General features: G+C 48.5%; 56 protein-coding genes and 1 riboswitch. Of the genes, 26 read left to right on the top strand and 30 right to left on the bottom strand.

Features of this window, described 5'->3' with window-relative positions:
- Positions 1-881 (bottom strand): DUF2813 domain-containing protein (locus AACS05_RS14860; RefSeq protein ID WP_045444780.1); only part of this gene is annotated, 881 nt, incomplete at its 3' end.
- Between the two features lie 370 nt (positions 882-1,251).
- Between AACS05_RS14860 and aqpZ the strand changes: the two genes are divergently transcribed.
- From aqpZ to hcr, 4 genes are all read left to right on the top strand, one after another.
- Positions 1,252-1,947 carry an aquaporin Z gene (gene aqpZ, locus AACS05_RS14865; protein WP_045444783.1) on the top strand — a complete coding sequence of 232 codons (696 nt, stop codon included), beginning with the start codon at positions 1,252-1,254 and terminating at the stop codon, positions 1,945-1,947.
- 171 nt (positions 1,948-2,118) lie between these two features.
- Positions 2,119-3,018 carry a lysine exporter LysO family protein gene (locus tag AACS05_RS14870; protein WP_045444786.1) on the top strand — a complete coding sequence of 300 codons (900 nt, stop codon included), beginning with the start codon at positions 2,119-2,121 and terminating at the stop codon, positions 3,016-3,018.
- 155 nt (positions 3,019-3,173) lie between these two features.
- Entirely contained in the window at positions 3,174-4,826 is a 1,653-nt protein-coding gene (gene hcp, locus AACS05_RS14875) for a hydroxylamine reductase (protein WP_045444789.1), read from the top strand.
- 10 nt (positions 4,827-4,836) lie between these two features.
- Positions 4,837-5,805, top strand: coding sequence for an NADH oxidoreductase (gene hcr, locus AACS05_RS14880; RefSeq protein ID WP_045444792.1), 969 nt, complete (start codon positions 4,837-4,839; stop codon positions 5,803-5,805).
- 90 nt (positions 5,806-5,895) lie between these two features.
- On the opposite strand, the gene AACS05_RS14885 is transcribed toward hcr, so the two are convergent.
- Positions 5,896-6,330 carry a DoxX family protein gene (locus AACS05_RS14885; RefSeq protein ID WP_045444796.1) on the bottom strand — a complete coding sequence of 145 codons (435 nt, stop codon included), beginning with the start codon at positions 6,328-6,330 and terminating at the stop codon, positions 5,896-5,898.
- Between the two features lie 152 nt (positions 6,331-6,482).
- On the opposite strand from AACS05_RS14885, the gene poxB reads away from it, so the two are divergent.
- The 4 genes from poxB to AACS05_RS14905 all read left to right on the top strand — a co-directional run bounded on the left by poxB (position 6,483) and on the right by AACS05_RS14905 (position 11,792).
- Positions 6,483-8,201 (top strand): ubiquinone-dependent pyruvate dehydrogenase, encoded by a 1,719-nt coding sequence (poxB, locus tag AACS05_RS14890; protein WP_045444800.1) that lies wholly within the window; start codon positions 6,483-6,485, stop codon positions 8,199-8,201.
- Positions 8,202-8,237: 36 nt separating this feature from the next.
- Positions 8,238-9,239, top strand: a complete 1,002-nt coding sequence (ltaE, locus tag AACS05_RS14895; RefSeq protein WP_045444803.1) for a low-specificity L-threonine aldolase — start codon at positions 8,238-8,240, stop codon at positions 9,237-9,239.
- Positions 9,240-9,249: 10 nt separating this feature from the next.
- A complete protein-coding gene (locus tag AACS05_RS14900) occupies positions 9,250-10,680 on the top strand; it encodes an SDR family oxidoreductase (RefSeq protein ID WP_045444806.1) in 1,431 nt (476 codons plus the stop codon).
- A 98-nt stretch (positions 10,681-10,778) separates the two neighbouring features.
- A complete protein-coding gene (locus AACS05_RS14905; protein WP_045444810.1) occupies positions 10,779-11,792 on the top strand; it encodes an NAD-dependent epimerase/dehydratase family protein in 1,014 nt (337 codons plus the stop codon).
- Here the strand turns inward: AACS05_RS14905 and AACS05_RS14910 are convergent.
- Positions 11,789-12,619, bottom strand: a complete 831-nt coding sequence (locus AACS05_RS14910) for an N-acetylmuramoyl-L-alanine amidase (RefSeq protein WP_045444813.1) — start codon at positions 12,617-12,619, stop codon at positions 11,789-11,791. The two genes, AACS05_RS14905 and AACS05_RS14910, sit on opposite strands and share 4 nt — an antisense overlap.
- Positions 12,616-12,939, bottom strand: coding sequence for a heavy metal-binding domain-containing protein (locus AACS05_RS14915; RefSeq protein WP_001160725.1), 324 nt, complete (start codon positions 12,937-12,939; stop codon positions 12,616-12,618). Before AACS05_RS14915 ends, AACS05_RS14910 begins: the two co-directional genes overlap by 4 nt.
- A gap of 376 nt (positions 12,940-13,315) precedes the next feature.
- Between AACS05_RS14915 and AACS05_RS14920 the strand changes: the two genes are divergently transcribed.
- The 9 genes from AACS05_RS14920 (at position 13,316) to yegS (ending at position 20,098) form a co-directional block, all read left to right on the top strand.
- Positions 13,316-13,834: a ClbS/DfsB family four-helix bundle protein gene (locus tag AACS05_RS14920; protein WP_045444819.1), complete on the top strand. Its 519-nt coding sequence runs from the start codon at positions 13,316-13,318 to the stop codon at positions 13,832-13,834.
- A gap of 161 nt (positions 13,835-13,995) precedes the next feature.
- Entirely contained in the window at positions 13,996-14,325 is a 330-nt protein-coding gene (locus AACS05_RS14925) for a YkgJ family cysteine cluster protein (protein ID WP_071828981.1), read from the top strand.
- A gap of 205 nt (positions 14,326-14,530) precedes the next feature.
- Positions 14,531-15,046, top strand: coding sequence for a lipoprotein (locus AACS05_RS14930; protein ID WP_045444822.1), 516 nt, complete (start codon positions 14,531-14,533; stop codon positions 15,044-15,046).
- A 227-nt stretch (positions 15,047-15,273) separates the two neighbouring features.
- On the top strand, positions 15,274-16,002 hold the full coding sequence (gene artP, locus AACS05_RS14935; RefSeq protein ID WP_045444825.1) for an arginine ABC transporter ATP-binding protein ArtP: 729 nt from the start codon (positions 15,274-15,276) through the stop codon (positions 16,000-16,002).
- Between the two features lie 17 nt (positions 16,003-16,019).
- Positions 16,020-16,751, top strand: coding sequence for an arginine ABC transporter substrate-binding protein ArtI (artI, locus tag AACS05_RS14940; RefSeq protein WP_045449691.1), 732 nt, complete (start codon positions 16,020-16,022; stop codon positions 16,749-16,751).
- Between the two features lie 6 nt (positions 16,752-16,757).
- Entirely contained in the window at positions 16,758-17,474 is a 717-nt protein-coding gene (gene artQ, locus AACS05_RS14945) for an arginine ABC transporter permease ArtQ (protein ID WP_045444828.1), read from the top strand.
- Positions 17,474-18,142 (top strand): arginine ABC transporter permease ArtM, encoded by a 669-nt coding sequence (artM, locus tag AACS05_RS14950; protein WP_045444831.1) that lies wholly within the window; start codon positions 17,474-17,476, stop codon positions 18,140-18,142. The genes artQ and artM overlap by 1 nt, the downstream gene beginning before the upstream one ends.
- Positions 18,143-18,336: 194 nt before the next feature.
- Positions 18,337-19,068: an arginine ABC transporter substrate-binding protein ArtJ gene (artJ, locus tag AACS05_RS14955; protein ID WP_045444834.1), complete on the top strand. Its 732-nt coding sequence runs from the start codon at positions 18,337-18,339 to the stop codon at positions 19,066-19,068.
- Positions 19,069-19,198: 130 nt separating this feature from the next.
- Positions 19,199-20,098 (top strand): lipid kinase YegS, encoded by a 900-nt coding sequence (yegS, locus tag AACS05_RS14960; protein WP_045444837.1) that lies wholly within the window; start codon positions 19,199-19,201, stop codon positions 20,096-20,098.
- A gap of 21 nt (positions 20,099-20,119) precedes the next feature.
- On the opposite strand, the gene fbaB is transcribed toward yegS, so the two are convergent.
- Complete coding sequence (fbaB, locus tag AACS05_RS14965) at positions 20,120-21,172, bottom strand: class I fructose-bisphosphate aldolase (protein ID WP_045444840.1); 1,053 nt, start codon at positions 21,170-21,172, stop codon at positions 20,120-20,122.
- 252 nt (positions 21,173-21,424) lie between these two features.
- Between fbaB and AACS05_RS14970 the strand changes: the two genes are divergently transcribed.
- The 3 genes from AACS05_RS14970 to AACS05_RS14980 are packed head-to-tail and all read left to right on the top strand — an operon-like array spanning position 21,425 to position 24,665.
- Complete coding sequence (locus AACS05_RS14970; protein ID WP_045444843.1) at positions 21,425-22,702, top strand: nucleoside permease; 1,278 nt, start codon at positions 21,425-21,427, stop codon at positions 22,700-22,702.
- Entirely contained in the window at positions 22,699-23,703 is a 1,005-nt protein-coding gene (locus tag AACS05_RS14975) for an ADP-ribosylglycohydrolase family protein (protein ID WP_045444846.1), read from the top strand. Before AACS05_RS14970 ends, AACS05_RS14975 begins: the two co-directional genes overlap by 4 nt.
- Positions 23,700-24,665 (top strand): PfkB family carbohydrate kinase, encoded by a 966-nt coding sequence (locus AACS05_RS14980; protein ID WP_045444849.1) that lies wholly within the window; start codon positions 23,700-23,702, stop codon positions 24,663-24,665. The genes AACS05_RS14975 and AACS05_RS14980 overlap by 4 nt, the downstream gene beginning before the upstream one ends.
- On the opposite strand, the gene AACS05_RS14985 is transcribed toward AACS05_RS14980, so the two are convergent.
- From AACS05_RS14985 to thiM, 3 genes are all read right to left on the bottom strand, one after another.
- Positions 24,639-25,385 carry a GntR family transcriptional regulator gene (locus AACS05_RS14985; protein WP_045444852.1) on the bottom strand — a complete coding sequence of 249 codons (747 nt, stop codon included), beginning with the start codon at positions 25,383-25,385 and terminating at the stop codon, positions 24,639-24,641. The genes AACS05_RS14980 and AACS05_RS14985 overlap by 27 nt on opposite strands.
- 114 nt (positions 25,386-25,499) lie before the next feature.
- Complete coding sequence (thiD, locus tag AACS05_RS14990) at positions 25,500-26,300, bottom strand: bifunctional hydroxymethylpyrimidine kinase/phosphomethylpyrimidine kinase (protein ID WP_045444855.1); 801 nt, start codon at positions 26,298-26,300, stop codon at positions 25,500-25,502.
- Positions 26,297-27,085, bottom strand: a complete 789-nt coding sequence (gene thiM, locus AACS05_RS14995) for a hydroxyethylthiazole kinase (protein WP_045444858.1) — start codon at positions 27,083-27,085, stop codon at positions 26,297-26,299. Before thiM ends, thiD begins: the two co-directional genes overlap by 4 nt.
- 31 nt (positions 27,086-27,116) lie before the next feature.
- A riboswitch (TPP riboswitch) is annotated at positions 27,117-27,213 on the bottom strand.
- A 1,350-nt stretch (positions 27,214-28,563) separates the two neighbouring features.
- Here thiM and AACS05_RS15000 point away from each other — a divergent pair.
- Entirely contained in the window at positions 28,564-29,130 is a 567-nt protein-coding gene (locus tag AACS05_RS15000) for a tyrosine-type recombinase/integrase (protein ID WP_045444864.1), read from the top strand.
- Positions 29,131-29,198: 68 nt separating this feature from the next.
- Here the strand turns inward: AACS05_RS15000 and AACS05_RS15005 are convergent, their stop codons facing one another.
- The 8 genes from AACS05_RS15005 to AACS05_RS15040 form a co-directional block, all read right to left on the bottom strand.
- Complete coding sequence (locus AACS05_RS15005) at positions 29,199-31,337, bottom strand: tape measure protein (protein WP_223307002.1); 2,139 nt, start codon at positions 31,335-31,337, stop codon at positions 29,199-29,201.
- Entirely contained in the window at positions 31,337-31,711 is a 375-nt protein-coding gene (locus tag AACS05_RS15010; RefSeq protein ID WP_045444867.1) for a hypothetical protein, read from the bottom strand. Before AACS05_RS15010 ends, AACS05_RS15005 begins: the two co-directional genes overlap by 1 nt.
- 171 nt (positions 31,712-31,882) lie before the next feature.
- Positions 31,883-32,158 carry a hypothetical protein gene (locus AACS05_RS15015; RefSeq protein WP_223307003.1) on the bottom strand — a complete coding sequence of 92 codons (276 nt, stop codon included), beginning with the start codon at positions 32,156-32,158 and terminating at the stop codon, positions 31,883-31,885.
- A 92-nt stretch (positions 32,159-32,250) separates the two neighbouring features.
- The gene (locus AACS05_RS15020; RefSeq protein ID WP_045444875.1) at positions 32,251-32,907 is read right to left on the bottom strand and encodes a hypothetical protein; all 657 of its coding nucleotides are present in this window, start codon (positions 32,905-32,907) and stop codon (positions 32,251-32,253) included.
- Positions 32,891-33,061, bottom strand: a complete 171-nt coding sequence (locus tag AACS05_RS15025) for a hypothetical protein (protein WP_172626166.1) — start codon at positions 33,059-33,061, stop codon at positions 32,891-32,893. Before AACS05_RS15025 ends, AACS05_RS15020 begins: the two co-directional genes overlap by 17 nt.
- A 9-nt stretch (positions 33,062-33,070) precedes the next feature.
- On the bottom strand, positions 33,071-33,376 hold the full coding sequence (locus tag AACS05_RS15030) for a helix-turn-helix domain-containing protein (RefSeq protein ID WP_045444877.1): 306 nt from the start codon (positions 33,374-33,376) through the stop codon (positions 33,071-33,073).
- A 2-nt stretch (positions 33,377-33,378) separates the two neighbouring features.
- Positions 33,379-33,624, bottom strand: coding sequence for a hypothetical protein (locus tag AACS05_RS15035; protein WP_045444880.1), 246 nt, complete (start codon positions 33,622-33,624; stop codon positions 33,379-33,381).
- A gap of 29 nt (positions 33,625-33,653) precedes the next feature.
- Positions 33,654-34,079 carry a hypothetical protein gene (locus AACS05_RS15040; protein WP_045444883.1) on the bottom strand — a complete coding sequence of 142 codons (426 nt, stop codon included), beginning with the start codon at positions 34,077-34,079 and terminating at the stop codon, positions 33,654-33,656.
- A 1,875-nt stretch (positions 34,080-35,954) separates the two neighbouring features.
- Here AACS05_RS15040 and AACS05_RS15045 point away from each other — a divergent pair.
- Together AACS05_RS15045 and AACS05_RS15050 are read left to right on the top strand one after the other, a co-directional pair.
- Positions 35,955-36,326, top strand: a complete 372-nt coding sequence (locus tag AACS05_RS15045; RefSeq protein WP_045444886.1) for a hypothetical protein — start codon at positions 35,955-35,957, stop codon at positions 36,324-36,326.
- A gap of 17 nt (positions 36,327-36,343) precedes the next feature.
- The gene (locus tag AACS05_RS15050) at positions 36,344-37,363 is read left to right on the top strand and encodes a major capsid protein (RefSeq protein ID WP_045444889.1); all 1,020 of its coding nucleotides are present in this window, start codon (positions 36,344-36,346) and stop codon (positions 37,361-37,363) included.
- Between the two features lie 534 nt (positions 37,364-37,897).
- On the opposite strand, the gene AACS05_RS15055 is transcribed toward AACS05_RS15050, so the two are convergent.
- The 7 genes from AACS05_RS15055 to AACS05_RS15085 all read right to left on the bottom strand — a co-directional run bounded on the left by AACS05_RS15055 (position 37,898) and on the right by AACS05_RS15085 (position 47,077).
- Positions 37,898-38,548, bottom strand: a complete 651-nt coding sequence (locus AACS05_RS15055) for a hypothetical protein (RefSeq protein WP_045444892.1) — start codon at positions 38,546-38,548, stop codon at positions 37,898-37,900.
- Positions 38,549-38,627: 79 nt separating this feature from the next.
- The gene (locus tag AACS05_RS15060; protein WP_133549572.1) at positions 38,628-38,954 is read right to left on the bottom strand and encodes a hypothetical protein; all 327 of its coding nucleotides are present in this window, start codon (positions 38,952-38,954) and stop codon (positions 38,628-38,630) included.
- A 53-nt stretch (positions 38,955-39,007) separates the two neighbouring features.
- Complete coding sequence (locus AACS05_RS15065) at positions 39,008-39,742, bottom strand: hypothetical protein (RefSeq protein WP_052369288.1); 735 nt, start codon at positions 39,740-39,742, stop codon at positions 39,008-39,010.
- Positions 39,743-39,868: 126 nt separating this feature from the next.
- The gene (locus tag AACS05_RS15070; protein ID WP_045444895.1) at positions 39,869-41,224 is read right to left on the bottom strand and encodes an integrase; all 1,356 of its coding nucleotides are present in this window, start codon (positions 41,222-41,224) and stop codon (positions 39,869-39,871) included.
- Positions 41,225-41,584: 360 nt separating this feature from the next.
- Positions 41,585-44,974, bottom strand: coding sequence for an autotransporter outer membrane beta-barrel domain-containing protein (locus AACS05_RS15075; protein ID WP_045444898.1), 3,390 nt, complete (start codon positions 44,972-44,974; stop codon positions 41,585-41,587).
- 424 nt (positions 44,975-45,398) lie between these two features.
- Entirely contained in the window at positions 45,399-45,917 is a 519-nt protein-coding gene (locus tag AACS05_RS15080) for a helix-turn-helix domain-containing protein (RefSeq protein ID WP_190284564.1), read from the bottom strand.
- Between the two features lie 953 nt (positions 45,918-46,870).
- The gene (locus AACS05_RS15085) at positions 46,871-47,077 is read right to left on the bottom strand and encodes a hypothetical protein (protein WP_045444908.1); all 207 of its coding nucleotides are present in this window, start codon (positions 47,075-47,077) and stop codon (positions 46,871-46,873) included.
- A gap of 276 nt (positions 47,078-47,353) precedes the next feature.
- Between AACS05_RS15085 and AACS05_RS15090 the strand changes: the two genes are divergently transcribed.
- Positions 47,354-48,418 (top strand): hypothetical protein, encoded by a 1,065-nt coding sequence (locus tag AACS05_RS15090; protein WP_144243074.1) that lies wholly within the window; start codon positions 47,354-47,356, stop codon positions 48,416-48,418.
- Positions 48,419-48,527: 109 nt separating this feature from the next.
- Here the strand turns inward: AACS05_RS15090 and AACS05_RS15095 are convergent, their stop codons facing one another.
- From AACS05_RS15095 to AACS05_RS15105, 3 genes are read right to left on the bottom strand one after another with little or no spacing between them, the layout of a single operon-like run.
- The gene (locus AACS05_RS15095; protein WP_045444917.1) at positions 48,528-49,667 is read right to left on the bottom strand and encodes a M20 metallopeptidase family protein; all 1,140 of its coding nucleotides are present in this window, start codon (positions 49,665-49,667) and stop codon (positions 48,528-48,530) included.
- A gap of 18 nt (positions 49,668-49,685) precedes the next feature.
- A complete protein-coding gene (locus AACS05_RS15100) occupies positions 49,686-50,144 on the bottom strand; it encodes a hypothetical protein (protein WP_045444921.1) in 459 nt (152 codons plus the stop codon).
- Positions 50,145-50,146: 2 nt separating this feature from the next.
- Entirely contained in the window at positions 50,147-50,983 is an 837-nt protein-coding gene (locus tag AACS05_RS15105) for a DUF3100 domain-containing protein (protein ID WP_045444924.1), read from the bottom strand.
- A gap of 288 nt (positions 50,984-51,271) precedes the next feature.
- On the opposite strand from AACS05_RS15105, the gene tdcA reads away from it, so the two are divergent.
- Both tdcA and AACS05_RS15115 read left to right on the top strand, forming a co-directional pair.
- Positions 51,272-52,210 carry a transcriptional regulator TdcA gene (gene tdcA, locus AACS05_RS15110; protein ID WP_045444927.1) on the top strand — a complete coding sequence of 313 codons (939 nt, stop codon included), beginning with the start codon at positions 51,272-51,274 and terminating at the stop codon, positions 52,208-52,210.
- Positions 52,211-52,380: 170 nt separating this feature from the next.
- Positions 52,381-52,713 (top strand): RcnB family protein, encoded by a 333-nt coding sequence (locus AACS05_RS15115; RefSeq protein WP_144243075.1) that lies wholly within the window; start codon positions 52,381-52,383, stop codon positions 52,711-52,713.
- Positions 52,714-52,780: 67 nt separating this feature from the next.
- Here the strand turns inward: AACS05_RS15115 and AACS05_RS15120 are convergent, their stop codons facing one another.
- The 4 genes from AACS05_RS15120 to yehD all read right to left on the bottom strand — a co-directional run bounded on the left by AACS05_RS15120 (position 52,781) and on the right by yehD (position 57,556).
- Complete coding sequence (locus tag AACS05_RS15120; protein WP_045444933.1) at positions 52,781-53,764, bottom strand: fimbrial protein; 984 nt, start codon at positions 53,762-53,764, stop codon at positions 52,781-52,783.
- 11 nt (positions 53,765-53,775) lie between these two features.
- Positions 53,776-56,259, bottom strand: coding sequence for a fimbrial biogenesis outer membrane usher protein (locus AACS05_RS15125; RefSeq protein WP_045444936.1), 2,484 nt, complete (start codon positions 56,257-56,259; stop codon positions 53,776-53,778).
- Positions 56,260-56,273: 14 nt separating this feature from the next.
- Positions 56,274-56,954, bottom strand: coding sequence for a fimbrial assembly chaperone (locus tag AACS05_RS15130; protein ID WP_045444939.1), 681 nt, complete (start codon positions 56,952-56,954; stop codon positions 56,274-56,276).
- A gap of 65 nt (positions 56,955-57,019) precedes the next feature.
- Complete coding sequence (gene yehD / locus AACS05_RS15135) at positions 57,020-57,556, bottom strand: fimbrial protein YehD (protein WP_045444942.1); 537 nt, start codon at positions 57,554-57,556, stop codon at positions 57,020-57,022.
- Between the last annotated feature and the right edge of the window lie 115 nt (positions 57,557-57,671).

A 57,671-nucleotide genomic window follows, 5' to 3' on the forward strand; every position in this document is an offset into this window, starting at 1 on the left:
TCTTCTACCAGCAACAAAGGACGGGCATCTTTATCCAGCCTAAGTGTGCCTTTAGCCTGTAACAGGGTCGAAAAAAGCCCCAAAAGGATCACGCGGTGCGTACGTCCTCCAGGCTTATCAATCATGCGGTTAATAATGTCCAGATAACGCCAGCTACGTTGTTCGTTATTGGATCGCCGACGCATCAGACGATAACGTGACTGACTAGATCCCTGCTCAGAAAAATAGTGCTCCAGCAGTTGAACCATGGCTGAAAGCCCCTGGCGAATCTGTCCATCCGTCAAATTTTGTGGACGGTTAGCGAGTTCGCGCGCCAGAAAATCCAGTTGACGGGCGGTGACTTCAACATCGGCCATATCTGGCACCGTACCGTTGCGGATCCGCCGCATAAAACGCGCATCACGCAGACGTAGAACCGGCATCAGGCGGACGAGATGGCGGGCCTGGTCGTTAATATCGTCGATGGGTAAAGGATGGCCTGCGCCATCAAGGAAGCTGCGCAGCGTCAGGACACTACCATCATCCGCACACTCTCCTTCCAGCCGATAGAAAATACGGTGATAGTTATCCGAACATGGGGACCAGCATGCTTCCAGCGGACGGTACCGACGTACCCGATGGCGGCCCGGTTGAGATTCGCGAAACGTCAGAATAATGTGCAAATGATGTTCCCGCCCCTGGACATCACCCGGTGGGAACCAAAAGTCTTCGCGATCAAAATGGTATAAATCCGACTCAGGTGACAACAACAGGGTTAATGCATCCAGCAGGCTGGATTTACCCCACGCGTTCTCCCCAATCAGCACGTTGTTTTGCTCCAGCACCAACGACAGCCGATTAATACCACGAAACCCAACAATCTCAACGCGTTCGAGAATCATATAGCCTCCGGAAATGCTAACTTTTTCCTTCAAGTTATCAGGAGTATAACGGCAAGCAGGCACTCAGGACACCCGATATCACCCAAACCGAAACCGGGGGAACTAAAAAACATAAGAATATTCTTCTTAAAATTTACAATGAATATTATTTCAGGGCACAACAATCCGCTTAATGTAATTAAACGATACCTTATCTACATCAAATCCAAAAAGGATTGACGTCGCATTGCCTTAAATCAAATTTTTTTATTAATTTAAGTGGCGAAGGGATGATGTTTTTTTCTAAAATATACGCTCTTTAATCATCGCCCCTTTTAGCGATGAATAACCGGGTACGACAACGAACCCGGAACTTTTAATTGAGGTGGTTATGTTCAGGAAATTAGCAGCCGAATTCTTCGGTACATTCTGGCTTGTTTTTGGTGGATGTGGGAGTGCCGTGCTGGCCGCAGCATTCCCTGAGTTAGGTATTGGATTTGCCGGTGTTGCGCTGGCCTTCGGTCTCACTGTTTTGACAATGGCATTTGCCGTCGGTCATATTTCAGGCGGACATTTTAACCCAGCAGTGACATTCGGTTTATGGGCTGGTGGTCGCTTTCCGGCAAAAGACGTTATTGGTTATGTTATTGCCCAGGTCGTGGGCGGTATTGTTGCGGCAGCTGTGCTGTATCTTATTGCCAGCGGTAAAGCAGGCTTCGATGCTACAGCCAGTGGGTTTGCGTCAAACGGCTACGGTGAACATTCTCCGGGCGGCTATTCGATGCTTTCTGCTATCGTTATTGAAATCGTTCTGACCGCAGGTTTCTTACTGGTTATCCACGGTGCTACCGATAAACATGCTCCGGCAGGTTTCGCACCCATTGCTATTGGTCTTGCGTTAACGCTGATTCACCTGATCAGCATTCCGGTCACCAACACATCCGTAAACCCGGCACGTAGTACCGCCGTTGCCCTCTTCCAGGGCGGCTGGGCGCTAGAACAACTGTGGCTGTTCTGGGTCATGCCGATTATCGGTGGGGTTCTCGGTGGACTTATTTATCGCACCCTGCTGGAAAAACGCGATTAATCCCACGTAGGCCATAGTGTCAGGTGGCAGTGTCTTACCTGACCTACAGTTCACTGCAATATGTAAGCCGTGTAGGCATCAGCGCCACCCGGCTTTTTTTGTAACTTTACCTGAAAGCTTTTATTGGGTAGTGTCATTGCGCTGCTTCACATATAAAGGACCCGGTTGTTCATGTTTTCAGGACTGTTAATCATTCTGGTCCCACTTATTGTGGGTTATCTGATTCCGCTTCGGCACAGGGCTGCTTTAAAACTCATTAATCGCCTGCTGAGTTGGATCGTCTACCTTATTCTCTTCTTTATGGGCATCAGCCTGGCGTTTCTGGATAATCTCGCCAGTAATCTGTTATCCATTCTTCATTATTCTGCCGTCAGTATTACGGTCATTCTGCTATGTAACATTGCGGCGCTACTGTGGCTGGAACGTGCACTGCCCTGGCGACACAACCACCAGCAAGAAAAGTTACCTTCGCGAATTGCAATGGCACTTGAGTCGCTACAACTTTGTGGTGTCGTTGTCCTGGGTTTTCTGCTCGGGCTTACCGGGTTTTCAATGCTGCAGCACGCAACCGAAGCCAGCGAATATACGCTGATCTTTTTATTGTTCCTCGTGGGAATTCAATTGCGCAACAGCGGCATGACCTTAAAACAGATTGTGCTGAACCGCAGAGGCATGATTGTTGCCGTCGTCGTGGTTGCCAGTTCGCTGCTGGGTGGAGTCATCAATGCACTAATCCTCGGTCTACCGATGAAAACGTCACTGGCGATGGCATCGGGATTTGGCTGGTATTCCCTTTCCGGTATTTTGTTGACCGAATCGTTCGGGCCGGTTATCGGCAGCGCCGCTTTCTTTAACGATCTGGCGCGCGAACTGATTGCCATTATGTTAATTCCAGGATTAGTTGGCCGCAGTCGATCCACCGCCTTAGGACTCTGCGGTGCGACATCAATGGATTTCACCCTGCCCGTTTTACAACGTAGCGGTGGTCTGGAGATGGTTCCAGCTGCAATCGTTCACGGCTTTATTCTGAGTTTACTGGTGCCTCTGTTGATGGCATTTTTCTCCGCCTGATATACAGACAAATACCTCTCTGGCGGTAGTCAGCTACCGCCAAAATTGCGCTAAATCAATCTCCCTGCAAGTTGTATTAGAAATCCCTTTAATCCCTGCGCGCGCAGGCATAACCTTAAACATGTATATTAAATATAACTTTAAAAGGTGTGACCATGTTTTGTGTGCAATGTGAACAAACCATCCGTACTCCGGCAGGGAACGGCTGCTCTTACGCGCAGGGTATGTGCGGTAAGACAGCGGAGACCTCCGATCTGCAGGATCTGCTGATTGCTTCCCTACAAGGTCTGTCTGCATGGGCGGTTAAAGCGCGTGAATACGGCATCATCGACCATGAAGTTGATAATTTTGCTCCGCGCGCGTTCTTCTCCACGCTGACCAACGTAAACTTCGACTCCCCACGTATTGTCGGCTATGCTCGCGAAGCTATCGCCATGCGTGACGCACTGAAAGCACAATGTCTGAATATTGATGCTAACGCGACTGTCGATAACCCGATGGCTGAACTGCAACTGGTCAGCGACGATCTGGGTGACCTGCAACGTCAGGCAGCGGAATTTACCCCGAATAAAGACAAAGCGACCATTGGCGAGAACATTCTCGGCCTGCGGCTGCTTTGCCTGTACGGCCTGAAAGGTGCGGCAGCCTACATGGAACACGCACATGTTCTGGGTCAGTACGACAACGATATCTACGCTCAGTACCACAAAATCATGGCATGGCTGGGTACCTGGCCTTCCGATATGAACGCTCTGCTGGAGTGCTCTATGGAAATAGGCCAGATGAACTTCAAAGTGATGAGCATCCTGGATGCCGGTGAAACTACCAAATACGGTCACCCGACACCGACTCAGGTCAACGTGAAAGCGACCGAAGGGAAATGCATTCTGATCTCTGGTCATGACCTGAAAGATCTGTATAACCTGCTGGAGCAGACCGAAGGCACCGGCGTTAACGTCTACACCCACGGTGAAATGCTGCCAGCGCACGGTTACCCGGAGCTGCGTAAATTCAAACACCTGATCGGTAACTACGGCAGTGGCTGGCAGAACCAGCAGGTGGAATTCGCCCGCTTCCCAGGTCCAATCGTCATGACCTCTAACTGCATCATCGACCCGACCGTTGGCGCATACGACGACCGTATCTGGACTCGTAGCATCGTCGGTTGGCCGGGCGTGAGCCATCTGGAAGGCGACGACTTCGGTCCGGTTATCGCTCAGGCGCAGCAAATGGCGGGCTTCCCGTACAGCGAAATTCCACACCTGATCACCGTCGGTTTCGGTCGTCAGACGTTGCTGGGCGCAGCTGATACCCTGATCGACCTGGTGAGCCGCGAAAAACTGCGTCACATCTTCCTGGTTGGCGGCTGCGACGGCGCCCGTGGTGAACGTAACTACTTCACCGACTTCGCCACCAGCGTACCGGACGACTGCCTGATCCTGACGCTGGCCTGCGGTAAATACCGTTTCAACAAACTGGACTTCGGCGATATCGAAGGTCTGCCACGTCTGGTCGACGCCGGTCAGTGTAACGATGCTTACTCTGCCATCATCCTGGCGGTAACCCTGGCGGAAAAACTGGGCTGTGGCGTCAATGACCTGCCGCTGTCTCTGGTGCTCTCCTGGTTCGAACAGAAAGCGATTGTAATTCTGCTGACCCTGCTGTCCCTGGGTGTGAAAAACATCGTCACTGGCCCAACTGCACCTGGCTTCTTCACGCCGGATCTGCTGGCTGTACTCAACGAGAAATTCGGTCTGCGTTCTGTGACCACCGTTGAAGAAGACATGAAGCAGCTGCTGAGCGCGTAAGGAGTAGAGAATGACAATGCCAACCCATCAGTGCCCGTGGCGGATGCAGGTTCATCACATCCATCAGGAAACGCCGGATGTATGGACAATTTCGTTGCTATGCCACGACTATTACCCATATCGTGCCGGGCAGTATGCACTGGTCAGCGTACGTAACTCAGCGGATACGCTGCGTGCTTACACCCTCTCCTCAACACCGGGCGTTAGCGAATACATCACGCTGACTATTCGGCGGATTGACGACGGTGCAGGTTCTCAGTGGTTAACCCGTGACGTGAAGCGCGGCGACTACATCTGGCTGTCCGATGCCATGGGTGAATTCACCTGTGAAGATAAAGCGGAAGACAAGTTCCTGATGCTGGCTGCTGGCTGTGGTGTTACGCCAATCATGTCAATGCGTCGCTGGTTGGCAAAGTATCGTCCGCAGGCCGATGTACAGGTGATCTTTAACGTCCGTTCGCCGGAAGATGTCATTTTTGCCGACGAATGGCGTGAGTATCCGGTCACGTTAGTCGCCGAAAACAATGCTACCCATGGCTTTGTTTCCGGCCGACTGACAACCGAACTACTGAAGAGCGTACCGGACCTGACCGCACGTACCGTGATGACCTGCGGCCCGGCGCCGTACATGGATCTGGTTGAAAAAGAAGTGAAAGCGCTTGGCGTGACGCGCTTCTTTAAAGAGCAGTTCTTCACTCCGGTCGCGGAAGCCGCCACCAGCGGTCTGAAGTTCACCAAGTTACAACCGGCAAAAGAGTTTTATGCACCGGTTGGCACGACCCTTCTGGAAGCGCTGGAAAGCAACAGCGTGCCGATCGTCGCCGCATGCCGTGCGGGCGTATGCGGCTGCTGTAAAACCAAAGTCGTTGATGGTAACTACACGGTCTCCAGCACCATGACGCTGACTGACGCGGAAATTGCTGAAGGTTATGTACTGGCCTGCTCCTGCCATCCGCAAGGTGATCTGGTACTTGCATAATCATTAATAGCCGGATGACACTGAGCTTATCCGTCCTACAAGAACAACCGTAGGACGGACAAGCTGTTTATGTTGTCATCCGACTATTTTTTACCGCCAGGCCGAGTTGCCACCCAACGCATATCTCCCCGCACCTAAAAATGCCACTGCCAGCGCACCAATAAAAAAATACACCAGGCTTTCAATCGCCCATGCGCCGGTTTTGTCCAGCGACCAGGTCTCCCCCATCCCGACCATCAGCCATGCTACAACCATCGTAAACGCCAGCCCTAACGCCGCCGGACGCGTCAGAATACCGAGAATAATCAGGCAAGGAGCAACCACCTCCCCCAACAAAACACCGTAAGCGATGAAACCCGGGAATCCCTTAGCGATCAACATGCCGCTGATACCATCAATACCCGCAAAAAGCTTATGCAAGCCGTGAAACAGCATCAGTCCCCCAACGGCAAGGCGTAACAAAAACTTGCCAAAGTCTTCATGAGTCAGCATCCGATTCACTGCATTTAATAGGCTCGTAAACATTTGAATTTATTCCTTGTTTTACCATGTCTGCTCTCAAACTACGCTTTATCTATCTGAAAAGAAAGCTGCCGAAAATCAGGGGGAATGAGAAGCATAACTATTATCTTCATCTAAACTTGTAACCGGTATCACATTAAAGGAGATGGAAAACCATGAAACAAACGGTTGCTGCGTTTATTGCTAAAACCCTCGAACAAGCTGGGGTAAAACGCATTTGGGGTGTAACAGGAGACTCACTGAATGGCCTGAGTGATAGTCTGAATCGTATGGGAACGATTGACTGGATGCCAACCCGGCATGAAGAGGTTGCGGCCTTTGCCGCAGGTGCAGAAGCACAACTGACTGGTGAACTGGCGGTGTGTGCCGGTTCATGTGGGCCGGGAAACCTGCACCTGATTAACGGCCTGTTTGATTGCCACCGTAACCACGTCCCGGTGCTGGCGATTGCCGCGCATATTCCCTCCAGTGAAATCGGCAGTGGTTATTTTCAGGAGACCCACCCGCAAGAGTTGTTCCGTGAATGTAGCCACTATTGCGAGCTGGTTTCCAGCCCTGAACAGATCCCGCAGGTACTGGCAATTGCCATGCGTAAAGCGGTGTTAAACCGCGGCGTTTCCGTGGTCGTTCTACCAGGTGACGTGGCATTAAAACCGGCCCCTGAAAGCGCCAGTACACACTGGTACCACGCGCCGTTACCGGTGGTGACCCCAGCAGAAGAAGAGATTAAAAAGCTGGCGCAACTGCTACGCTATTCCAGCAATATCGCGTTGATGTGCGGCAGTGGTTGCGCTGGTGCGCATAAAGAACTGGTCGAGTTTGCTGCGAAAATCAAAGCACCGATTGTTCATGCCCTGCGCGGGAAAGAGCACATTGAATATGACAATCCGTACGATGTCGGCATGACCGGGCTAATTGGCTTTTCATCAGGTTTTCATACCATGATGAATGCCGACACGCTGATCTTACTCGGCACCCAGTTCCCCTATCGTCCCTTCTACCCAACCGACGCCAAAATTATTCAGATTGATATCAATCCGGCGAGCATTGGCGCGCACAGTAAAGTCGATATGGCGCTGGTGGGTGATATTAAATCCACACTTAGCGCCCTGCTACCGCTGGTGGAAGAAAAAACCGACCGGCAGTTTTTGGATAAAGCACTGGAACACTATCGTGATGCACGCAAAGGCCTGGATGATTTAGCCAAACCCAGCGATAAAGCCATACATCCGCAGTATCTGGCGCAACAGATCAGTCATTTCGCCGCCGACGACGCCATCTTTACCTGCGATGTCGGCACGCCTACCGTATGGGCCGCTCGCTATCTGAAAATGAACGGTAAGCGCCGTCTGCTTGGTTCGTTTAATCACGGATCCATGGCGAATGCTATGCCACAGGCGTTAGGCGCTCAGGCGACGGAACCAGGACGCCAGGTAGTCGCAATGTGCGGCGACGGTGGGTTCAGCATGCTGATGGGAGATTTTCTTTCAGTCGTGCAGATGAAACTGCCAGTGAAGATTATCGTTTTTAACAATAGCGTGCTGGGATTTGTGGCGATGGAGATGAAGGCCGGCGGCTACCTGACTGACGGTACTGAACTGCACGATACCAACTTCGCGCGCATTGCCGAAGCATGTGGGATCACCGGCATTCGCGTGGAAAAATCATCAGACGTAGATGAGGCACTACAAAGGGCAATGTCGATTGATGGCCCGGTGCTGGTTGACGTGGTTGTAGCGAAAGAAGAACTGGCAATTCCACCACAAATCAAGCTCGAACAGGCTAAAGGTTTTAGCCTGTATATGTTGCGCGCGATCATCAGCGGACGCGGTGATGAAGTGATCGAACTGGCGAAAACCAACTGGCTCAGGTAAAACAGAGGGCATTACCTCACACTACAAGGAATGCCCGTGATCGATTTACGCAGTGATACCGTTACCCGGCCGAGCCGTGCCATGCTCGAAGCAATGATGACCGCCCCGGTCGGGGACGACGTGTACGGGGACGACCCTACCGTCAATGCACTTCAACAATATGCCGCTGAGCTTTCAGGCAAAGAAGCGGCGATTTTCTTACCTACCGGCACTCAGGCAAATCTGGTTGCGCTACTCAGTCACTGCCAACGCGGTGAAGAGTACATTGCAGGCCAGGGGGCGCATAACTATTTATACGAAGCCGGTGGTGCCGCAGTGCTGGGCAGTATTCAGCCGCAGCCTATCGACGCAGCACCAGACGGCTCTCTTCCATTGGATAAAGTTGCTGCCAAAATCAAAGCAGACGATATCCATTTTGCCCGCACACGCCTGCTCAGTCTGGAAAATACCCACAACGGTAAAGTGCTGCCGCGCGAGTATTTAAAGGATGCCTGGGACTTCACCCGCGAACGAAATCTTGCGCTACACGTTGACGGCGCACGTATTTTTAACGCTGTCGTTGCCTACGGATGTGAGCTGAAAGAGATCACCCAGTATTGCGACTCGTTCACCATTTGCCTCTCCAAGGGTCTGGGAACGCCGGTCGGCTCACTGTTAGTCGGTAGCCAGGACTACATCAAACGCGCCATTCGCTGGCGTAAAATGACCGGCGGCGGGATGCGTCAGGCTGGTATTCTGGCGGCTGCCGGCCTGTACGCGCTTAAAAATAACGTTGCGCGTTTGCAGGACGATCATGACAACGCGGCCTGGATGGCAGAGCAACTACGAGAAGCTGGCGCTGACGTGATGCGTCACGACACCAATATGCTGTTTGTCCGTGTCGGTGAAGAGCATGCTGCCGCGCTGGGCGAGTATATGAAATCGAAAGACGTTCTGATTAACGCCTCGCCAATTGTACGTCTGGTAATGCATCTGGACGTCTCGCGTGAGCAACTTGCTGAAGTCGCCGCTCACTGGCGCACATTCTTAAACCGCTAAGGAGACAGGCGTGCCGCAACGGATTTTGGTACTTGGCGCCAGTGGTTACATTGGTCAGCATCTGGTTCAGGCGCTCAGCCAGCAAGGGCATCAGGTGCTGGCTGCGGCACGTCGCATTGAGCGACTGGAAAAACAGCAGCTGGCTAACGTCAGTTGCCATAAAGTCGATTTAAACTGGCCGGATAACCTGACGTCTCTTCTGGCTGGGGTCGATACTGTCTATTATCTGGTTCATGGCATGGGCGAAGGTGGCGATTTTATCGCTCATGAACGTCAGGTCGCGCTGAATGTCCGTGATGCGTTGCGTAACACCCCGGTCAAACAGCTTATTTTCCTGAGTTCATTACAGGCTCCCAAACATGAACAGTCCGATCACTTGCGCGCACGCCAGATAACGGCGGACACACTGCGAGAATCCGGTGTGCCGGTAACTGAGCTACGGGCTGGCATAATCGTGGGGGCTGGCTCAGCAGCCTTTGAGGTGATGCGCGACATGGTCTACAACCTGCCGGTGCTGACTCCCCCCCGCTGGGTACGCTCACGCACCACACCAATTGCACTGGAAAACCTGCTGCATTACCTGGTGGCATTGCTGGATCACCCAACAAGCGAACATCGTGTGCTCGAAGCCGCAGGGCCACAGGTATTAAGTTACCAGGAGCAATTCGAGCATTTTATGGCCGTCAGCGGCAAGCATCGCCTGCTTATTCCCATCCCCTTTCCTACCCGTTGGATCTCGGTCTGGTTTTTAAATGTGATTACCTCAGTTCCGCCGAACACCGCAAAAGCGCTGATACAAGGGCTGAAACACGATCTTCTGGCTGATGACACCGCGCTACGGTTGCTTATTCCGCAACAATTGATTGCGTTTGACGATGCGGTACGCAGTACGCTCAAAGAAGAAGAGAAGCTGGTCAACTCCAGCGACTGGGGTTACGACGCCCAGGCATTCGCACGCTGGCGTCCTGAATACGGCTATTTTGCCAAACAGGCCGGTTTTAGCGTCGAAACGTCTGCCAGCCGGAAAGCGCTGTGGCAAGTAGTAAACCGGCTCGGCGGTAAGGAAGGTTATTTCTTTGGCAATATATTGTGGAAAACGCGTGCAGCACTGGACCTGCTGGTAGGCCATAAGCTGGCGAAAGGTCGACCCGAACACCCGATTTTACAGGTCGGCGATACCGTTGATAGCTGGAAAGTCATTATTGTAGAGCCGGAAAAACAGCTCACCCTGCTGTTTGGAATGAAAGCTCCAGGACTTGGCCGCCTGAGCTTTACGCTGGAAGATAAAGGCGATCACCGCCGTATAGACGTTCGCGCCTGGTGGCATCCACATGGTATGCCAGGCCTCTTCTATTGGTTGCTGATGATCCCGGCTCACCTGTTCATTTTCAGGGGGATGGCGAAGCGTATCGCCAAACTTGCAGAACAAATCACAGACTAAAGACAAAAAGAGGCTGTATTCTTTCACGTTTCCCATTGCATACAGTCGTATTTCACGGAAGAATGCGCGTGAAGTTCTATTAAACACAGCGGATTGATATGAAGGTACTGGTTACCGGAGCCACCAGCGGCTTAGGCCGAAACGCGGTTGAGTTTTTACGCAACAAAGGCATCAGCGTCAGAGCCACCGGTCGCAACGAAGCGATGGGTAAGCTGCTGGAGAAAATGGGCGCAGAATTTGTGCATGCAGATTTGACCGAACTGGTCTCTTCGCAGGCAAAAGTGATGCTCGCAGGCATCGACACGCTGTGGCACTGCTCCAGTTTTACCTCGCCGTGGGGAACACAAGAAGCGTTCGATCTGGCCAACGTCCGTGCGACCCGTCGTCTGGGCGAATGGGCCGTCGCCTGGGGCGTGCGTAACTTTATTCATATCTCCTCCCCGTCGCTCTATTTTGATTATCACCACCATCGCGATATTAAAGAGGACTTCCGTCCACACCGTTTCGCCAACGAATTCGCCCGTAGTAAAGCGGCTGGTGAAGACGTTATTGCGCTGTTGGCCCAGGCCAACCCGCAGACCCGCTTTACAGTGCTTCGTCCGCAAAGCCTGTTCGGCCCTCACGATAAAGTTTTTATCCCCCGCCTGGCACACATGATGCATCACTACGGCAGCATCCTTTTGCCACACGGTGGCAGTGCGCTGGTGGATATGACCTATTATGAAAATGCGGTTCACGCAATGTGGCTGGTAAGTCAGGAAACCTGCGATAACCTGCCGTCGGGTCGTGCGTATAACATTACCAATGGTGAGCATCGTACCCTGCGCAGTATCGTGCAAAAACTTATCGACGAGCTCAATATTGATTGCCGTATTCGCTCAGTACCCTATCCGATGCTGGACATGATTGCCCGCAGCATGGAGCGTCTTGGTAACAAATCGGCTAAAGAACCTAAGCTCACTCACTACGGCGTTTCAAAGCTGAATTTTGACTTTACGCTGGATACCACTCGCGCCCAGGAAGAGTTAGGCTATCAGCCCGTTGTGACGCTGGATGAAGGAATTGAGCGTACCGCGGCCTGGCTGCGCGACCACGGTAAGCTACCGCGTTAATCCTGCCCGTATTTCTCCAGTAGCGCTTCGGCAATCGCCTGAGTTTCTGCATCCGCCACGCCGTTCCACAACGCCGGGCGGAAGTGCATCTGAAACGCCATAATCAACCGCTGCTGCTCGCGTGACGTCATTTCCGGTTTTACCTCATAGCCATAACGCGACAGCAGATCGAGTAACGATGCCGTTTCAACTAACTCATGAGGTGCGCGTCCGCCGAGATAAAACATCACGCGCTGCGCATCCGGCCATGCGCCAATCCCCTGTGCCGCCAGTTCACGCCACGGAAACAGGGGACCAGGATCGTCTTTGCGCTGCGGCGCAACATCCGCATGTGCCACCACGTTTTGTGGTTTGATGTCGTAGCGAGCAATGATTTCCTTCGCCAGAGGGATCAATGCCTGAATCTGCGCGGGCTCAAACGGGGCAAAATACTTTATGCCTGCCGATTTCTGCCAGCCACGGTTTTCCAGTTCAATACCAATCGACGTATCGTTAATACGTGTGGCGCCACGCCAGAAACTAATCCCCGCATGCCACGCCAGATCTTTCTCCGGAACCAGTTGCCAGATACGCGGCTTTCCGTGGTACAGCGGCGGTATCGCCGGGATCAGATAGTGCGAACTGACGTTTTTATCCGTCAGCGTCGCCAGAGAAGAGTCAAAATCGTCTGCCGTATAGTGGATAACCAGCACTTTTATCCGCGGATACGCCGCCTGAGCCTGACGGCGGGTATCCAGTTGATACCCGTCTTTATCAACAATACCTTTCTCACCGGCACACCCTGCCAATAGCAGGGTAAACATCAGCAGACATAACAAACGTTTCATCGGCGAGTTTTCACCGCAGTACCACTTACGCTCACCATCAACATGCTGCCGTCTTTACCTACAGTTTCGTAGTCAATATCGATACCGACGACCGCGTCCGCACCCAGCGCTTTCGCCTGTTCCCCCAGCTCCTGAAAGGCAATTTCTCGCGCTTTTCGCAACTCTTTTTCATACGCGCCGGAGCGCCCCCCGACAATATCACGAATGCCCGCAAAGAAATCACGGAAGATATTTGCGCCCAGAATAGCTTCACCAGTTACCACACCGCAGTATTCCACGATGCTCTGCCCTTCAAGCGTAGGGGTAGTCGAAAACTGCATGGTTAATCTCCTTAATGCGCTAAGCGTGCGATCTCAAAAGTATTCTCAAACCTATACACTATCATTGAAAATGATGTGATTGTATATTTTTCAAAACGACAAAAAGCACGTCCAGAAGTCGATTACCTTTCAGCAAATTATATAAATTTCAAATCAATATATTTGATTTTTTTGAGCTCGATGCTGTCTCAATAAACAATTTTCCTCCCAATAGTTTCCCTGTTTTTTTGTATTGATATCTTATGAAGAAAAAGCAAATGAGCTTATCTACCCAAGGGCCTTTCCCTGCTGTTGTAAGTGATACATAATTGACTGTTTTTCAAACACTACACCGTAGTCTTTATGGTAACTCTTCTGAAGCGAGAGGGAATTCTTTATGAGTGTGCCGCAAACCAAATCTGAACTACTTTTCGCTATTGATAAAAATTTCAGTAAATTAATGAGTTACCTTAGCGCAATCCCTCCCGAGTTAACTGCGGATAGCTCGATGGAGGGACATGCCAAAGGGACAGAAATGAGCGTTCATGACCTGGTTTCATACCTGCTCGGATGGAACGCCCTGGTTGTAAAGTGGATCACTTCTGACGCGAAAGGGATGCCCGTCGACTTTCCTGAGACGGGCTATAAATGGAATCAGCTTGGTCTTTTAGCGCAGAAATTCTACTCAGATTACAGTGAGTTGAGCTATAGCTCATTAGTAACCGAGCTTCAGGCCGTAAAAAATGAAATTGTGAAGCTTATTGATGAGCGCTCTAATGACATTTTGTATGGAAAACCATGGTACACAAAATGGACAATGGGAAGGATGATCTCCTTTAATACATCTTCACCTTATGCCAATGCTAATGGAAGATTAAGAAAATGGGCCAAAAATAAGAATATCAGCTTAAAGTAAACATCTGCGCAAAATAGCATGGATGAAAAATTATCCTGCCCCCCTATTTACAAATACCCAACTGGATGCAATATCAGTAACGTACACTTGCCCGGGTACCAAAGGCTGACATAATTTATATGTCGATTTAATTGATATGTAATGTTGTAACAGGTGAAGTAATGAGCAATCTGAACCCATGCATGACATGTGGCGCGTGTTGTGCATTTTTTCGTGTTTCTTTCTATTGGTCTGAAGGTGATGATGCTGATGGTGTAGTGCCAGCCCAATTAACCGAACAGGTATCCCCTTTCCTGCGCTGTATGACAGGCACTAACCAACCCCGCCCCCGCTGCGTTGCCCTTTGTGGAACGCCAGGACAATCTGCCCACTGTACTATTTATGAAAACAGGCCTACTACATGTAGAGAGTTTGCCATGACTGGTGAAAATGGTGGTGTGAATGAAGCGTGTAATCGTGCAAGGACATATTACGGACTCCCCCCACTTTGAACGTGGCTCCCCAGGGAGCGAGCAAAAACAATGCCTTAATCAATTATGCTATCATTGAAAAGATATGATTCATTATCGCTGTTGTAGAACGCTCATACTCTGAATCGTTCGAGCGCCGGTCACGCTGCTACGCAGTGACCGGGATGAGCGAGTATAGCCAACGCATCAGCAACTTGAAATATAACGAGTATATAAGGAAATCATTATGCGCTACTCAAAACTCTCTCTGCTGGTTCCATGTGCACTACTTCTCAGCGCCTGTACGACGGTGACTCCGGCCTATAAAGACAATGGTCCGCGTAGCGGCGCATGTGTGGAAGGTGGGCCGGACAGCGTGGCACAGCAATTCTATGATTACCGCATTCAGCATCGTAACAATGATATGACCGCCCTTCGTCCGTACCTGAGCGACAATCTGGCGAAACTGCTGACCGATGCCAGCCGCGACAACACGCACCGCGAACTGTTTAACAGCGATCTTTTCTCCAGCCGCACCACATTACCGGATAGCGCCAGCGTTGCCAGTGCATCGACCATTCCGAATAGTGATGCACGCAACATTCCACTGCGCGTAGAGCTTAAACAAGGGAATCAGACCTGGCGTGATGAAGTGCTGATGATCCGTGAAGGCCAGTGCTGGGTTGTGGACGATGTACGCTATCTCGGAGGCAGCGTACACGCGCCAGCCGGGACGCTGCGCCAGTCCATCGAAAATCGCTAATTACCACCATTCAACAGCTTAAATCATAACCCCCATAAATTGTCTGGCATTCTGCATAGAATGCCGACAATTATTCTTGCCCACTGGTGACCCCGCTATTTTGTGCTATGTTTAGATAAGAATGCGGTTTACATTTAACTTTTAACGCATAAATATTGCATAACTATTCTGTCAAAGGTAGTATCTGCGGCTTCAATAGCTATCAGACTGCCAGTATACGAGTGTCAATGAGTATTCAATTAAACGGCATTAACTGCTTCTACGGCGCCCATCAGGCGCTGTTCGATATCACGCTGGATTGCCCTCAGGGTGAAACACTGGTGTTACTTGGCCCAAGTGGAGCCGGGAAAAGCTCGCTACTGCGCGTACTCAATCTGCTTGAGATGCCGCGCTCGGGCACGCTCTCTATTGCGGGCAACCGTTTCGACTTCACGAAAACCCCTTCCGATAAAGCCATTCGTGAGCTGCGTCAGAACGTGGGTATGGTTTTCCAGCAATACAATCTTTGGCCGCATCTCACAGTGCAGCAAAACCTGATTGAAGCGCCCTGCCGCGTACTCGGTCTGACGAAAGAAAAAGCGCTGGCACGTGCCGAGAAACTGCTGGAACGTCTGCGCCTCAAGCCTTACAGCGATCGTTACCCACTGCATCTTTCCGGCGGTCAGCAACAGCGTGTGGCCATTGCTCGTGCGTTGATGATGGAGCCGCAGGTACTGCTGTTTGATGAGCCTACCGCGGCGCTTGATCCGGAAATTACGGCACAAATCGTCAGCATCATCCGTGAGCTGGCTGAAACCAACATTACTCAGGTGATCGTCACCCATGAAGTGGAAGTTGCACGTAAAACTGCCAGTCGTGTGGTGTATATGGAAAACGGTCATATCGTAGAGTTTGGGGATGCGAGCTGCTTTGCCAACCCGCAAACCGAAGCGTTTAAAAACTATCTCTCTCACTAAGATTCGGGACAATGACAATGAAAAAAGTTCTGATTGCCGCGCTAATCGCAGGTTTTAGCCTTTCCGCTACCGCAGCCCAAACTATTCGTTTTGCTACAGAAGCGTCTTATCCTCCGTTTGAATCCATCGATGCTAATAATAAGATCGTGGGCTTTGACGTTGATCTGGCGAATGCGCTGTGTAAAGAGATTGACGCTACCTGTACGTTCACTAACCAGGCGTTCGACAGCCTGATCCCAAGCCTGAAATTCCGTCGTTTTGACGCGGTAATGGCCGGCATGGACATCACTCCGGAGCGTGAAAAACAGGTACTGTTCACTACTCCTTATTACGACAACTCTGCGTTGTTTGTTGGTCAGCAAGGTAAATTTACCAGTATTGACCAGCTGAAAGGCAAAAAAGTCGGCGTGCAAAACGGCACCACGCACCAGAAATTCATCATGGATAAACATCCGGAAGTGACCACCGTTCCGTATGACAGCTACCAGAATGCCAAACTTGATCTGCAAAACGGTCGTATTGATGGCGTCTTTGGTGATACTGCAGTCGTGACTGAATGGCTGAAAGACAATCCGAAACTGGCCGCCGTCGGCGATAAAGTCACGGATAAAGATTACTTCGGCACCGGCCTGGGCATTGCTGTGCGCCAGGGTAATACCGAGCTGCAGCAGAAATTTAACGCTGCGCTGGAAAAAGTGAAGAAAGATGGGACTTACGAGACCATCTACAACAAATGGTTCCAGAAGTAATACTTGATGAATGAATTTTTTCCTTTAGCAAGCGCCGCCGGGATGACCGTCGGCCTTGCGGTTTGTGCGCTGATCATCGGCCTTGCGCTCGCCATGCTTTTTGCCGTCTGGGAGTCTGTAAAATGGCGTCCGGTGGCCTGGACGGGCTCAGCTCTGGTCACTATCCTGCGTGGGCTACCAGAAATTCTGGTCGTTCTGTTTATCTATTTTGGTTCCTCTCAACTTCTGCTGACGCTGGCCGATGGCTTTACGATCAATCTTGGGTTCGTACAGATCCCCGTTCAGATGCAGATCGAAAACTTCGACGTCAGCCCGTTCCTGTGCGGCGTCATTGCATTGTCATTGCTGTACGCGGCCTATGCCTCGCAAACGCTGCGCGGTGCGCTGAAGGCCGTTCCGCTCGGACAATGGGAGTCGGGTCAGGCGCTGGGGTTGTCTAAGACCGCCATCTTCTTTCGTCTGGTGATGCCGCAAATGTGGCGCCATGCTCTGCCAGGCCTGGGTAACCAGTGGCTGGTACTCCTGAAAGATACCGCATTAGTTAGCCTGATTAGCGTGAATGATCTGATGCTGCAAACCAAAAGCATTGCTACCCGTACTCAGGAGCCATTTACCTGGTACATCGTTGCAGCCGCTATTTACCTGGTGATTACGCTGGTGAGTCAGTACATTCTCAAACGCATTGACCTGCGCGCAACACGTTTTGAGCGGAGACCGGGCTGATGCTTGAGTATTTACCTGAATTGATGAAAGGGCTGCATACCAGCCTGACACTCACGGTCGCATCCATCGTTGTGGCTCTGGTTCTGGCGCTAATTTTCACCGTCATCCTGACGCTGAAAACCCCCGTGCTGGTCTGGCTGGTTCGCGCCTATATCACGCTGTTTACCGGTACGCCGCTGCTGGTGCAAATCTTCCTCATCTACTACGGGCCAGGACAATTTCCCGCGTTGCAGGAATACCCGGTACTCTGGCATCTGCTGTCAGAACCGTGGTTGTGCGCCCTGATTGCGTTGTCATTAAACAGCGCGGCCTATACCACGCAACTGTTCTACGGCGCTATCCGTGCGATACCGGAGGGCCAGTGGCAATCATGTGGTGCGCTGGGGATGAGCAAAAAGGATACGCTGGCAATACTGCTACCTTACGCCTTTAAACGCGCCCTATCCTCTTATTCAAACGAAGTGGTGTTGGTGTTCAAAAGCACCTCGCTGGCCTACACCATTACGTTGATGGAAGTCATGGGCTACAGCCAGTTGTTGTATGGTCGCACTTATGACGTGATGGTCTTCGGTGCAGCAGGCGTCATTTACCTGATCGTAAACGGGCTGTTGACTTTAATGATGCGCTTAATCGAGCGCAAGGCACTGGCGTTTGAACACAGAAACTAACCATATAATCCAGACCGTATAAACTGCATAAGACAATAACATCAAGACGGACAAGTCTCTCAACTGTCCGTCTTTTTTTATCTTATAAAAAATACTTAATCATTTTTATTGCATACAAATTCATTAAATGGCATTGTAAATCTATGCCGCAGACACGGTAAATAATCATAAGATTGACAGACGGGAGTTCCACCATGAAAAAGTTAGTACTGGCCGCATTACTTGCTACTTTCGCCACCGGCGCCTCAGCTGCTGATAAAATTAATTTCGGTGTATCAGCGACCTACCCGCCATTTGAATCGCTGGATGCGAGCAATAAAATTGTCGGTTTTGACATCGACCTGGCAACAGCATTGTGCAAACAAATGCAGGCTGACTGTACTTTTACCAATCATGCTTTCGACAGTCTGATCCCCGCGCTAAAATTCAAAAAATATGATGCGGTGATTTCCGGTATGGATATCACCCCAGAGCGTAGTAAGCAGGTCTCCTTTACTCAGCCATACTATGCAAACTCTGCGCTGGTGATTGCGAAAAAAGATACCTATAAAACTTTTGCCGATCTAAAAGGCAAACGTATCGGAATGGAAAACGGCACCACACACCAGAAATACCTGCAGGACAAACATCCTGAAGTAAAAACTGTAGCCTATGACAGCTACCAGAATGCGATCATCGACCTGAAAAATGGACGCATTGATGGCGTATTTGGTGACACCGCGGTGGTTAATGAGTGGCTGAAAACCAACCCTCAGTTAGGTACGGCAACGGCAAAAGTAACTGACCCTGAATATTTCGGAACCGGCCTTGGTATCGCAGTTCGCCCGGATAACAAAGCCCTGCTGGAAAAATTGAATAATGCGCTGGCCGCCATCAAAGCTGACGGTACTTATCAAAAAATCAGCGACCAGTGGTTCCCGCAATAATCTCCCCTTGTCAGAAAAGCCGCAATCGCGGCTTTTTTTTTCTCTTTACGCTTCCGCTTTCAGTCTGTTCCTGGGTCATATCCCGATTCCTGGCATACACTTGTTAAAACGATAAAAGTGAGGCAAAAGGATGATAGCGTTCCCTGCCAGCTTACTGATCCTGAATGGAAAAAGTGCTGATAATCTCCCTCTACGTGATGCAGTCGCCCTGCTTCGCGATGAAGGCGTGGAAATTCATGTTCGCGTTACCTGGGAAAAAGGTGATGCCCGGCGCTACGTTGATGAAGCCCGTCAACTGGGTGTCGCAACGGTGATTGCCGGCGGGGGTGACGGCACCATCAATGAAGTCTCCACCGCGTTAATTCAGTCGGAGGATAGCCACGCTATCGCACTGGGTATTCTGCCGTTGGGAACAGCGAATGACTTCGCCACCAGCGCAGGCATCCCAGAGGCGCTGGATAAAGCGTTAAAGCTTGCTATCGCCGGGAATACGGTAGAGATCGATATGGTACAGGTGAACGATAAAACCTATTTTATCAATATGGCGACGGGGGGTTTTGGAACCCGGATCACCACCGAGACACCGGAAAAACTCAAAGCCGCACTGGGAGGCGTGTCGTACTTTATCCATGGACTAATGCGAATGGATACCCTCAAACCCGACAGTTGCGAAATTCGCGGTGAGGGCTTTCACTGGCAGGGCGACGCGCTGGTGATTGGCATCGGCAACGGGCGCCAGGCTGGTGGCGGACAGCAGCTTTGCCCAACAGCACTGATTAATGACGGTTTGCTACAGTTGCGGATATTTACTGGAGAAGAACTGCTTCCGGCACTGCTTTCGACGTTAACGCAATCCGATGACAACCCTAACATCATTGATGGAGCATCGGCATGGTTTGCCATCCGTGCGCCACATGAAATCACCTTTAATCTCGATGGTGAACCGCTCAGCGGACAGGAGTTTCATATTGAAATCCTGCCCGCAGCGTTGCGTTGCCGGTTACCACCAGATTGCCCGCTGTTACGTTAGTACAAAGCAATCCGCAATGATTCAGGCAATTGTGACTTTGCTATCCAGATAAACATCCTGCACGGCGTTAATCAGCTTAACGCCGTCTGCCATAGTTTTCTTGAAGGCTTTACGACCAAGAATTAATCCCATCCCACCGGCACGTTTATTAATCACCGCTGTGCGCACCGCATCGCTGAGATCGGTTTCGCCCCCGGCGGCCCCGCCTGAGTTAATTAATCCAGCCCGGCCCATGTAGCAGTTCGCTAGCTGATAGCGCACCAGATCGATAGGGTTGTCAGTCGTCAATTTGCTATAGACGCGATCGTCGGTGTAGCCGAAATTAACCGCTTTATACCCGCCATTGTTTTCTGCCATTTTCTGCTTAACGATATCTGCACCGATAGTGGCAGCCAGGTGGTTAGCCTGCCCGGTTAGATCGGCGGAAACATGGTAATCCACGCCGTCTTTTTTAAATGCCGAATTACGCAGATAGGCCCACAGAACCGTCACCATCCCCAGTTCATGAGCACGCTCAAATGCCGCAGAAATCTCTTCAATCTGGCGACGCGACTCCTCTGAACCAAAATAGATGGTCGCTCCAACCGCTACCGCCCCCATGTTGAACGCCTGCTCCACGCTGGCATACAGCGTCTGATCAAAGGTATTAGGGTAACTGAGCGTTTCATTGTGGTTAATTTTCACAAGGAATGGGATACGGTGCGCGTAGCGGCGAGAAACGGAAGCCAGCACACCATAGGTCGATGCCACGCAGTTACAGCCCGCTTCGATAGCCAGCTCAACGATATTCTTTGGATCAAAGTACAACGGATTAGCAGCAAACGATGCCCCGGCGGAATGCTCCACGCCCTGGTCCACCGGCAAAATAGACAGATATCCCGTCCCGGCGAGTCGGCCTGTGTTGTACAGCGTCTGCATATTACGCAGCACGGCAGGTGGACGGTTATTATCCACCATCACTCGGTCGACGTAGTCATGTCCAGGCAGGTAAAGTTGATCAGAAGGAATGGTCATACAACGATGCTGTAAAAGGTTGTCGGCGTCTTTGCCAAGCAACTGCGCAATATCAGTCATAGCTATGCTCCCGTAAGTTCCGGCCAGATACCGGAATATGGATTGTCCTGACCCGCCTTGTTGCGGGCAGCAATAAGTCTGGTACTGACTGCGCATTTTTTCCATCTTTAGCGCACTTTTCAGCGGTTTCCGCTGGCTCGATTCAGGCAGAAAAAATGTTACAGCGGTCAAATTTAAGCCACAAAGGTATTTTAAAGGTATTATCAAGTGGTACTATCGAGGCGTACCTTACCTGTCATGAAGGATTTAAAGATGAAAACTACAGTTAAGCTGTCGTTCATGATGTTTGTAGAGTGGTTTATCTGGGGCGCCTGGTTTGTGCCTCTCTGGCTATGGCTGAGTAAAAGCGGATTTACCGCCGGTGAAATTGGCTGGTCCTATGCCTGTACAGCGATTGCTGCCATTCTCTCACCAATTTTTGTTGGCTCGTTAACTGACCGCTTTTTCTCCGCGCAAAAAGTGCTGGCCGTGCTGATGTTCGTCGGGGCAATTCTGATGTACTTTGCGGCGCAGCAAACGACATTTAGCGGATTCTTCCCGTTATTACTGGCGTACTCGTTAACCTATATGCCGACCATTGCGCTCACTAATAGCATCGCTTTTGCCAACGTACCGGACGTCGAACGCGATTTCCCACGCATCCGTGTTATGGGGACAATTGGCTGGATTGCTTCCGGTTTAGCATGCGGATTCTTACCGCAAATGCTCGGCTACAACGATATCTCACCAACCAATATTCCACTGCTCATCACCGCCGGAAGCTCTGCTTTACTCGGTGTTTTTGCCTTCTTCTTACCGGATACACCACCGAAAAGTACCGGCAAAATGGATTTCAAAGTCATGCTGGGGCTGGACGCATTAATCCTGCTGCGTGATAAAAACTTCCTCGTCTTTTTCTTCTGTTCGTTCCTGTTTGCTATGCCACTCGCGTTTTATTACATCTTCGCCAACGGCTACCTCACGGAAGTCGGGATGAAAAACGCTACCGGCTGGATGACGCTGGGCCAGTTCTCTGAAATCTTCTTTATGCTGGCGCTGCCGTTCTTCACGAAACGCTTTGGCATCAAAAAGGTATTACTGCTTGGTCTTATTACCGCGGCGATCCGTTACGGATTTTTCGTTTACGGCGGCGCGGAAGAATATTTCACTTACGCACTGCTGTTTCTCGGCATTCTGCTGCACGGGGTCAGTTACGACTTCTACTACGTGACGGCCTATATCTATGTCGATAAAAAAGCGCCAGTACACATGCGGACTGCCGCCCAGGGGTTGATCACTCTCTGTTGTCAGGGATTCGGCAGCCTGCTTGGGTACCGTCTGGGCGGGGTGATGATGGAAAAAATGTTTGCCTATAAAGAACCGGTAAATGGTCTCACTTTCAACTGGGCAGGTATGTGGGGATTTGGCGCGATTATGATCGCCGTCATTGCCGTACTGTTTATGATTTTCTTTCGCGAATCAGACAAAGAAATCACCGCAATTAAGGTGGACGATCGCGATACTGCGTTGACACAAGGGGAAGTAAAATGAAAGCAGAACGTATTCTCGGTGCTCTTTATGGGCAGGCGTTAGGGGATGCGATGGGTATGCCGTCGGAACTATGGCCAAGAAGCCGTGTTAAAGCACACTTTGGGTGGATCGACCGCTTTTTGCCTGGCCCTGCGGAAAATAACGCTGCCTGTTATTTTAACCAGGCAGAATTCACTGATGACACATCAATGGCATTGTGCCTGGCTGACGCCCTGCTTGAATGCAACGGGGAAATCGTACCAGACGTGATTGGACGCAATATTCTGGCCTGGGCCCAACGCTTTGATGCCTTCAATAAAAACGTACTCGGCCCCACGTCTAAGATTGCGCTAAACGCTATTCGCGATGGTAAGCCGGTCGCCGATCTTGAAAATAACGGCGTAACCAACGGCGCAGCGATGCGCGTTTCTCCGCTGGGTTGTCTGCTGCCAACACGCGATCTCGATGCTTTTATCGATGATGTGGCGCTGGCATCCAGCCCGACGCATAAATCAGACCTGGCGGTGGCCGGTGCAGTGGTGATCGCATGGGCGGTTTCGCGTGCGATCGACGGAGCGAAATGGGCGGATATTGTCGAGGCTCTCCCAGCCATTGCCCTGCATGCACAACAAAAACGGATCACTACCTTTAGTGCATCGCTCTGCGCACGTCTGGAGCTGGCGCTTAAAATCGTCCGCAACGCAGACGGTGCAGAATCGGCCAGCGAGCAGTTGTATCAGGTCGTTGGAGCCGGTACCAGTACCATTGAATCCGTCCCCTGCGCAATCGCCATGGTTGAACTGGCGGGGACCGACCCCAACCGCTGCGCCATTCTGTGCGCTAACCTCGGCGGCGATACGGACACTATCGGCGCAATGGCGACAGCTATTTGCGGCGCGTTGCACGGCCCTGACGCTATTGATTCGATGTTGAAACTGGAGCTGGATACCGTTAATCAACTGGACTTTACACGCTACGCCACGGAATTGACGCGCCTGCGCGAACAACGGGAGGCATTATGAGCATCACGCGTCTGCGAGATCTTCTTCCGCAATTACACACTCAGCAGCCGGTAACGGTGGTGGGCGCGGCGGTAATTGATGTGATTGCCGATGCGTATGCCCTTCCCTGGCGCGGTTGTGACATTGAGCTGAAACAACAGGGCGTTAACGTTGGCGGCTGTGCGCTGAATATTGCTGTAGCGCTCAAGCGTTTAGGTATCAACGCCAGTAATGCTCTGCCGCTAGGCCAGGGCGTATGGGCCGATATTATCCGCAACCGGATGGCAAAAGAGGGATTACACAGTCTGATCGATAATGCTGAAGGCGATAATGGCTGGTGTCTGGCACTGGTGGAGCCGGATGGTGAACGCACCTTTATGTCCTTCAGCGGCGTAGAAAATCAGTGGAATGCTGACTGGCTGGCACAATTGAACATTCCGCGCCAGAGCCTGGTTTACCTGTCAGGCTACCAGCTGGCCTCACCGTGCGGCGAGCTGCTTGTGCAATGGCTGGAGGGTCTGGAAGAGGTGACGCCGTTTATCGATTTTGGTCCACGGATCAGCGATATTTCTGATGCCCTGATGGCACGAATTATGGCCTGTCATCCGCTGGTGTCACTGAATCGCCAGGAGGCAGAAATCGCCGCCGGGCGGTTCAGGTTAAGCCCCGATGTTGAAGGTTTCGGCGCCGAATGGGTGAAAAAATTTACCACACCGGTTGTGGTCCGCCACGATAAAGAGGGTGCATGGTATTTCAGCGAGCAAACGTCCGGTTGCGTTGCCGCATTCCCCACGACGGTCGTGGATACTATTGGCGCGGGTGACAGCCACGCAGGAGGAATGCTGGCTGGACTGGCCTCGGGCTGGTCGCTGGCCGATGCCGTACTCCTTGGCAACGCAGTGGGATCGTGGGTGGTCGGTCATCGCGGCGGCGATTGTGCCCCCTCACGTGACGCGTTACTCCTCGCACACAAAGACGTATAGATCGCTTCGACAATAGCTAATACTGTACTCAATGGGCCGTTGCTGCTGGTCGAGCGCTACCTGCTTGATCACCAGTACCGGCACTCTGCTGTCCATCTGAATATGCGACTGAAATTCCGCATCTGGCATCCGCGCGCTGACGCGTGAGCGCGTACGCTGCGGGAAAATATGCTGGCTGCGGAAATAGTCATAAAGAGAAACACCGATGGAATCCACATCATGAATAAGATGCGCGGGAACCCACGATTCTTCAATTGAAACGGCATCTTCATCCACGTAGCGAATACGTTTGAGCAGGAAAACTTCACTTCCGACGGCAATTGCCAGTTGCTGCGCCACCTCTTCCGGGCATGCCACCACACGTTTGTTAACCCACAGCGTATCCGGCTTTTTACCGCGTAAAACCACCTGCTGCGAAAAACCGCGTGCTTCTTTTAGCGAATACTCGAAGATATTATTAATCTGCGTCCCGTAACCACGGGCGCGGGTTACCACACCTTCTTCTTCCAGCGCCTGCATCGCTTTGCGCACCGTAATTCGTGAAACACCAGTCAACTGGCTGAGATCGCGTTCACCAGGCAGAATATTGCCATGTTCCAGGATCCCGCTGCGCACAGCGTCCTTAACCGTTTGAGCGAATTTCATATACAGCGGCGTGTTATCTGCCGCTGAAATACGTTCATTCAGTTGCGCGATAAGCTGGGTATGCGCTTGTTCCATTTATCTTTTTCCTGGCTGCCAGTACTGCAGTCAGTATATACAAAAAATCATTCAAGATGCATCGTGGTGGCGAATGTGAAATCGACCGGGAGCAATATTGAAAGATAATCTGTGTTACCACCACGCATGGAAATGATGCACCGGACCAATCCCCTCCCCCACCTCAAGCGTATCCGCCTGAGCCAGTGCTGCAGAGAGCCACAACTTAGCCTCCTGTACCGTGTCGGCCCAACTGGAATGACGCGGACGCAGTGCCGCCAGCGCCGCCGATAGCGTACAACCAGTACCGTGGGTATTTTTGGTCATCACCCTTGGGGCGGTAAAACGCTGTTCACCATCGCGGGTAAAAAGCCAGTCCGGGCTTTGTTCGTCATCCAGATGACCACCTTTCATTAATACTGCATCACAGCCTAACGCACGAAGTGCACGCCCTTGTTCGAGCATTTCCAGTTCCGTTCGTGCGTGCGATGCCCCTAGTAACGCCGCAGCTTCTGGCAAATTCGGCGTGATAATTGACACCTGCGGCAACAAACGGGTACGTAGTGTTTCAACCGCAGAAGACGAAAGTAATGGATCGCCGCTTTTCGCCAGCATGACCGTGTCCAGCACCACGTTCTGCACCTGATGACGGCGCAGGCGTTCAGCGACCGCCTCAACAATGTCCGTTTCAGCCAGCATGCCAATTTTGGTGGTATCGATACGCACATCATTGAATACGGAGTCCAGCTGCGCGGCGACAAAATCAGGTTCGATCCGATAAACCGACTGCACCCCGCGCGTATTTTGCGCCACTAACGCCGTAATTACAGAGCAACCATATGCCCCGAGCGCTGAGAAGGTCTTCAAGTCAGCCTGAATACCTGCGCCGCCGCTAGGGTCGGTTCCGGCTATCGTTAATGCGTTAATGCGTTTCATGCTTGCTCCTGCATTTCCAGGTTATAGAGGGCATCGAGAAATGCCGGGATAAAACTTCCCGGTCCGGCTGCTTGTTCAGAGGCTATTTTTCCAGCCTGCTTCATCCAGCTACAGGCGGAAGCCACGTTATCAAGCCGATCACCATGCAGTGCGCAACTGGCTGCTACCACCGCCGACAGAGCACATCCAGTACCAACCACACGCGTCATCAGCGGATCACCTCCGCTCACGCTGACGGTGCGCTGTCCATCGGTGACGTAATCCACTTCCCCGGTGACCACAACAATAGTTCCAGCCTGGCGCGCCAGCGCCTGTGCCGCCGGAAGTGCTGCGACTGCCGTATCGGTGGTATCCACCCCTCGCCCACCGCTGTTCATCCCCGCGAGGGCAAGTATTTCCGAGGCATTACCGCGAATTGCGGCAGGCCGAAGCGGCAGTAAATCCAGACAAAAATAACGACGATAGTCCAGAACACCCACGGCAACGGGATCGAGAGTCCAGGGGGTTTTAGCAAGATACGCCCGCTCGGCTGCAGCACGCATTGCCGTGGCGCGACGTTGAGTGAGAGTACCTACATTAATCAGTAACGCACTGGCGATAGCTGCAAACTGGCTCGCTTCTTCCGGTTCAATCACCATTGCAGGCGACGCACCTAAAGCCAGTAATGTATTGGCAGTAAAACTCTGTACGACCTCATTGGTCATACAATGTGTGAGCGGGGAAAGTGTTCTAAATTGGTGAAGGGTATGGGCCGCGAGCGTGCGGCTGTGCAGGTCAGGCTGCATGGTTCAGCTCCTGCCCGCGCGAAGAAGGGACACGAGCAGTGTCAGACTTCCCTACGCTGGCATTATCCAGATCAGGTGGTACGGGTATTTCTCAGCCTTCACAAGGAAGGGCACCCCGAGTCAAATAAAACAAAATCAAAAGCTTGCGATTAACGTCCCGTTAATCCCTGTTCTGGATCATGCCAGCGGGAAGCCAAAGACTCAACCCTAAAAAATCCTCTGTGTCCCAGTTTGTGTCTCACGTTGTGTCCCACAGATAAATGGCAGGCACAAAAAAACCGCCCATAAGGCGGCTTAAGAAAATAATTTCAATCGTGATGATTTAAATGGAATCTATTTTCTGCATACGCTTTCTTCATGCAGTCGAAGTGCTTTTGCCAATTCCAATTGGAATGCAAAGGAAAGGCGGGAACGGCTGATCTTTATACCATCAATAATGATGTATGTAGGGTAAACAGTGACCATGCGGCCCAAGTATTGAAAGTGTTTAGGGTGGTTTGACTTATCGTTATTCATTGTGTGCCATCCGTCTGGGTGGGGGTATTCCCGCCAACGGATGATTGATCTAAAATCGATCAAAATCAATAACTTAACAGATCACCAAATCCAGGGGGTGTACACTGGCGAGCCTCCCTCAGCCTAACCTATACACGACCATAAAATAGGGGCGGATTCCTTCCAGTTGGGTGGGAAAATATCCGGGAGTTTGGATATTGTTGCTAGGCCCCTCGATCTGAGGCCCCGGGTGATGATAGTATTTTCACCAAATATCTGGGGGCACTCCCTACCGGATGGCCTGCATTCTGGTCAAACATTGTCCAACCTTCCGCTCTTACAGTGCGCCCACTCAGATATCCCTTTATTCTCAATCAATTAATAACAACACAATACCATTCTGTCCTTTTAACCTGTGGACCAGTGGCCCAGCCGGGCCACCCTGGAGGCGTCCGCCTCCCCTGTGCGCCTGTGGCGCGTTATCTTATGGCAAGCAATACAAACCCACAGGGTTAAGAGTGGTAGCGCCACAGGTGCATACAGAGAGCGGGCCTACAGAGGCCCTTTGAGGGGCGAAGGCTTTCGCCCCGATTGGTATTGATAATAACTATCGCTTACAAACGATATTGATTCTCATATGGCAAATAAAAAAGCTGGGGATTATTCTTGAGGGTAAATTGAAAATTTGCCAGGCAACACTATAACGAAATGATAATTAATTTCCCATAAATACAGTAAGTTAAAGGCGCTTAGGGAGTCAAATCACCTTACCCGCCTTGTGTTAATAGTACATTAAGCAACCATCTTTTACCCACATAAACAGCCCATTACCTCCCCTGCAGGGTCATTACTCTGCCATTAAACGCGATTAAACCCGATTTAATTCACTAAAAAGACACATCTTAAAATAAATCATTTTTGTCGTTTACAAATACATGTTTTTGATCAAATATTTATCATTGTTAGGATCTGGAGGGTACAGAATGAATTTCGTAGAAGGCTGTAAATCAGTTCAGGAAGTGAAAGCGGTAGCGACAGAGCTACTCAAACAGGGCAAGGGGTTGACGCTGTACCGTGACGCCTGGTTATTGGGTTATGAATTAATGCTGAGGGTGTCGGATCTGCGCTCCATCCGTTATGACGACATCAAAGGCGATCACCTTGTCCTGTCCCAACAGAAAACGGGTGAATCTATCCGGGCGAGGCTCACCGATACCGCTAAACGCATCATAGCGGCCCGGAGAGAGGTGAACCCTGATCATGTATACCTCTTACAGTTGGACAGCCACAGGAGCAAGGGAAAGCCTGTAAGCCGCTCCAAATTGCATGAGGAAATTAGCTACGCCGGGGAAAAGCTGGGGCTGAATCTTTCGACCCACAGCATGAGGAAGAGTAAACCAACTATCGGATATGACAATGGGGAGGATATAGCCGTAATCAGTAAGGCATTGGGGCACAAATCGTTATCCAGTACGCTCCATTACATTGGGGCCACACAACGCAAAGTAGATGATTTCAGTGATAAATATTCAATAGAGGATCTGTTATGAAAAGCCCGGATATTAGGAATTATAAAAGAGAAAAGGCTCCCACTAGGGGAGCCTTTTTGTATGGACGGTTAGTTCGGCCCGCCCTGCATCAGCATGTTGAAAGCCTGCTGGTTGTTGGTCTCAACTTCAGAGCGGACCAGATCCCTAACCTGCCCATCCTGCACTTTCACATTGACGTTCACGTTAAGCGGCTGGTTTAGCCACGCTGGCGGCGTCATCAGTGGATTACCTGCCATATCAACTTTAAGCTGTGGCGCTGTAATCGTCGGAGTAGGAGGTACATAACCCGGATTAGAGTAAGAGCTTACCCACCCTGTTTTATCTGCTGGTTTGGCAAAGTCTGGATTAGTCGGAAGGTCTGGGCTGTGGATGAAATCCCACAGTTTACCCAGCGGGCTATCTTTCTTCAGATTGCCCCCGGCGGCGGTGTCCTGTCCATACATGGCGTCGTTAGCGTCCATGACTTTATCCCAGGCATAATCCCCACCTACCGAACCGATCGCAATGCCCCAGCCAACAGGACCGCCAGAGAGAGCCGCCGCGCCGCCTACCTTACCAACTTTCGGACCCCGGCCCGGTTTGTTTGGCTTGTCTTTACCTTCCCCACCAGATCCGCCAGTTGTAGCGGCTTCAATACCACCAATAGCGGCGATCCCTTTCATGACCCCCAGCAATTTGGTTAGCGGGTTGAGCATGGTCAACAACCATTTAAAGGCCCCGCCCAACTTCCAGATAGAGCCAGCGAACAGAGCCACCCCGGCGGCGTATGCTGCCATTTCTCCCCAGGATTTAAGCTGCTCACCAGTGATCCCCATCTTAGCGGCGTAATACTCAATAATGCGGAAAGTCAGGATCACAGTGTCGTGCAACTCTGTAAACGCATCTGTAGCACCCTCAACGATTTTCCCGGCGATATGCCCGAACATCTCAAAGGCCCCACCAGAGCCGTTAACGGCGGCGCTAATAGCGTCGAAAGCGCTGGTTAAAGAGTCACCGAAACCAGAAGTAAAGAAGATATTCATAGCGTTCTGCATACTGGTTTGCAGGCGCTGCCAGCTTGCCCGGTTGGACTTCATAGCCTTATCCAGAGCGCCTCCGTTACGGGCTGCGGCTTTCATCTGTTTAGCCACGTGTGGGAGGATGTCCTTAGAGAACAGCTTCCCGTCTTCCATCAACTTAAATAGATCTTTCTCTGTCAGGTTGGTAACGCCTTTCATGTCGTTAAGAGCCTTAACGAACAGACCCACAGCGCCCGGGAGAGCCTCAGCAAGCTGGCCTTTGAGTTCTTCACTCATCACCGTTCCCTTAGACATCATTTGGTTCAAACTTTTCAAAGCGCGTGATTGGGATTCGGAGTCTGCACCAGTAACAAGCCCCCATTCACTGGCACCCTCAAAGATGGATCGCATCTGGTCTTTAGGGAGTTTGTCCCCAACAGCGGCGGCAAATTGAGTGTAATCACGGGAAGTCTTCAGGAGGTCCAGCCCCAAACGGTTTGATTGATCACGGAGATAATCAAACTCTTTAGCGGCCTTATCTGTGGAACCGGTGATCGCTGTCAGACCAGAAAGCGCGGATTCAAAATCCTGTCCGGTGGTCATGATCTTGCCGGAGAGCGCTACAGTTGCGGCAAGGGTGATCGCCCCGCCTGCCCCCTCGATCACGGAGGTGTCCAGTTTGTTAACTTTGGCGGTTACTGGAATTGTGGCTCCCCTCATGCCTACCCGCCCATGTTGGCGCATGGTTTGCTGAAGTTTTGACACACGGGCGTTATATTCCTGCAATGCCATAGCCCCGGCGTGATACTGGCGGGTAAGCTGTCCAAACTCCTGGAGGTGTCCAGCACGTTGGGCCGGGGTCACGTTGGCGTTAGCCGCTGCGGTATTAAAGCGGATGGCTTTAGCGCGGATTGTCTGGAGTTTGCGCTCCGCAGCGATCTGTGCTTTGGCTGCTTTGGCCTCTGCTGCCGCTTTGGCTTTGGCTTCTGCCAGTGCTGCTTTTGCGGCGGCGTCCTGCTGTTTGCGGCGGATCTTGGTGTAGGTGTTTTCCTCAAATTTGAAGCGTAGCGGCTTCATCTTGGACGCTACTTTGTCCCACTCTTTCCCCACACTGCGGATCTTGTCTACCGTCTTTTTGTAGCTTGAACCATCTACTGTAAAACGGGTTTTGTTAACAGTAGACGTAACAATCACGTTTCCACCTGCCATTATTCAGCCCCTTCCAGATTGATAGCTTTCAGGGTGCGCCCTGCTGCCTTGTTGATGATTACCCGGCGGTGACCTGCTGGCAGGTCTGCGGATTTGGTCAGGAGAGACACAGGGCGACCGTTGGCGCTGAATCCCTGATCCTTGTGACATAGGGCAATGCCCCGGCTCTTAATAGCGCGGCTCTTCTGGGCGCTGTCTGCGGCACCTGTGGAGGCTTCCAAATGGGTTGAGTACAGAGCGATAGCCTCATACAGTGACAGATCGGCCTGTGCCTTGCGGAGTTCGTTCTGTTTGGTTGCCTCTTCGGCTTCCCGGTAGCGCTGTTCTGCCTTCTGAATTTCCAACTGATTGAGGAGGTTCTTAAATGCTTCCATGTGAGAGGGTCCTTATAATGAAAGTGAGTACCACACCCCACAGGAGGAGGGAGGCGGGCTTAAAGGGGATATAGAGGAGTGAGGCGAGAAATTTAGAGAGTCTTGCCTGACGCTTAACCAGTTTGGAGCCCAAATAACCCTTTAGACCCCATTCCGTTGGGTTGGACATAATTACCGAGATTTAATGATTGCCTGGCGGGCCTGCTGACGAGCTTCAGAAACGATCAGCCGCACACGGCGCATACTCGTCCCCTCTTTGTATACAGGGCTTTCCACATAGCGGGCGCTGCGTAGATTCTGCAAAACCTGGTCATACGGGAGCATTTGCTCCACCAAGTAACGGGGTGAAGGTTGGGTAAGAAGTAGGGAGACAATCTTACTGTTGATCCCCAGAAGTTCCGCCATTTTGGAGAGGTTCAGGCTGTCGGCTTCCATCTGTTTAGACATGACGCCTTTTTCAGCCAAGTTAGCGAGGTCTTTTGGTACTAGCGTGGAGATTTTGTGTCGAGTGTTATATGTGGGAAATCAATTGCAGATTTTTAAAAGGCTCCGCCGAACTTGTCAACGTCGCTTTCTTCTGGCTCCAGATATTCAACAGGCAAGCCGTTGACCATCATCACATTAGAGCCAGCCACATAATCAATAGCAGGGTTGCGTAAATCATCGTTTGCGGCCCCCTGCTCTACTGGCACAGGGACAGGAGCGGGACGAACAGCGCCCCCGCTGAGGTCCACAGGAGCAACTCCAGACGCTGCCGGGCGGCTTCTATGTACGCTGTCAGATCCACACTCAATAATTCCAGGCTGGTGAGTTCCTGCATTCTCTACGATCTCCTTCGGTTGGGGTGCTGCGGTTGGTTTGGTTACTTCAGGTTTAGCGGCTTCAGGGGTTCCCACCATTTCCGGGATGATCGGGCAGGTGCGCCACTCTATCGTTTCGCCCTGCTTTCTCTCCACCTTCTGGATCAGTCCGATCTCTACCATCTCGTTTACAAGTCGCTTAACGGTAGAACGGGAGGCCCCGAGATAACGCTCTAGGGTGGCGCGGGAGAAATAGGCGGTCTGCCCGTTTCTTTCAAAGCCTTGGATCAGGCTGTAAGTGATTTTCATGTTCCCGGTGAATGGCTTCCCGGCGACCTTCTCAATATTCAGGAGGTCATTTTCCAACATTACAAATCCGTTACTTACTGCGTTCATCTTGCTGTTTTCCTTCTGCGGAAGCGACTAAAAGAGGGTGGTTTTCAAGGTAGGCGGCTAACGCCTGTTTAACGATGGTATGGGGAGCGCCACCACCCGCCCTTACCAGTGCATATAACTGATCGGCTTGTTCTTTCGGGAAGTCGATTTTCATAAAACCCCCTTATTTGCTGTAACCATGCCCATATTGCCGAATAGGTAATGTCTTGTAATTCAGGATGTCATTGCCCGCTACCTGTTCAGATTTCGCCAACAAGCCCATTTCTTTTAGGCTATTAATCACCTTCCCTATTGTTGGGCGAGTGACGCCAACCATATTCGCGAGATCCGTTTGGGAAATATGAATAACTCCGTCCGGGTTCTTATTGGCATCAAGAAAAAAATAAACAAGTTTCATCACAGGAGTAAAATTTACCCCGGCGATCTTGTTGGTCTGGAAATGTTCAAACGGAATAGTTAGACCGTTCATAATTAAACCTCCTGTAATTCTGCGATGTGTACAGCGGTGAGGTTGAGGCCGAACCAATCACCCCACCATGACGCCGGGGCGGTGATCGCCGGGTTGCCAATCGTCACCAACTTGGAGGGGCTAACCTGCGTCAACATTTCGTAAATGTCATCGTACAGGGTGGGGTCCAACTGGTTAATCGTCTGCTGTGCATACGCTGACAACACAGGGGAATCACTCAAATCTGCATAAGGCTGATATTTGCTCATTGTTTCCTCTCCAAAAAGTAAATGAATAATTAGTGAACGATAACGGGAAGCTCTCCGGTGATACGCTCAAACTGATCCGCCGCTTGCAGCATGATAAAGGCCATCACTTCGTCGTATTTCATCTGGACGCCTTTAGCCTCAAAGAGGGATTGGAACGCCAGCACAATGGAGGCTTGCATGTCTGTAGACTTGGAAGCGAACAGCGAAACGGCTGCTTTAACTTCAAGTGCTTTCTCTGCGTCCATCTCGGTGACCTTTGCAGCGATACGTTGAGACTGTCGCATGACGCCGGATGCTTTTGATTTGGTCAGTTCAAGGGCCTGCGTAATCGCTTCAACTTCTCCCATACGTCCGGCGGCTTTCATTCGGCTACGGGTTTCTGTCAGGGTCTTACGGGTCAGGTCACGCTGATCGACACGTTTAACCATTTTTTCTACATCGAGGTAAATACTCATTGCAATCTCCTTTCGGGTGGTTTATAATAAGATGGGATTCTTTATATCCAATTAATCACCTCATCACAATGTCTATTTTACACTATTTGACAATGATTCGCAACAATTTTCTTGATTTGTATTGCGCTCAGTTGTTTATTGTGCTAGAGGCATAGAAAGCCTCTGTAACGCTCTCAGTGAGGCGCAGGGCGTTTATAAGATGTTTCCCTGTCTACGTATGAGAAAGCGCCATAGCGGCGCGTTTAGGGGGGCTTCCTGCTGCTTGTGGTTCTGTACGCTGTACCGGGCCGGGGACCTACTCCCCAGCCGCCCAGATGTCACCTTACATCGTGCGGTGTTCCAAAGGGGTCTTGCTCGCTGGTGCGAGCGCTGCCAAAGAGGCGCGTCTGTAGGACGCTTAACAGAGATCAGTCTCTTACCAATCAATCTACGATTTCCCAACACTCCCTTATAGATCTTGACCTGGCCCTGGGAGTTAGAGTTATCGGTTAGTCTTATTGATTAGTATTATTGGGGTCCAATGTGAACCCCCTAGCGGGTCCAGCCTGACCCCCTACCGGGTCCAATATGACCCCTCCCCGGAGTGAGCCACACAGGCGAGACTCCACATTGTGGGAAAACAGGCCGACGGCCTAAAACCTGGTAAGGCCGCTCAGGCCCAGAAGGTTTTAAGATCGATAAAATAACGAATGAAATAATAACATTGCGTTAGCAATTTATTAATTGAATGAAGTTATTTTATGAGATCAATAAGACCATAGCCCGGAGGGCGAGCGTAGCGAGGTCTTATATCTAGTCTAGTATTGTGTGCCTGGCCGGGCACGGGGGTAAGGTTTTTATTATTACTTCGTGTGCCTTTCGCGGCTACATGGTCATGTTGTCTGAAGTGCCAACACGGGAATCATAACTTCCTCCCAACCACTCAATGAAAATTGACATACCTATCCTCCCAAGCGTGCAGACGTGCCAGCAATGCACAAGATGAAGGACAATACAATTAATTTTTATTGAGAATCATTCTCATCTATGATAAAATAATTGCATGGTTATGAGTGAAGAGGTGGATCTCCTAGAGACCATTACGCAACCTCCAATTCATCGCCGTATGCTTTAGCCAGCATCGGAGCCGCGAGCCTCTGATCCTCCCGGCCTCCACCCTAAGCGCTCTCCCGAGAGTTTTTAGGGTGTAGAGTACCACCGATTCCTTACACAGATATTTCCCTCCTACGAAATGTTGATAATGCCTCTAATCATAAGCCTCGTTCTACCGTGGCTTATTCTAAAGCGCCTTTGTGAAAGGGCTTTTTAGAATACATGCGATCTCCTCGTATGTGGGGCTGGTCCTTCACGGGGCCGAGTCATCCCGGCTGGTTACCGGGTGGCGATAAACCTTGTTTACTCAGGGTTTCCGGGGCGTTGGTAGCGTCCCGTTTTCTTATGGGGTTTCTTAGTTGAGCCATGAAAGCAAATCATGTAAGGCTTTGAGACCACACAAGAAAAAACTCTCCTTCAAGATTGTTTTAACGCTAGAGCTTTTGGTCGAGTGGATATCGGAAGTTACAAGCCTTTAAGGCCCGGTGGCTCTCCTTTCCGGGTCCTTTTTTATGGTCCTTTGCTCTGTGGCGCTTGCTCCCGTGACGCTATGGAGTGAGGGATCATAAAAAAGATGTTCTACATCTTCCCTACCCGTCGAGGGTGAGAGAGAGCCAGATTAGAGACGGGCGGCGCGGATTGCCGCCCTTTTCTATTCACCCCACGGCCTCCCATCTTCCAACAATTCGAGGTGTCCCTCTGTGGCGCTTCTTATATCCAGTGCAATGCCGGATCACCTGTGGACTCTCTCCACGTCTGACACCCTCCATAAGGAAAACCTTTATGAAAACTTCCGTGCGCTACCCGGTAACGCAAGGCGATGTAATCGTCAATGCGGCATCGCCTCTGTTTGATCGTACTGAACTGACCACCGACAAGGCTCTCCCGGCTGACGTTTACTGTGGTGACATTCTGGACAGCAAAACTTTTACACTGTTCGACGCTACCGCCGCTGACGCTGGTGAGCCAGTTATTAACCTGTCTGATATGTCCGCCGATGGACAGCATAAGACCCTAGTCATTGTGGATCGCCACGTTGTGATCACTGATAACTTCCTCCGCGCCAAAGATGACGCAAGCAAGAAAGCCGCACTTAAAGCGCTGACCGCTTCCGGCTCCATCCGTCTGGCAATTAATGCCGACTATTTCGCGTAAGATTAGGAGATCACACAATGGCTATTGATTTCAAAAAGTTTGAAAAGCTGGACACCGTTACCGCTGTTAAAGATGTGCCAGCAGGTAACCACCTGATCACTGATCTGAGTATCTTCTCCAGCATTACCTCCACCACCCCAAACGCTCAGATCCTGGACATTGTAGAAAGCCAAGTTGACGAACTGGAACAGGTGAGCCGCTACGGCACAGAGGTAAACTCCATCAAGATGGATAAGCCGCTGTTGCGTAACCAGGAGATCCCACACTACGCAACCGAAGCCGACGTAAAAACCGCCGATTGGCAAGCGCTGGTTAGCCCGGCTAACCCGGATCAGGAAGCCGCCTTGACAGAAGTCATTGCTGCAAAATCTATCCGTATGCGTAACTATCATCTGGAAACCGTAGAGGCCACCCTGGCCCGCGCCCTGTTCAAACAGGAAGCGAAAGCAGCTAAGACTGACGACGGCGACGTAGATTTTAACGCTGTGTTTGGTACTGCCCCGCTGGACTACACCCTTGACGCTGCTCTGGGTCAATCTGTTTACCAGCAACTGGCACAGATTCGCCGCATGTTGGTGAAAGAGTACGGCGCGAGCCGCTCCTACTTGGATCGCTTCTTCTGCTTCTGCTCTCCGGATCTGTATGATGCGCTGGCAGGTCACTCAGAAGTAACCAACCTGATCACCAATAAAGTGGCGGAAGCTGCAAAAGGCGTGTTTATCCCGGTTAACACTGCGGGTTATGACTCCTTCAGCATTGGCAACATTACTTTCATACTGGCGGACGATGACCGCTACGAGATTGAAGCTAAATCCGGCCTGTTCGTTCCTAAGTTCCAATCACCTGACCGTAACCCGTTCAAACTGGTTCGTGGCCCGGCGTCCCGTAATCAGGACATCGCCGCAAAAGGTGTTATCAGTCCGTACTACCAGAAAGTGATGGTTGACCGTTACAACATGGTAACCATTCACCAAGAGGCGAGCTTCATCCCGCTGAACTTGCGCCCGAACTACACGCTAAACGTCAAGCTGAAGTAATGCAGAATACCCCCGGATCCGGCTGGGGGTTATCTCTTCCGGTTATATTCATTTTTACTTTTACACTGAGGTATCACATGAAAGTTTCAATTAATATCCCCGGCGCTGGTCAAGTCTATGTATCTGGCGTGGCGGAAGTAATTAACCGTAAGGCGCTGTGTAAGGAGTTGGGGATCTGCAATATCACTCTATGCCGTCTGGAGGCGCAACACGGCTTTGAACATGCTTTGAGTGTGCTATTGTCTAAAAAGCGCACACTAGTAAATTAGTATTAAAAGGCGAGCCATTGGGCTCGCCTTTCTACTTTTGCATAATCCAATCACTAGCAATATGAACACGGCAAAAATATAAATTCAGGCGAAAATCGAATCAAAAAAAAATACATTACCGGGTGGCAATCACGAAGATAAATGTTTTTTCACATTACATTCACTCTTGATCATGTATTCATGCAGAGAAAATACAGAAGACTATTTTTCGAGTTTTAGACAAAATCAGACTTACGTCATATAGCAAGTCTGATTTTAAAATGAATCATTTTTTATCGGTTATAGCAGGGACACCTTTAATCGTAAATCTTTTTTCGCCACCATAATATAATGGTGATTTAAAATAAGGCCCTTTATTAACAATCACAGCAGTTTGGATTAAATCATCAATGGCATCAGCTAGGCCATCATCTAAAAAAGCGATAGAATCATCACCTTGTGGATATCCTTCTGTTATGACCTGACATTCGATATAATGATGACCAATACACTCAATTAAGAAGCGCTCAAAGACCTCTCGAGGGAGAGCTAATCCAAATTCACGCCAAGCATATTTCCGCCCCCAATAGTAGCCATCGGACTCAGAATGTTTGACCCTTGAATCATTTTTCCCTTTATTTTCATCATGTTTCTGTTTAGACATATTACGGGCATATTGATAGCTAAAGTCTTTGTCTAGAACAGATGACTTTGACAAACATGATGTATCAATAGTCTTTATACCATTATGCTCAGTGAATCCAATATTATATCTTTCTCCTTCGATGACTACATCCTCAATGTTGGCTTCAAACTGATAGGTAGTGTCAGTTGTTGCTGGCTGGAAAGTATGCAGATAACGGCCATTTCCTAAATCTTGTTTTTGATAATTTGTAATTATCAGATCATGGATAGTCTTTAGCTCTCGTGATTTCATAGAACACCCCCTAAGTTAAATCACTTTTAAACAAAACTTTAATTGTTATTCTGCTGAATAAGCAATCAAGGTCAATCTATTAAGATTTATCACGTGCACAAATTATCATTGTTCTTGATCGAGATATTACTTTTTCTAGTTCTTTTGTCTCTCGATCAACTTTGTAATGATCACAAATTATTTCTTTTGAACATGTAATTGCCAGAACCTCTGAAAATTCTAAGTTTGTTAAAAAATTTGGATGACTATTTTCAATATATTCATTATCAATCAGAAAATGATTTACTTCAGATAGAAAAATATCAGCTTGGTTGCAAACTGAATCAGGCAAATCAAATTCAACTATTTGATTGCTACATTCCCGGTCTCTCCATACGGAAATCTCAACAATTTTTTGATCTAACATAAAAACCTCTTTTAGACTGAAATGAATAATATTTTTAACACAAGAACCTCAAGCTATTTGTAATTTTCTAGATTACTGACTAATTCTTTTCGTTCTTGTAGCAAATCAGCGTGTATTTTTTGAGACATTGGGTCAGTCAGATCAAATGCACCTTTTCTCAAGTTAATATTTTTAACCCCATCAATAAGTGCAGTTCTCACAAGTTCTTTATCATCAGCATCATTTACATTATCCATCAATTCAAGAATGCTTTTATGTAATTCCAAGATTGAATTATATATTGACATGACTGAATTTTTTTTGTGAGTTTTTGTTTTATAGCTAATTTCATTTATTTTTTTATTAATATTATCAAGCGAACCAACAATACCCTTCCTAGCCTCAACTCTAATAATTTCTTTTTTACTCCTTGATTTAGTTTGGAACAAAACTTCTGCGTTGACAACATCACTAAGTCTTGCCACATCAGAAACTATTGTTTTAATTCCTTCCCTATATGAGGAATAGTTTGTCACAAAATTGCCGACTGGAGTAAGAGCATTTAATAAAACACAAACACTACCATATGCTGTAATACGAGCTTTAATAGAGCCATCTTCAAAGGAAACATCAATATCAACATCATCATAAAGAAAGAACTTCATCCTCTCTTCGGCATGTTTTTTGATTATATTTTTTATCCTTTCAATAGCCTCTTTTTTCTCTTTCCCTTTTACTGTCGCAAGCCACTCAGGCTCTACATGAACGTATGATTGGCTAAGAATGTTACTATTGATATAATCAGCCATGATATTCCTTTAAATGTAATAATTTAGATTGTAAACTATTTAGTCTTTCCCGCTGCTGTGCACCTAATTGTCTCAATAACCGTCTTGTAAACACACTAGGCAGCAAGATATTTTTGAATTAGTTCATTAGACCCAATTAAGTTTATCAATTACATAACATACAGTATGTAATGGGAAGTTATGCATGTATCTCTTTGTGATACCTGTCCCACTTTTTTCGTGACCAACCACCTGTTGCAAGTGCGCTAGGTTACTAACCCAGCCAGCTAAACAGGCTGAAATCATACTATGCCGGAAGCTATGCACCAATCGCCGCTGCCCATAATCATCAAGATAAGGAATACCAAGCTGGTCTCGAACATCTGCTAAAACTTTGCCGATCTTCGGCATGTTCTTGCCAGACACAGGCGAGAAGATTTTCTCTTTCCACTGCCGATTCACGAAATCAAGAAAACCCAACTCGATCAGTTTGGGATGGATCACTACCTGCCTTGTAGCGTTCTCAGTTTTACCCTGCCCTCCTTCCGCGATCAGAAGATAGTACCGCTGGCTATCTTCATCAAATTTGACCTGTGATTTCTCCAACTTGGCGATCTCCCCTCTTCTGGCTCCCGTATACGCCAACAACAGAGTAACCCACTTCTGCCAGCCGTCAGTCTGCTTGAGCGCCCAGCCCACAAACTTTCTCATTTCTGCTGTACTGTATGCACCAAATCTCGCTTTCGAGGGTGCGGCGACTACTCCATCAGTCGGAGACTTCTCCAGAATATCTTTATTGTCAGTCAGGAAGGTTTTGAACAACGATTTGTAAATTTTCAAATGCTTGTGGATAGACTCAGCACCAACCAAATCTTCAGGTGGCACATCATCACACTCGATCAGTTGCTGAACCGTCATTGACCGATAAGGCTGAACAACACGCTTAGGCAAGTTTTCAACGACCTCCATCACCTGTTTAATGTCTTGCTTGGTGATCGTAGTTACATTGGTTGATACACCAAGGACGATAAACATAACCTCCATAAAGCGCTCATTGGCTTGTGAGATAGCCTTAGTCCAGTTCTTGGACTTCTCCTGCTTGTACATGTTCCATGCGCCAGCCAGTGTTAACACGTCTTCTGGTTGTGCTTCAGTTTGTTCTTCCTCATCTCCCGAAGGAGTGACAACCTCGCGGTATTCTAGGGCAAGCATCGGCTGAATATTGCGCCGCTTATCATTCAGAAATTGGTGCGCTAGCCAGTGTTCATTCCGCTGCTTCAGGCTATTGCCATATTCAGAAAGACGCTTACCGAAGTGATCCGGTTGGATGGTTCCCCGTTGAACCAGAGGAATTACAGGAGAAGCAAAATACATGAGCATCTGCGCCTGGGTATGGCTGTCAGTCTCCAGCGACTTGCGAAAATATTTATTACCAGGCAGGCGAAAACGAACGTAATAGATCCCGTTACGTTTAATTGTGTGACGTATGGTTTTGTGTCCCATTTGGAGAGCCTCAATGTGTTACGGCTGAACAATACGGGACGAAAAGGAGTAATAATCTTTTGATTTATATGCGGATAATCGCCAGGACTACGCTGGCATTATCCAGATCAGGTGGTACGGGTATTTCTCAGCCTTCACAAGGAAGGGCACCCCGAGTCGTTGTCACATGAAATTTTGTAACACTGGCAGCGTAGAGGAAGTCGTTTGCTGATGCAAGCTCCCACTGCTTGCTCGCCAGTCTTCACACCTTATCTCTTTTCTGCCTTTGCATATCCACACCCAGTGCGACCTTACCTTCAGCGATGATAAAGGTAAGGCCGTGTACGGGTTTATCAGGCATGTTGTTTATTTACGTCATATTTACCACGTGTAACTGATACCTGCATTCAGTTGCCACGGAGATTCATTGCTGTCCTGACCCTTCGCGTAGTTTGCGCCAGCCCAGGAGCTAAGGTTTTTGGTGAACTTCACATCTGTTCCCAGTCCGACAATGCCTTCTGCACCATCGGTGCTGTCATCAATGTTCACACCGTTGATGTTCATGGTGTTGTCATTCTCGGTTTCACCCGCAGCCGCAAGATGCAGGTATGGTCTGATTTCTGCGCCGTTATGTAACGCAACCGATGTACCAATATTTGCACCACCTTCAAGGCGTACGGAGGTGTAATCATCATCTTTCGCACGCATGCCGTTTTCCAGGCTGTAGTCAACACCGTTGTAACGGGCATAAGAAACCTGAGTATACGGCTCGATATAGAACGAACGGAGCGCCAGATGATACCCTCCTTTAAACGCACCGCCGAAGCCGTTGGTCGAGTAATCCCCGCTGGTTTTACCGCCATCAACAGAGACCACGCTCAGGTCATTCTTCAGATGCGTCCCTTTTAGATTGGCATCCAGGAACAGGCCATTATTCATCCGGTATGATGCATAAATAGATGCACCGTAGCTGTCGATATCCGAGCCAACACTACCTTCGTCATGCATGTTCACATCAGAGAATCCGCGCATAACAGCCGCGCCAAACAACCACTCTCCGGAGGACGCACCGACTCGCTTATCCGCCCCGACCATAAACCCATTGTTGGTCTGGTCATAACTGGAGCTGGCCATATTCATCTGCTGACGATGGTAGCCGCCGTAGTAGCTGCCCCAGGCATTTAGCGTGCCGTCACTGCTGCCGGTTCGACGCTCGTTGTCCATACGCAGATTCAGCGCATCCTGTTCATCATTCCATAGACTGACTGCCGCCGCACGGGTATCAACCACAGCCTGGGCTGCGGTGGAAATTGTAGGCCCAGGGGAAATGTTGTCCAGAATCACACTGGTAGAACCGTCCGCATTCTCAACTGTCGCGGTCTGATAACGGTAAACACCGACATCGCTCTGCATGGCGTTAAAGGTCGCACCGGAGGCGTCATCAACATGGATGATAGTATCGCCGGTCATGTCACCGGCGGCACCACTGGAACTGGAGGTCACACCGGTATTGAAGGTTCCAATCGCGGTATCAGCCGTTAGAACATATGCCGAGCCAGCTGCTGCGTTCCAGGTGGAATAAATAGTGGAGGCTGCCGAATCTGTTGCTGCCAGAGGGGGGGTGGAAGACGATGAGCCATCGCTGAGCGTGGTGGTGTTGATGTTGCCGCCGTCCATGGTGAGAGCGCTCCCTCCAGAGAGAGTGACAGATGACACACTGGTATCGGCAGTATTGACCCACGCGGAAGCATTGCCAATCTTAAGATTTAAAGCGCCTGTACCGCTTTGCGATGCACTGCCACTCCAGGCGGTATGATCCATACTCACGGTTTGCGCGGCATCTGAAGCGGAGGTAATGGCGCCGTAGGCAATGGAATTTGTAAAGCTCACGTTATTAGTCGCATTCTGACCAGTGATAGCGAGCAAACTGGTGGTGCCATTAATCGTGGAATCCGTGATATCAACAGTTGCGGCATCGGCATTTCCGGCCAGGACAATGGCATTGTCGCTGTTGATAAGCGCCCCTGCGCTGATATTAAGCTGGTTGTTGTCCGTCAGAAGAATACCGGTCACACCCGCTGTAACCGTTGCCCCTGCAATATTTATTGTTGTATTCGGCGTCATTGAAGCATTGATTCCCGTGACGCCACCCGAAACGCCCGCACCACTGGAAAGATCAATCTCAACAGTCCCTGACCCCGCTTCGCTGGTTACAATACCCGTGTCATCACCGTGAACCAGAGCACCATCTGAAACACGCAGAACCACGTTCGAGCCGGGGCCATCCAGGTCAGTATCGCCGGTTCTGACACCTGTATTTCCCCCGCTGACCTGCGTTCCCGTACCACTGATGGTGATATCTGCTGCCATACTGTGATGGGTATCAATACCATCATCAGAACCGGTGACAATTGCACCATCAGTAACGGTAATCGTATTACCTGATAAATCACCCGCATAAGTGAAAATACCGTCACCCGCCGTTGCCTGTACTGTACTATCGCTAATAAGTAATGTTGTATTATTGCCAACAGAATCTAATCGAATTCCTGAGGAAGATCCCGTTATGGTTGAACCTCCAGTGACAGAAATATTGTCACCAAATCCATAAACATAAATCGCATCATCACCTGTTACTGTTGCACCATCGGAGATGTTTATTGTTGTATCCGTACCATTATAGAGATAGATCCCCTTCTCCTTCCCAGCAACGCTAGCGCCAGCAATATTGACTGTGGCACTGTCCCCGTCATTAATTTTCACACCCGCAGTATTTCCTGATACTTCTGCTCCATCGCTGATATTAATGGTGGTGTTACTGCTTTCAGCATCGGCAATAATGCCACTATTGATACCACTTACAGAGGTACCCTGACCTGAAACATTAATTGTCGAACCCGATGCGTCGGTTCTCACGCCATTATCCGTACCAGACACAGTGGAGCTACTGGATATATTGATCTCGCCAGTCCAGTTTCCGGTAGTCCCGATATTAATACCGTTGCCATTTGTACCTGTAACAGTACCACTATCAATATTGATGGAGCTGCCTGAATCACTGGCATTGAAAGTGATACCGGTGGTACCCGTCACAGTGGCCCCGTCATCAACATTAATGGTGGTGTTGCTGCTTTGAGCATCAGCAATAATACCGGAACCACTGGTACCAATGACGGAGGTTCCCTGACCAGAAACATTAATGGTTGTATTATCGGCGTCGGTTCTCACCCCAACAGCACCAGTAACAGTGGCACCACTGTTCACATCGACAGTAATATCGTTTCCACCATCAATAGCCACACCATCACGGGTAGTGCCTGTGACAATAGTACTCGCACCGCTTACAGACAGCGAAGAACCTGTACCAAGGCTAATACCGTTATATCCGCCGGTGATACTGGCCCCATCAGAAACAGTAATTTGAGCTTGAGCATTATTACCCCAAATACCATTAGAAGACCCATTTATGCTCGTGTCTTCACCGCTTACATTAAGAGTAGCGCTCTCGCCATCTGCAATGTTAAAAGTAACAGGATTACTTCCGCCGGTAATTGTACTTCCGCCATCAATATCAACAGTGATATCAGGGGCAGTAAAATGTACACCATCTGTAATTGTTTGATTTGTTATTGGTGTATCTTTATCAACATCCAGCGCGTAAACTGAAGGTGTACTTAAAACTCCCAGCACGACTAAACATACTGGAGACAGACGGCTAACTGTCGAAGTTGCGTGTTTAATTTCAAAAATTTGTCTCGACTTTTTTTGCATGGACTCTCACCTGTGGAATAATATTATTTATACATGGTATTTTGTTAGCGGATATATATTTAAAAAATCATCGCAGTCAATAAATAAAACAACCCAGCAATCAGGCATCGATGACAAAGCATGAAAAAACATAACATTCAAGCTCCTATCAAAAAGAACAGGACGTTTCAAAAAACAACCAAGCGCCCATCAAATTTAAATGATGTAATTTTCAATTGCGCATCGTATGTATTCAACAGAATAAAACCTAACAGTAAAACAATATTAAATTTTATCGATACATTCCACTTAAAAAATTAGCAAATTTAATACTATTATTGAGTGTAAAAATGGATTCAAAATTACATTTTTAATTAACTGCCAGACGTACAGGTAAGTCTGTTCAAAGGTACAAACGCTCAGGGCAGCTGGTTCTAGCATTCAGCTATGATTCATCATGGTCCAGATGTCTCAAATCCATCAGCAGACCTTTGTTAAGTGTAATTTTGCCATCATCCCTGAACTGAGCCAGCATTTTCATGACTGTACTTCGGGACAGACCACTTTTATCAACGATATAATCAGCAGCAGTGCGATGTAAACGGATGATATCTGGCTCTGCCTGCAACTGATAAAGACAGCTAATCACCAGGGTATAACTAGATACCCCGGCCATGTTATGTACGTATCTGAGCATATGAGAAGTAATCAGCATCTGATTGACAGAGACGTCTTTCCACAGTTTTTTCTCATCAATAACCTGTTCCGCTTCCGCCAAAGGTATAAATTCGTAGCTGATATCAGTACAGGCTCTGAAGTACATCAACTCAGTATCAACAAAATAATTGATACCGAAAATCCGGGGCGCAATAAAATTGACCAGCAGACGGTCATCGCTCGGTCTGCTACCTGATATAATGCCCTGATGGAAGATGAGAATATTTTTCTCAGTGAATCCATCCATTGTGACAATCTGATTTTTTCGTTTAGTAAAGATATGTTCACGTCTGGACAGGTTATCAATTAATCGCTGAATGCTTTCCCTGGATCTCACCATAAAATATCGTCCGTTCATTGATGTTACAATTAAAAGAAGTCTGAGTTTGAAGATAAACCTTTTTCATCATCGGTGGTCATAGTGGCGCACTTAACTACAACTGGATATGCGTACCAAGCGATTAGCTACCCCGGGTAAACTTCTCTGTTTTGGGCAGGTAGTAAACCATAGTATTTCAATACCGGAATTCCTTCATCCGGCATAATGATAAACAAACTGCTGCTCCGTTCAATGATTCATACATCCGGCAGTCGTGTTGAGCCATTACCCATCTCGCTATGCTCATCGAAATGAAATCATCCCAGATCTCCGTAGGTTAACCATAGAGAATCTCAAAATCACCACAAAGATGAAATAAAATTGTATCTAATTTTGCGACGAATTTATTTTAAGAAGTAAAAAATATACGTACAGGAGAGTTTTTTCTATGTCAAATCCGAAGAAAGAGAGATGGAGATCCGGGAAATAAAGATAGTAACAAAACGAGATAATTTGCAGTCGATAGAATTGCCTGGCTATCGACTGGCTAATCCTTCTTTTGAACAATCCGATATTGCGATACGAATCGACTCGCTGAAAGTCCGTTTTTTCTTCGCTTCAACACGAAAAATCCTTGCTTGCCGGAGTAATATTGCCAGGTTAGTAGCCCGCACCCTCTACATGATTACTAATAGAGCATTATCCAGAGCAGCTTAAAGGGCATTTCTCAGCTTTCACAAAAGGGTACCCCGAGTCATCATCAGATATACTTTTGTCACACTGGCAGCGCAGAGGAAGTCGTTTGCTGATGCAAGTCCTTGCCAGGTATCCCATCTTTATATCTGATACAAGCCAACAGCAGAAACATCAACACCTAATAATCACTTATTGTTAGCATTCCTGTTTCTGTGAAAATCGAGACGTGCCAGAAAAATTTCTTTTTGTTCATCGGTCATATTCCCGGCGACTTCCTCGGGACTCAATTGAGTCCCGTTTGATTCCATCATAACCAGGCTACGCGCGATGAAATCCAGCCCGGTAAAAGTTTTGGCACTGTCGAATTTTTCAGCGGTGAGCGTTTTTGACATTTTGGCAGTTTCCTTACATTTTATGATGCGTCTTAGTCTGATAGTACATCGTCAGGCTTAGAAAAATGCTCAGTGGCTCTCAGTTCTGTTCTACCGAACTCACTTTGATACTTAGTAAAGAAGCGAAATACCTAAATTTATCGCCCTGAACGTCAAAAATAACATTCGCAACGTCTCACATCTCCATTCATTCGTTTGAGATTAAAAACAACTCGCTTTTAAGTTTCCCACTGGTTCTGTCGTTTTACTTCCAGAGATAAATTGGAAATTTAAATCATGATGACACCACTTCGTCCAGCCAGAGCCATTGCTCAGCGTTTATTTGTTGGCTCACTGCGCTCGGCCTTTTTATCAGAAAATGCAAATGGCAATAAAACCGTACAAACTGACAGTGCCATCGTCACATCAGTTGTTGAGATAGCGGAATCTTCGCTACAACCGCCTCAACCGGAAACGATAAAAAGAGAGGTATTGCTGGCAGCGACAAAATATCTTCTGGATGAGGATATTCAGCCTGAACCTGAACCTGAACCTGAACCTGAACAGCATTATTCAGCATCTCCATCGCTGATAAAATCCACTCGTTTGCAATTAGCACCGCCGCCAACAGCTCCAACATTACCAAACCGGTCCCCAGCTCCTTCAGATAAAATATCGCCACAACCCGCAACGCCAGACCGCAGCCAACCCGCTGGCACTGAAAAACCTGGCATAGAGGGGGGCAAGCGGGAACAAACTGCGTCCCCCATTGTGTTAACGGGTAAAATCGGTACGTTGAGGTTACCAGATGAAACTCTTGCCGCTTCTCGCCGCTCGCCCGAACTCGTCACCACACAAGCACCGATGACTCGTATAGCCACTGACAGTTTGTCGGTGACAACAGAAAGTACTCAGAAGCTCCCCCCGAATGAGGAAAACCAGCAACCCATTCAATTTCCGGCACTATTTTCCAGAATAAAGGTTCATTCCAATCAGGAGGCATCCCCTTCAGCCAATCCTGAAAAAGCAGGAACGGCGGAATTTCCAGAGATAAAAGAACAAACGGTGCTGGTCAAAGAACGACGTGAAAGTACGCCATCTCAGCGCCCTAAAGAGTGGCTCGATATATTGGATAAGATGCAACAGGAAGAGACAAAAATGTACGAATCTCGCAATAGTGCCAAAAAAACGCGCAAAGAAGAGAACGCTCATAACGGTGAAATGCCCAAAGGCGAGTATTACCCTTATCCACCAGCAACGCAGCAGGAAAACACACTATCCCCTTCCAGTATGTTGCATCTTCCCATTATCGCCGGGTTCACTTTTTTAGTCGTGACGGTACTGTTTCTTATTCTGAATTAACATAAACCCCTGGTTATGCTTTCTCTGAGAATAAAATCGGCGTTACTTTCACTGAGAAATGAGGCCACAATTGTAGCCTCTTAAGTATATTAGTGGGTTGCCGGGAGCGTCACAAACCAGCAAGCAAGGCAAACAGTGTGGCACCAGTAAGAATGCAATTCTCATTAACAATAAAGGGATTAGAATGCAGCGGGTTGCTAATTCCTTTGCTGTGATCGCCACTGCCAAGAAAGAAAAAGGCACCTGGCTTTTCTTCCAGGAAAAACGAGAAATCCTCAGATCCCACCATTGGCGGATGCCCGGTCAGGACATTTTCACTCCCAAGGAACTGACGGGCAATATCTATCAATTTCTGGGCCTCTGCTGGATGATTACTGATAGCCGGGTAACCCTTCATTTCAAGTTCTGCGGTATACCCTCTCCGACGAGTCTCCTGAATTTCTTCCATAAAATGCCGAATCATTGTTTTTTGGACATCTTTATCAAATGAACGAATAGAACCCTGCAACTCTGCCGTTCGGGCTAAAATATTGGGCGCTTCACCAGCTTTAAGCATACATGTGGAAATCAGTGCGGCTTTGTTGGGATCAACGTGATCAGTAATAATTGCTCTGAACTCATTCAGCAGACGGACGGCTTCCGACAACGCATCCAATCCCAGATGGGGGGCAGAAGCATGAGCACTCTTGCCTTCAATCATCAACCTGAACTGATCGCCGTTAGAGGACATGATGCCCGGACTAATGGCTATCTGACCGCAATCTATCTGCGGGTCATTATGCAAACCGTAAACCTGATCAACTCCGTCCAGGCAACCTTTCTCGATCATTCCTTTTGCCCCTCCACGGAACATTTCTTCCGAAGGTTGGAACAAAAAGCGTATGTTAGCCTTAAGGTTCATCCGCTGATCGCTCATGATCTTCGCGGCAGTCAGTGCGATAGCCATATGCAGATCATGTCCGCACAGATGCGCAGCCCCAGGATACTGAGAGATAACCACCTCACCGGGTTTTTCTGTTGCCGGTAAAGCATCCATATCAGCGCGGAATGCAATCACTGGAAAAGCCGTATCGACATATAGGTCGGCATAAAAACCCGTATGAAAACAATCAGTAACTGTATACCCCATATCTTTGAGCTGATGAATACAAAAACTCCGGGTTTCACATTCCTCTCGGCCCAGTTCCGGGTACTGATGAAAATGTCGACGCATGCTGATGCCGTAATCAAGGTAGGTTTGATATTCCATAATTTACTCGCTTGTTAATCAGATAATGCCCTGGATGTTCAGGATGAACTGGGCCACAAAAGCAGCGCCGAAGAAGGCGGTGGTAAAGACCAGTAATGAAATGATGACAATGCGCCAGCTGAGAGATTTCAGTTTGTCGAGACTGTTTCCAACAGACAGTCCTGCGAACGCCAACAAGGGTGTAGTCGTGGCCAGAAAATCAATCCTGTTGGTGTAACGCATGAATATTTCACTCACTGGTGAGTATGGAATGCTGAGTAAGAGTGCAATCAGTGTGGCCCATGCAAATGCAGGAAGCGGCAGTCTCGGCAGCCAGGCTTTGATTTGCAGTGATACCAGAATAATGGCCAACATCATCAACGCACCGGGGATTGCAGCCAGTGGGGACATCCCTTTTCCAACCCACTGAGCGACCAGAACCAGGGCAATGCACGGAATAATGATGCGGGTACTCGCAAGGTGTTCTTTAAGTGTCATGGTTATTTCTCCGCTGGGATCTGGGTATTTTTATGAGGTAACACGCGATACATCAGGTTACTCAGGGGAAGAGCGAGAAAGATCAGTGCATACATACCCGTGAATGCGGCCAGCATGTTACTTGTTGCAGCGAATGCCAGAATTTGCGAGGACATTGCAGGTACGGCGGCGGCAAGTGAGGCGGAAGCTGCGGCCATCATACTTCCGGAGCCCAGTCCACAAGCGACAGCCAGAGATAAGGGGTTCAGTCCAATTTGCAGCCCTAATGGACTAATGATCCCGAAATAGACTGTTCCGATAACCGAGCCGACGAGGTAAGTACCAAGAACACCAGTGCCTTCCGGACTCTCGATACCATATTTTTCGCCAATAACGCCCAGTGAAGGTTCACGAGAAATACTTGAGCAAGCACCAATAGATTCCCGGCGCATCCCTAGCATCAGGGCAACTGGCATGGCGATTAACACTGAACCAAGGTTGCCAATTTCCTGGAGGATAAGAGCAGGCCCCGCATTAATCACCGCCCTAATGTTTGGTCCCACCAGAGTGCCATATTTAACGCCCAGGGGAAGCAATGCCAGCATCACCACATTGCCGGTGATGCTTATTTCTTTACGAGAAATAAATTTCCCGAGTGGTTTTATATAGTTGCCCAACAAATCAGGGGTTATTATAACGCCAAGGATAACGGCGTAGAGCATCGGTAAAAAATTAATAGTTGTTTTACCGATGTGTATTGAAGTCACTCCAATCCATTCAGATACAACCACGATAATTAACACTGCCATTATTATTTTAACCAATGAACGTTCATTTTCACTTTTATCATATGAACTCATGATCAGACTCCATGATAGAGAACTAAGGGGTACGGGTTTATCATGAAGTCAAATAATCCAGAGCATAAGACTGTGAAAAACTATAGTGATAAAAAAAAGTTATCACTGTTTCCGTTATTTTGATTTAAGTCAAAAACGAAGAAAAAATAGATATTATTTTACGTGTAAAATCAATGCTATAAAGCAAATCGTTATCTGTATCACAAAATAAAAAAAGCCATTTTTGCTTAGTCTGCGCATTTGTTTTATGGGAATATAAGTATAATTACTTTGTATGAGATCTTATTTATGCATGCCCTGCCAAAGACACAATATTTTATCGTGTTTCAGGAAGTCGTTCGCTGTGGGAGTATCCGGGCTGCAGCAAGATCGCTGGGACTCACACAGCCCTCGGTCACTAAAACCATTCATGATATTGAAGACTATTTTGGTACAGAGCTAATAATCCGAAATAACACCGGCATTGAATTAAGTGATGCTGGCAAAATATTACTTCCGCATGCCAGAACGGTTCTTAAAGATTTATCGCTGGCCGTCAATGATATGCGCAGGATCCTCGATGAACCGGTTATGGAACTCGCTTTTGGATTTTCATCTCTGATCGGTTTTACCGCAATGCCGGATATTATTACGCAGTTTACCCGGCGCTATCCGATTGCTCAGATATCAATGAAGGAAGCCCAACTCTCATCCCTGCTACCGGATTTGCGGGAAGGCAGACTTGATTTCGCTATTGGAACAGTGACACCAGATATGCCAGTTCAGAATTTGTATGTCTGGCCACTCTTTAGTGCAGAGTTTGCATTCATTTCCCGGCAAGATCACCCCCTTGCAGCATGTGAAACATTGAACGCTCTGCGACAAGCTCGCTGGGTATTGCCCCAGACAGATATGGGATACTACCAGGCGTTGTCCGAGTTGTTAGAGCATAACGTCGTCAACACTGACCGGGTAATACATACTGACTCAGTGATCACTATTTTTAATCTGGTGATGCATGCTGGGTATATCACGGTACTGGCGCGAGCAATGTCATCCCCTTTCGAAGGATTTCAGTTGCGTGAGCTACCTGTCAGGGAAATTCTTCCTCAGGCCCGTTACGCCTTGGTTTGTCCCCGGAATAAAAGAATGAGTCCAGGTGTTGAGGCACTGGTTTCCGTTATCCGAAATTATGACTGGTCGCGGTTTGCTGGACTCAATGTTACGGAGAATTCTCCCTCATCCTGATTAGCCCGATTCAACGCCTTACCGACCTACATCATGAGTGGCGTATCTCTACGTTTTTATTTACACTTTTTACGAAATTCTGGGAGTCATAACAAAATAGTGCTTGTCAGACGCCCTGTACGATGAGAATGATACACGACTGATTTTGACGACCCGAATAAGTAGAGAGGATGGGTATGAAGAACAAAATGTTGTTGGGTGCATTATTACTCACGACCAGCGTTGTTTGGGCCGCGCCAGCCGCAACAGCTGCCCCCAAGGGGATTGATAAGTATGAGCTAAGTGGTTTTATTGCCGACTTTACCCATTTCAAGCCAGGAGACACAGTCCCTCAGCTGTACCGTACTGATGAGTACGCCATTAAGCAGTGGAATCAGCGCAACCTGCCAGCACCAGCCGCAGGCACACACTGGACCTATATGGGTGGCGCATATGTACTGATTAATGATGCCGACGGGAAGATCATTAAAGCCTATGACGGCGAGATTTTTTATCACCGGTGATAAAATGCATACACGTACTTTCGGAATGAAAGTACGTGAGTTCACCAGACTGTCATAATAATATTAATTAATCATAGGATACAGCAAATATCACTTTGCTCTGCATTTCACCTGGTTGCAATGGTTCCTCTGCGACTCGCACGTATTTTGCGATAATCGGAAACGTGTACTGATTACTGATTGCTGCCATTTTAGCAATCCTGTTCATTAATATATCTCCGCGTCTTAATGGCGTAGTCGCAGTGCCATTATATATCTGGAAGCCAACGCCTTTCGCACCATTAATGAAGGTATTTTTCAATATTGTACCACTCTCGTTCCAGTCACCACGTGAAACGATAAAACTTACCGGATTAGTAGTAACGTTGTACACACTATCGCAGTTCAATACCAGATTTGCAGTACCTGATTTGGTATTAGTTGTGCCTACTATGTCATTTAATGTGGTCTCTGGCATTTGGATTTTGTATGTAGATTCTGAAAACCGGCAGGTTGTAGGTTTGTGTGTCACAGTAAAATTAATATTCTGAGTAAAGGCTGAAGAGTTTGACAATCGTCCTGTAATCCAACAATAGAGATAACTTAACCAGTTGGATGTACAGGTGTTTTCTGAGGTAATGCTCACTGCGGGATCACTCAGATTAAATGCATTGCCAGATACCGTCTGCTTTGCAGCTCCTGAATTTACATAAGACGCCGTCACTGTAAAAACTTTATCATTCAGTATTTCTCCGGCACTAACCGTTCTATTTCCTATGCTTACAGGAAAACCATCTCCGATTAAGTTAATCTTAATTAAAACTCTATTACCACTACTACCCTGAAAAGCAACAATATAGTCCTGCAATGGTGTGGCGTAATATAAATTATCACTATTGGCATTGCATTTTATATTACCAGTAGCGTTGATATTTAGTTTCACTACCGCAACTCCTGTAGTCATATCCAGATTAACAACTGGCGTTGCCGCGTTTGAATTATCAAAAGTACATTTCGCCTGTAACCCAAAGGATGACAACAGCAAAAATATTAGACATATATACTCTTTCATATTTATCATCCTTACTGGCAAATATAGACTTTGCTCTCATCAATCATCTTCTCAAAGATAATTGTGCAGAATTGTCCCTGTTGTTTATTAACCGCAACACGTACAGAAGCAGGAATGTCGTCGGTGCGAATAAATAATCGACTGCCCTGGCCGACCAAACCAACGTTATTGCCGGTATTATCCTCCACTTCATAGCCAAACGATAATGGAGAACCGTCCGTCCGTTGAGCACGGAAGTTCCAGGATTTACGCCGGTCAGTTTCAAACTCCGCCATCACAACCGCGCCACGATAAGGCACTGTGCCTTTGTGATTTCCCAGTAATGTCACATCGCTGTTGCTGTCGGAAAGATCCAGCATCAGCATATTTTCGCGGTATGGAGTCAGACTGTCATAAACAGCATAGCCTTTGCTGTCCGTCGTTAAATAACGCTGTCCCTGCACCGCCGCACCCTGCAGGCCTGGGGCTTTTATAATGGCGAAAGTATCTGAAAGTCGGGGAGTTAGGGCGACACCGTCAGACCACGCCACAATCCCTCCCTGAATATTGCCGCTGACCTGTTGATATTGATTCGATTGACTGTAACTGCCGCCGAGCGTCGCCACTGGCATGCGCCATACTAAACTGCCGCTCGCCGCGGTCTCACTTCCCTGCTGCTGATGACTGAAATTAGCACCGTAGCTGAATTGATCACGGTTACCCGCCACCCCACTTAAACTGGTGTTATTCGACTGATAGCCGTCATCATCGAACGTCGTTGAATTGGAAACAAACAGATCGCGCCGCCGAGTGGCAATCCCATCGCCCCAGGAGAATGGAATAGAGATATACAGGTTAAAACGTTTATCCTGACGGTTTTCTTCATCATACGTCTGGCTGGCAGATAAGGTATAACTGATACGTTGCCAAGTGTTCGAGTAGCTCAACTGATAATCTTTACCGGTTCCGCTACGGCCCCAGTAATCGCGCCACAGGCCGCTAACGGCCAGAAATCCCCAGCTATCAGGTAATGCCTGGTTGATGTTGAGGGAAAAGCTATTCTTACGACCAAAGTCATATTGGTAGTAGTCTGCAATGTCATACGCATCATTTTCGTCTCGATCATAACTATTTTTGTTATTCGCCCACACATGATCGTTGAAAGTACGGTAATCCCGCGAAGAGTAGCGATAGGCCGCCAGCGCAAACTGAGTTCCGGTCTGCGCGACATATTTGTTCCACGCGACCTGATAACTCTGCCCGTCAAAAACGCCGTTATCCTGTTCACTGTGTGAGCGAGTTCCATCTACCGAGATCGCACCAATCGGCGTGTTCCATCCAGTACCGAGCACAAATGAATAGTAGTTCTCCGACAACATTGAACCACCATATGCAGTTAGCAGATTATTCAATCCATACTGATAACTACCCTGGATAAAATCAGACTGATTGCTCGCACCTTCAATATTGCTACGTCCGGCAGCGAAATCATATTTCGCTACCCCAGCCTGCAACATATTGGGTACCGATGAATAAGGCACCAGATAATGTCTTATCGAACCATCGGCCTCTTTCACACTAACATCCAGATCCGCTCCACCACCGGCAAGCTGCAAATCATCAATAGCGAAAGGCCCCGGAGAGACCTCTTTCTGATAAATAACAAAACCGTTTTGTTCAATAGACACCAGCGCGTTGCTCTGCGCTATGCCACGTACCACCGGTGTAAAGCGCTGTTTCGAGTTTGGCAACATTTGCATATCACGCCAGATACGTACGCCGCGAAACCGTACAGCGTCAAAAATATCCGAACTGGTATACATGTCTCCAGCGCGCAACGTGCTAAGGATCGACGGAATACCACGTTCCACATATAAGGTATTACTTTTCCACTCACCTCTGCCCTCGTTGCCTTTCGTATAGTTAGCATTCGAATGCAGCTGCCAGTCCAGTACGTTCAATCCGCTGTTCAGACTCACATAACTGCTTTTATCATCGCCACCATGTTTATAATTACTGTAATACTGGCTGGCATAATAAGAAGTGTAAAATGCGTTAATCCCTCGTTCCCAGGTTTCGGGAGGCATATAACCCGACTCATATTCATTCACATATGCCTGAGGCACGTTCAAATTCAGTACAAATTGCCCGATATCATACCCAATGCTACCACCCTGTACTGCCGCACGTAGCGGTACGCAATCTTCATTTTTATCAGCTTTAATACCTTCAGTACGGATACCAATTTGCTGCAACTGCACCCATGATAAGCATGTCATCTCCGGGTCAGCTTTAATATTGATATCGTAATGCCCGCGCCACTGCTTATTTAGATAGACATCCATTTCATACATGCCGGGCATCGGCTTATCGCCATCAATCTGATAGTGAGAAATTTTCTCACCATTTAAACCGCCGATCATAAAATGAGTATCAAACGATTCCTCTTCAGCCCATACGGCTGGATTCGTTAGCACTGACAAAATGGCCAGTGTAATAGAATTTATCTTTGACATAGCCAGTCCTTGAGCTATTTATCGACTTTTATATTTTCACTCAAGTAATTGCCGTGATCATCAATAAGAGTAACTTTGTAATAATTAACAATAGTGGTGGTATTCAGCGTTTTATCCGACCATGGCGCCAGCATCAACGTTTCTGTATTGATTTTTTTATTTCCCATTAACTCAGGAATAGTTATCCAGTTAGCCGAATCATTTTTTATATTTAAACCAACACCGACATACCTGATCTTCAGATGGGCAAAACTATCTTTAGTTACACCAGCAACACTTTGTGGACGGTAAATAAATTTAATACGATTTTGCATAGCAAATTTAATTATATTCTTACTTTCGGAGTCTGATGAATTAGGAGGAATATCTAATACATTAAGGAAAAATAAGCTTTCTCGATCTTTCGGTAGAGTATTTGCCAGTTGTTTAATTTTCAGTTGCTGACCGGAACCGCCACTGACACGAACTACCGGCGGAGTCATCACAAACGGCACCTGAATTTTCTCTGGTGGCAGACTGGTATCACCATCGTCAATCCACGACTGGACAAGTGCGCTGCGATTACCTTCATTCATTAACTGTACAATAATCTCTTTTTTTTGCGCCGGATAAATAACACGGGTGCCGTAAATATAGATGCCCCCCCACGCTGGCAATACTGTGCCAAGCAACAATAAGACTAATATTTTTTTCATTATAATTATCCTTGCTACAGAAATAACCGGCGGCCATAGCCGCCGACAAAAAGGATATTAATCAATTAATCAGTAACAACGGTCATTGTCAGTGAAGAAGCAACATCACCAGCAGTAACAGCATTGCCAGCTTTCGCATAACGAGCTTTAAAGTTCAGAATATATTTGTTATCACTTGTCTTGGTTAAATTAATACCCGTGCCAGGGTTAACCTGTTGAGTAAAATCATTACCATAGTAAACTGCAAAACCAGCACCATTACTCGATGCCGTATTCCGTGTAATGTACTTATTTGCGCTGTCGAATTGAGAACTGGAGAAAGTAATTCTTGGCGCTTCAGTACCCGTACATTCAACTGTCAGAGGTGTTGTTGTCTGATTAGAATATCCATCATAAACTCCCCCCAGAGTCAGAGCATTCAACCGGTCAGCACCAATCTGGTTCATGCCGATTGTCGCAGTAGTATCTCCCACAAATTTACATGTCGTTCCTGTTACCTTACCGGTAATAATCAACTCGCCCTGGTCAGAATCAACAGCAAAAGCCCCAGCGCTCATAAATACAGCAGTCAGCACAGCAGCAGAAATAACTGAACGTTTCATAGTATCTTCCTTAATGAATTAATTTCTATTTGTAAGAGCTGTTAACTCCGGGAATTAAATTCTCATAGGAAGATCGTTAACGCAATGTAAACGCATTGTTTTATTGATTTAAAAC

The organism is Citrobacter sp. S-77, assembly GCF_963864895.1.
Classification (GTDB): Bacteria; Pseudomonadota; Gammaproteobacteria; order Enterobacterales; family Enterobacteriaceae; genus Citrobacter; species Citrobacter murliniae.

Bases quoted from the DNA above. Each gene is read 5' to 3' on its own strand.
- AACS05_RS14925 (WP_071828981.1), top strand. From the start codon at position 13,996: ATGAGCAATCTGAACCCATGCATGACATGTGGCGCGTGTTGTGCATTT.
- AACS05_RS15045 (WP_045444886.1), top strand. From the start codon at position 35,955: ATGAAAACTTCCGTGCGCTACCCGGTAACGCAAGGCGATGTAATCGTC.
- fbaB (WP_045444840.1), bottom strand. From the start codon at position 21,172: ATGACTGATATTGCGCAGTTGCTTGGCAAAGACGCCGACAACCTTTTA.
- AACS05_RS15065 (WP_052369288.1), bottom strand. From the start codon at position 39,742: ATGGCTGATTATATCAATAGTAACATTCTTAGCCAATCATACGTTCAT.
- hcr (WP_045444792.1), top strand. From the start codon at position 4,837: ATGACAATGCCAACCCATCAGTGCCCGTGGCGGATGCAGGTTCATCAC.
- artI (WP_045449691.1), top strand. From the start codon at position 16,020: ATGAAAAAAGTTCTGATTGCCGCGCTAATCGCAGGTTTTAGCCTTTCC.
- AACS05_RS15075 (WP_045444898.1), bottom strand. From the start codon at position 44,974: ATGCAAAAAAAGTCGAGACAAATTTTTGAAATTAAACACGCAACTTCG.
- AACS05_RS15055 (WP_045444892.1), bottom strand. From the start codon at position 38,548: ATGAAATCACGAGAGCTAAAGACTATCCATGATCTGATAATTACAAAT.
- AACS05_RS14905 (WP_045444810.1), top strand. From the start codon at position 10,779: ATGAAGGTACTGGTTACCGGAGCCACCAGCGGCTTAGGCCGAAACGCG.
- AACS05_RS14930 (WP_045444822.1), top strand. From the start codon at position 14,531: ATGCGCTACTCAAAACTCTCTCTGCTGGTTCCATGTGCACTACTTCTC.
- AACS05_RS15040 (WP_045444883.1), bottom strand. From the start codon at position 34,079: ATGAGTATTTACCTCGATGTAGAAAAAATGGTTAAACGTGTCGATCAG.
- AACS05_RS14870 (WP_045444786.1), top strand. From the start codon at position 2,119: ATGTTTTCAGGACTGTTAATCATTCTGGTCCCACTTATTGTGGGTTAT.
- AACS05_RS15130 (WP_045444939.1), bottom strand. From the start codon at position 56,954: ATGAAAAAAATATTAGTCTTATTGTTGCTTGGCACAGTATTGCCAGCG.
- AACS05_RS15100 (WP_045444921.1), bottom strand. From the start codon at position 50,144: ATGACACTTAAAGAACACCTTGCGAGTACCCGCATCATTATTCCGTGC.
- thiM (WP_045444858.1), bottom strand. From the start codon at position 27,085: ATGCAGCCTGACCTGCACAGCCGCACGCTCGCGGCCCATACCCTTCAC.
- AACS05_RS14980 (WP_045444849.1), top strand. From the start codon at position 23,700: ATGAGCATCACGCGTCTGCGAGATCTTCTTCCGCAATTACACACTCAG.
- AACS05_RS15050 (WP_045444889.1), top strand. From the start codon at position 36,344: ATGGCTATTGATTTCAAAAAGTTTGAAAAGCTGGACACCGTTACCGCT.
- AACS05_RS14885 (WP_045444796.1), bottom strand. From the start codon at position 6,330: ATGTTTACGAGCCTATTAAATGCAGTGAATCGGATGCTGACTCATGAA.
- AACS05_RS15115 (WP_144243075.1), top strand. From the start codon at position 52,381: ATGGGTATGAAGAACAAAATGTTGTTGGGTGCATTATTACTCACGACC.
- AACS05_RS15080 (WP_190284564.1), bottom strand. From the start codon at position 45,917: ATGGATGGATTCACTGAGAAAAATATTCTCATCTTCCATCAGGGCATT.
- AACS05_RS14920 (WP_045444819.1), top strand. From the start codon at position 13,316: ATGAGTGTGCCGCAAACCAAATCTGAACTACTTTTCGCTATTGATAAA.
- AACS05_RS15120 (WP_045444933.1), bottom strand. From the start codon at position 53,764: ATGAAAGAGTATATATGTCTAATATTTTTGCTGTTGTCATCCTTTGGG.
- hcp (WP_045444789.1), top strand. From the start codon at position 3,174: ATGTTTTGTGTGCAATGTGAACAAACCATCCGTACTCCGGCAGGGAAC.
- artQ (WP_045444828.1), top strand. From the start codon at position 16,758: ATGAATGAATTTTTTCCTTTAGCAAGCGCCGCCGGGATGACCGTCGGC.
- AACS05_RS15060 (WP_133549572.1), bottom strand. From the start codon at position 38,954: ATGTTAGATCAAAAAATTGTTGAGATTTCCGTATGGAGAGACCGGGAA.
- poxB (WP_045444800.1), top strand. From the start codon at position 6,483: ATGAAACAAACGGTTGCTGCGTTTATTGCTAAAACCCTCGAACAAGCT.
- tdcA (WP_045444927.1), top strand. From the start codon at position 51,272: ATGCATGCCCTGCCAAAGACACAATATTTTATCGTGTTTCAGGAAGTC.
- thiD (WP_045444855.1), bottom strand. From the start codon at position 26,300: ATGAAACGCATTAACGCATTAACGATAGCCGGAACCGACCCTAGCGGC.
- AACS05_RS15020 (WP_045444875.1), bottom strand. From the start codon at position 32,907: ATGAACGCAGTAAGTAACGGATTTGTAATGTTGGAAAATGACCTCCTG.
- AACS05_RS15010 (WP_045444867.1), bottom strand. From the start codon at position 31,711: ATGGAAGCATTTAAGAACCTCCTCAATCAGTTGGAAATTCAGAAGGCA.
- aqpZ (WP_045444783.1), top strand. From the start codon at position 1,252: ATGTTCAGGAAATTAGCAGCCGAATTCTTCGGTACATTCTGGCTTGTT.
- AACS05_RS14910 (WP_045444813.1), bottom strand. From the start codon at position 12,619: ATGAAACGTTTGTTATGTCTGCTGATGTTTACCCTGCTATTGGCAGGG.
- AACS05_RS15095 (WP_045444917.1), bottom strand. From the start codon at position 49,667: ATGGAATATCAAACCTACCTTGATTACGGCATCAGCATGCGTCGACAT.
- AACS05_RS15025 (WP_172626166.1), bottom strand. From the start codon at position 33,061: ATGAAAATCGACTTCCCGAAAGAACAAGCCGATCAGTTATATGCACTG.
- AACS05_RS15125 (WP_045444936.1), bottom strand. From the start codon at position 56,259: ATGTCAAAGATAAATTCTATTACACTGGCCATTTTGTCAGTGCTAACG.
- AACS05_RS14985 (WP_045444852.1), bottom strand. From the start codon at position 25,385: ATGGAACAAGCGCATACCCAGCTTATCGCGCAACTGAATGAACGTATT.
- AACS05_RS14970 (WP_045444843.1), top strand. From the start codon at position 21,425: ATGAAAACTACAGTTAAGCTGTCGTTCATGATGTTTGTAGAGTGGTTT.
- AACS05_RS14915 (WP_001160725.1), bottom strand. From the start codon at position 12,939: ATGCAGTTTTCGACTACCCCTACGCTTGAAGGGCAGAGCATCGTGGAA.
- artM (WP_045444831.1), top strand. From the start codon at position 17,474: ATGCTTGAGTATTTACCTGAATTGATGAAAGGGCTGCATACCAGCCTG.
- artP (WP_045444825.1), top strand. From the start codon at position 15,274: ATGAGTATTCAATTAAACGGCATTAACTGCTTCTACGGCGCCCATCAG.
- AACS05_RS15105 (WP_045444924.1), bottom strand. From the start codon at position 50,983: ATGAGTTCATATGATAAAAGTGAAAATGAACGTTCATTGGTTAAAATA.
- AACS05_RS15005 (WP_223307002.1), bottom strand. From the start codon at position 31,337: ATGGCAGGTGGAAACGTGATTGTTACGTCTACTGTTAACAAAACCCGT.
- yehD (WP_045444942.1), bottom strand. From the start codon at position 57,556: ATGAAACGTTCAGTTATTTCTGCTGCTGTGCTGACTGCTGTATTTATG.
- yegS (WP_045444837.1), top strand. From the start codon at position 19,199: ATGATAGCGTTCCCTGCCAGCTTACTGATCCTGAATGGAAAAAGTGCT.
- AACS05_RS15030 (WP_045444877.1), bottom strand. From the start codon at position 33,376: ATGAACGGTCTAACTATTCCGTTTGAACATTTCCAGACCAACAAGATC.
- AACS05_RS15015 (WP_223307003.1), bottom strand. From the start codon at position 32,158: ATGTCTAAACAGATGGAAGCCGACAGCCTGAACCTCTCCAAAATGGCG.
- AACS05_RS15085 (WP_045444908.1), bottom strand. From the start codon at position 47,077: ATGTCAAAAACGCTCACCGCTGAAAAATTCGACAGTGCCAAAACTTTT.
- AACS05_RS15090 (WP_144243074.1), top strand. From the start codon at position 47,354: ATGATGACACCACTTCGTCCAGCCAGAGCCATTGCTCAGCGTTTATTT.
- AACS05_RS14975 (WP_045444846.1), top strand. From the start codon at position 22,699: ATGAAAGCAGAACGTATTCTCGGTGCTCTTTATGGGCAGGCGTTAGGG.
- AACS05_RS15070 (WP_045444895.1), bottom strand. From the start codon at position 41,224: ATGGGACACAAAACCATACGTCACACAATTAAACGTAACGGGATCTAT.
- AACS05_RS15035 (WP_045444880.1), bottom strand. From the start codon at position 33,624: ATGAGCAAATATCAGCCTTATGCAGATTTGAGTGATTCCCCTGTGTTG.
- artJ (WP_045444834.1), top strand. From the start codon at position 18,337: ATGAAAAAGTTAGTACTGGCCGCATTACTTGCTACTTTCGCCACCGGC.
- AACS05_RS15000 (WP_045444864.1), top strand. From the start codon at position 28,564: ATGAATTTCGTAGAAGGCTGTAAATCAGTTCAGGAAGTGAAAGCGGTA.